General features: G+C 60.6%; 54 protein-coding genes and 1 pseudogene (2 of these 55 only partly in view). 32 read left to right on the plus strand and 23 right to left on the minus strand.

What is annotated here, in order from left to right; genetic code table 11:
* On the plus strand, positions 1–606 hold the 3' portion of the coding sequence (locus HU731_RS16300) for an aminopeptidase (protein WP_186607464.1). Its footprint begins 438 nt before the window's first position; only the last 606 of its 1,044 coding nucleotides appear in the window; the start codon falls outside the window, past its left edge; its stop codon occupies positions 604–606.
* Positions 607–701: 95 nt separating this feature from the next.
* On the opposite strand, the gene HU731_RS16305 is transcribed toward HU731_RS16300, so the two are convergent.
* Positions 702–1,361, minus strand: a complete 660-nt coding sequence (locus HU731_RS16305) for an HAD family hydrolase (RefSeq protein ID WP_186607463.1) — start codon at positions 1,359–1,361, stop codon at positions 702–704.
* Entirely contained in the window at positions 1,358–1,900 is a 543-nt protein-coding gene (locus tag HU731_RS16310; RefSeq protein WP_186607462.1) for a gamma carbonic anhydrase family protein, read from the minus strand. Before HU731_RS16310 ends, HU731_RS16305 begins: the two co-directional genes overlap by 4 nt.
* Before the next feature lie 101 nt (positions 1,901–2,001).
* Between HU731_RS16310 and prlC the strand changes: the two genes are divergently transcribed.
* The 8 genes from prlC to HU731_RS16350 all read left to right on the plus strand — a co-directional run bounded on the left by prlC (position 2,002) and on the right by HU731_RS16350 (position 12,205).
* On the plus strand, positions 2,002–4,053 hold the full coding sequence (gene prlC, locus HU731_RS16315; RefSeq protein WP_186607461.1) for an oligopeptidase A: 2,052 nt from the start codon (positions 2,002–2,004) through the stop codon (positions 4,051–4,053).
* Positions 4,050–4,325 carry a YheV family putative zinc ribbon protein gene (locus HU731_RS16320; RefSeq protein ID WP_105225283.1) on the plus strand — a complete coding sequence of 92 codons (276 nt, stop codon included), beginning with the start codon at positions 4,050–4,052 and terminating at the stop codon, positions 4,323–4,325. Before prlC ends, HU731_RS16320 begins: the two co-directional genes overlap by 4 nt.
* 302 nt (positions 4,326–4,627) lie before the next feature.
* Complete coding sequence (locus tag HU731_RS16325) at positions 4,628–5,380, plus strand: gluconate 2-dehydrogenase subunit 3 family protein (RefSeq protein ID WP_003187325.1); 753 nt, start codon at positions 4,628–4,630, stop codon at positions 5,378–5,380.
* A gap of 2 nt (positions 5,381–5,382) precedes the next feature.
* A complete protein-coding gene (locus tag HU731_RS16330) occupies positions 5,383–7,167 on the plus strand; it encodes a GMC family oxidoreductase (protein ID WP_186607460.1) in 1,785 nt (594 codons plus the stop codon).
* A gap of 12 nt (positions 7,168–7,179) precedes the next feature.
* Complete coding sequence (locus tag HU731_RS16335; protein WP_186607459.1) at positions 7,180–8,478, plus strand: cytochrome c; 1,299 nt, start codon at positions 7,180–7,182, stop codon at positions 8,476–8,478.
* An 82-nt stretch (positions 8,479–8,560) separates the two neighbouring features.
* Complete coding sequence (locus HU731_RS16340; protein WP_186607458.1) at positions 8,561–9,619, plus strand: PA0069 family radical SAM protein; 1,059 nt, start codon at positions 8,561–8,563, stop codon at positions 9,617–9,619.
* Positions 9,620–9,847: 228 nt separating this feature from the next.
* On the plus strand, positions 9,848–10,579 hold the full coding sequence (locus HU731_RS16345) for a carbonic anhydrase (protein ID WP_003187331.1): 732 nt from the start codon (positions 9,848–9,850) through the stop codon (positions 10,577–10,579).
* 84 nt (positions 10,580–10,663) lie between these two features.
* Positions 10,664–12,205: a SulP family inorganic anion transporter gene (locus HU731_RS16350; RefSeq protein ID WP_186607457.1), complete on the plus strand. Its 1,542-nt coding sequence runs from the start codon at positions 10,664–10,666 to the stop codon at positions 12,203–12,205.
* A 156-nt stretch (positions 12,206–12,361) separates the two neighbouring features.
* Here HU731_RS16350 and HU731_RS16355 read toward each other — a convergent pair whose 3' ends face one another.
* On the minus strand, positions 12,362–13,009 hold the full coding sequence (locus tag HU731_RS16355; protein WP_186607456.1) for a hypothetical protein: 648 nt from the start codon (positions 13,007–13,009) through the stop codon (positions 12,362–12,364).
* 369 nt (positions 13,010–13,378) lie between these two features.
* Between HU731_RS16355 and coxB the strand changes: the two genes are divergently transcribed.
* The 4 genes from coxB to HU731_RS16375 all read left to right on the plus strand — a co-directional run bounded on the left by coxB (position 13,379) and on the right by HU731_RS16375 (position 17,770).
* Positions 13,379–14,506 (plus strand): cytochrome c oxidase subunit II, encoded by a 1,128-nt coding sequence (coxB, locus tag HU731_RS16360; protein WP_186607455.1) that lies wholly within the window; start codon positions 13,379–13,381, stop codon positions 14,504–14,506.
* Positions 14,507–14,564: 58 nt separating this feature from the next.
* Positions 14,565–16,148, plus strand: a complete 1,584-nt coding sequence (ctaD, locus tag HU731_RS16365; protein WP_186607454.1) for a cytochrome c oxidase subunit I — start codon at positions 14,565–14,567, stop codon at positions 16,146–16,148.
* Positions 16,149–16,295: 147 nt separating this feature from the next.
* Entirely contained in the window at positions 16,296–16,847 is a 552-nt protein-coding gene (locus tag HU731_RS16370) for a cytochrome c oxidase assembly protein (protein ID WP_003187340.1), read from the plus strand.
* Positions 16,848–16,882: 35 nt separating this feature from the next.
* Positions 16,883–17,770: a cytochrome c oxidase subunit 3 gene (locus HU731_RS16375; protein WP_003187344.1), complete on the plus strand. Its 888-nt coding sequence runs from the start codon at positions 16,883–16,885 to the stop codon at positions 17,768–17,770.
* Between the two features lie 6 nt (positions 17,771–17,776).
* Here the strand turns inward: HU731_RS16375 and HU731_RS16380 are convergent, their stop codons facing one another.
* Positions 17,777–17,980 carry a twin transmembrane helix small protein gene (locus tag HU731_RS16380; protein WP_003187345.1) on the minus strand — a complete coding sequence of 68 codons (204 nt, stop codon included), beginning with the start codon at positions 17,978–17,980 and terminating at the stop codon, positions 17,777–17,779.
* A 32-nt stretch (positions 17,981–18,012) separates the two neighbouring features.
* Between HU731_RS16380 and HU731_RS16385 the strand changes: the two genes are divergently transcribed.
* Genes HU731_RS16385 through HU731_RS16405 form a run of 5 tightly spaced genes read left to right on the plus strand, consistent with a single transcriptional unit; the run spans position 18,013 to position 21,936 of the window.
* The gene (locus tag HU731_RS16385) at positions 18,013–18,777 is read left to right on the plus strand and encodes an SURF1 family protein (protein ID WP_186607453.1); all 765 of its coding nucleotides are present in this window, start codon (positions 18,013–18,015) and stop codon (positions 18,775–18,777) included.
* Entirely contained in the window at positions 18,743–19,327 is a 585-nt protein-coding gene (locus HU731_RS16390; RefSeq protein WP_044270269.1) for a PA_0111/PP_0108 family redox-active disulfide protein, read from the plus strand. Before HU731_RS16385 ends, HU731_RS16390 begins: the two co-directional genes overlap by 35 nt.
* A gap of 10 nt (positions 19,328–19,337) precedes the next feature.
* On the plus strand, positions 19,338–20,417 hold the full coding sequence (locus tag HU731_RS16395; RefSeq protein WP_138762508.1) for a COX15/CtaA family protein: 1,080 nt from the start codon (positions 19,338–19,340) through the stop codon (positions 20,415–20,417).
* Positions 20,405–21,304: a heme o synthase gene (gene cyoE, locus HU731_RS16400; RefSeq protein WP_032894322.1), complete on the plus strand. Its 900-nt coding sequence runs from the start codon at positions 20,405–20,407 to the stop codon at positions 21,302–21,304. Before HU731_RS16395 ends, cyoE begins: the two co-directional genes overlap by 13 nt.
* Positions 21,301–21,936: an SCO family protein gene (locus HU731_RS16405; protein ID WP_186607452.1), complete on the plus strand. Its 636-nt coding sequence runs from the start codon at positions 21,301–21,303 to the stop codon at positions 21,934–21,936. The genes cyoE and HU731_RS16405 overlap by 4 nt, the downstream gene beginning before the upstream one ends.
* Positions 21,937–22,068: 132 nt before the next feature.
* Here HU731_RS16405 and HU731_RS16410 read toward each other — a convergent pair whose 3' ends face one another.
* Genes HU731_RS16410 through HU731_RS16420 form a run of 3 tightly spaced genes read right to left on the minus strand, consistent with a single transcriptional unit; the run spans position 22,069 to position 24,572 of the window.
* Complete coding sequence (locus HU731_RS16410; RefSeq protein WP_003187353.1) at positions 22,069–22,839, minus strand: MetQ/NlpA family ABC transporter substrate-binding protein; 771 nt, start codon at positions 22,837–22,839, stop codon at positions 22,069–22,071.
* 51 nt (positions 22,840–22,890) lie between these two features.
* Positions 22,891–23,565 (minus strand): methionine ABC transporter permease, encoded by a 675-nt coding sequence (locus tag HU731_RS16415; RefSeq protein WP_003187354.1) that lies wholly within the window; start codon positions 23,563–23,565, stop codon positions 22,891–22,893.
* Positions 23,565–24,572, minus strand: a complete 1,008-nt coding sequence (locus HU731_RS16420) for a methionine ABC transporter ATP-binding protein (protein ID WP_034129230.1) — start codon at positions 24,570–24,572, stop codon at positions 23,565–23,567. The genes HU731_RS16415 and HU731_RS16420 overlap by 1 nt, the downstream gene beginning before the upstream one ends.
* A gap of 265 nt (positions 24,573–24,837) precedes the next feature.
* On the opposite strand from HU731_RS16420, the gene katE reads away from it, so the two are divergent.
* Positions 24,838–26,979 (plus strand): catalase HPII, encoded by a 2,142-nt coding sequence (katE, locus tag HU731_RS16425; protein WP_186607451.1) that lies wholly within the window; start codon positions 24,838–24,840, stop codon positions 26,977–26,979.
* A gap of 63 nt (positions 26,980–27,042) precedes the next feature.
* Here katE and HU731_RS16430 read toward each other — a convergent pair whose 3' ends face one another.
* From HU731_RS16430 to zur, 4 genes are read right to left on the minus strand one after another with little or no spacing between them, the layout of a single operon-like run.
* A complete protein-coding gene (locus HU731_RS16430) occupies positions 27,043–27,762 on the minus strand; it encodes a PA5502 family lipoprotein (RefSeq protein WP_014716334.1) in 720 nt (239 codons plus the stop codon).
* Between the two features lie 37 nt (positions 27,763–27,799).
* Complete coding sequence (znuB, locus tag HU731_RS16435; RefSeq protein WP_003187359.1) at positions 27,800–28,588, minus strand: zinc ABC transporter permease subunit ZnuB; 789 nt, start codon at positions 28,586–28,588, stop codon at positions 27,800–27,802.
* The gene (gene znuC, locus HU731_RS16440; protein WP_003187361.1) at positions 28,581–29,351 is read right to left on the minus strand and encodes a zinc ABC transporter ATP-binding protein ZnuC; all 771 of its coding nucleotides are present in this window, start codon (positions 29,349–29,351) and stop codon (positions 28,581–28,583) included. The genes znuB and znuC overlap by 8 nt, the downstream gene beginning before the upstream one ends.
* Positions 29,351–29,833 (minus strand): zinc uptake transcriptional repressor Zur, encoded by a 483-nt coding sequence (zur, locus tag HU731_RS16445; protein WP_003187362.1) that lies wholly within the window; start codon positions 29,831–29,833, stop codon positions 29,351–29,353. The genes znuC and zur overlap by 1 nt, the downstream gene beginning before the upstream one ends.
* A gap of 58 nt (positions 29,834–29,891) precedes the next feature.
* On the opposite strand from zur, the gene HU731_RS16450 reads away from it, so the two are divergent.
* Positions 29,892–30,821: a zinc ABC transporter substrate-binding protein gene (locus HU731_RS16450; RefSeq protein ID WP_186607513.1), complete on the plus strand. Its 930-nt coding sequence runs from the start codon at positions 29,892–29,894 to the stop codon at positions 30,819–30,821.
* Positions 30,822–30,945: 124 nt separating this feature from the next.
* Here the strand turns inward: HU731_RS16450 and HU731_RS16455 are convergent, their stop codons facing one another.
* Positions 30,946–31,899: a homoserine kinase gene (locus HU731_RS16455; RefSeq protein ID WP_186607450.1), complete on the minus strand. Its 954-nt coding sequence runs from the start codon at positions 31,897–31,899 to the stop codon at positions 30,946–30,948.
* A gap of 56 nt (positions 31,900–31,955) precedes the next feature.
* Complete coding sequence (locus HU731_RS16460) at positions 31,956–32,246, minus strand: DUF2782 domain-containing protein (protein WP_003187366.1); 291 nt, start codon at positions 32,244–32,246, stop codon at positions 31,956–31,958.
* Positions 32,247–32,320: 74 nt separating this feature from the next.
* Between HU731_RS16460 and polA the strand changes: the two genes are divergently transcribed.
* Entirely contained in the window at positions 32,321–35,116 is a 2,796-nt protein-coding gene (gene polA, locus HU731_RS16465) for a DNA polymerase I (RefSeq protein ID WP_186607449.1), read from the plus strand.
* Between the two features lie 271 nt (positions 35,117–35,387).
* Here the strand turns inward: polA and yihA are convergent, their stop codons facing one another.
* Positions 35,388–36,029: a ribosome biogenesis GTP-binding protein YihA/YsxC gene (gene yihA, locus HU731_RS16470; RefSeq protein ID WP_003187369.1), complete on the minus strand. Its 642-nt coding sequence runs from the start codon at positions 36,027–36,029 to the stop codon at positions 35,388–35,390.
* Positions 36,030–36,221: 192 nt separating this feature from the next.
* Between yihA and HU731_RS16475 the strand changes: the two are divergent.
* The 6 genes and pseudogenes from HU731_RS16475 (at position 36,222) to HU731_RS16500 (ending at position 41,686) form a co-directional block, all read left to right on the plus strand.
* Positions 36,222–36,429, plus strand: a pseudogene (locus HU731_RS16475) (cytochrome).
* Between the two features lie 33 nt (positions 36,430–36,462).
* The gene (locus HU731_RS16480) at positions 36,463–37,074 is read left to right on the plus strand and encodes a c-type cytochrome (RefSeq protein ID WP_032894308.1); all 612 of its coding nucleotides are present in this window, start codon (positions 36,463–36,465) and stop codon (positions 37,072–37,074) included.
* A gap of 167 nt (positions 37,075–37,241) precedes the next feature.
* A complete protein-coding gene (gene dsbA / locus HU731_RS16485; protein WP_186607448.1) occupies positions 37,242–37,877 on the plus strand; it encodes a thiol:disulfide interchange protein DsbA in 636 nt (211 codons plus the stop codon).
* 10 nt (positions 37,878–37,887) lie between these two features.
* A complete protein-coding gene (locus HU731_RS16490; protein WP_003187377.1) occupies positions 37,888–38,766 on the plus strand; it encodes an endonuclease/exonuclease/phosphatase family protein in 879 nt (292 codons plus the stop codon).
* A complete protein-coding gene (locus HU731_RS16495) occupies positions 38,763–40,820 on the plus strand; it encodes a GGDEF domain-containing protein (protein WP_186607447.1) in 2,058 nt (685 codons plus the stop codon). Before HU731_RS16490 ends, HU731_RS16495 begins: the two co-directional genes overlap by 4 nt.
* Before the next feature lie 89 nt (positions 40,821–40,909).
* Positions 40,910–41,686, plus strand: a complete 777-nt coding sequence (locus tag HU731_RS16500; protein ID WP_014716344.1) for an N-acetylmuramoyl-L-alanine amidase — start codon at positions 40,910–40,912, stop codon at positions 41,684–41,686.
* Between the two features lie 108 nt (positions 41,687–41,794).
* Here the strand turns inward: HU731_RS16500 and HU731_RS16505 are convergent, their stop codons facing one another.
* The gene (locus HU731_RS16505; RefSeq protein WP_186607446.1) at positions 41,795–43,582 is read right to left on the minus strand and encodes a KinB sensor domain-containing domain; all 1,788 of its coding nucleotides are present in this window, start codon (positions 43,580–43,582) and stop codon (positions 41,795–41,797) included.
* 10 nt (positions 43,583–43,592) lie between these two features.
* Positions 43,593–44,939, minus strand: coding sequence for a sigma-54-dependent response regulator transcription factor AlgB (algB, locus tag HU731_RS16510; protein WP_186607445.1), 1,347 nt, complete (start codon positions 44,937–44,939; stop codon positions 43,593–43,595).
* A gap of 389 nt (positions 44,940–45,328) precedes the next feature.
* Here algB and HU731_RS16515 point away from each other — a divergent pair, with 389 nt between their 5' ends.
* The 5 genes from HU731_RS16515 (at position 45,329) to HU731_RS16535 (ending at position 49,696) form a co-directional block, all read left to right on the plus strand.
* The gene (locus tag HU731_RS16515; protein ID WP_186607444.1) at positions 45,329–45,613 is read left to right on the plus strand and encodes a hypothetical protein; all 285 of its coding nucleotides are present in this window, start codon (positions 45,329–45,331) and stop codon (positions 45,611–45,613) included.
* 77 nt (positions 45,614–45,690) lie between these two features.
* A complete protein-coding gene (locus HU731_RS16520) occupies positions 45,691–45,855 on the plus strand; it encodes a DUF1328 domain-containing protein (RefSeq protein ID WP_003187386.1) in 165 nt (54 codons plus the stop codon).
* A gap of 2 nt (positions 45,856–45,857) precedes the next feature.
* Entirely contained in the window at positions 45,858–46,325 is a 468-nt protein-coding gene (locus tag HU731_RS16525; RefSeq protein ID WP_186607443.1) for an inhibitor of vertebrate lysozyme family protein, read from the plus strand.
* A 712-nt stretch (positions 46,326–47,037) separates the two neighbouring features.
* The gene (gene gltP, locus HU731_RS16530) at positions 47,038–48,369 is read left to right on the plus strand and encodes a glutamate/aspartate:proton symporter GltP (RefSeq protein ID WP_003187390.1); all 1,332 of its coding nucleotides are present in this window, start codon (positions 47,038–47,040) and stop codon (positions 48,367–48,369) included.
* Positions 48,370–48,466: 97 nt separating this feature from the next.
* A complete protein-coding gene (locus tag HU731_RS16535) occupies positions 48,467–49,696 on the plus strand; it encodes a spore maturation protein (RefSeq protein ID WP_014716349.1) in 1,230 nt (409 codons plus the stop codon).
* 127 nt (positions 49,697–49,823) lie between these two features.
* On the opposite strand, the gene HU731_RS16540 is transcribed toward HU731_RS16535, so the two are convergent.
* The 7 genes from HU731_RS16540 to HU731_RS16570 form a co-directional block, all read right to left on the minus strand.
* The gene (locus HU731_RS16540; RefSeq protein ID WP_186607442.1) at positions 49,824–50,435 is read right to left on the minus strand and encodes an ABC-type transport auxiliary lipoprotein family protein; all 612 of its coding nucleotides are present in this window, start codon (positions 50,433–50,435) and stop codon (positions 49,824–49,826) included.
* Positions 50,432–51,370: an MlaD family protein gene (locus tag HU731_RS16545; RefSeq protein WP_186607441.1), complete on the minus strand. Its 939-nt coding sequence runs from the start codon at positions 51,368–51,370 to the stop codon at positions 50,432–50,434. Before HU731_RS16545 ends, HU731_RS16540 begins: the two co-directional genes overlap by 4 nt.
* Before the next feature lies 1 nt (position 51,371).
* On the minus strand, positions 51,372–52,175 hold the full coding sequence (locus tag HU731_RS16550; protein WP_003187395.1) for an ABC transporter ATP-binding protein: 804 nt from the start codon (positions 52,173–52,175) through the stop codon (positions 51,372–51,374).
* A complete protein-coding gene (locus tag HU731_RS16555) occupies positions 52,172–53,320 on the minus strand; it encodes an ABC transporter permease (RefSeq protein ID WP_186607440.1) in 1,149 nt (382 codons plus the stop codon). The genes HU731_RS16550 and HU731_RS16555 overlap by 4 nt, the downstream gene beginning before the upstream one ends.
* Positions 53,321–53,374: 54 nt before the next feature.
* Complete coding sequence (locus HU731_RS16560) at positions 53,375–54,406, minus strand: DUF5924 family protein (protein ID WP_186607439.1); 1,032 nt, start codon at positions 54,404–54,406, stop codon at positions 53,375–53,377.
* 68 nt (positions 54,407–54,474) lie between these two features.
* Positions 54,475–55,857, minus strand: a complete 1,383-nt coding sequence (locus tag HU731_RS16565; RefSeq protein ID WP_186607438.1) for a M16 family metallopeptidase — start codon at positions 55,855–55,857, stop codon at positions 54,475–54,477.
* 58 nt (positions 55,858–55,915) lie between these two features.
* On the minus strand, positions 55,916–56,564 hold the end of the coding sequence (locus tag HU731_RS16570) for a Na/Pi cotransporter family protein (RefSeq protein ID WP_186607437.1). Its footprint extends 1,010 nt past the window's final position; the window shows 649 of its 1,659 coding nt (coding positions 1,011–1,659); the start codon falls outside the window, past its right edge — the gene reads right to left on this strand; the stop codon is at positions 55,916–55,918.

Consider the following 56,564-nt stretch of genomic DNA (forward strand, 5'->3'; position numbering starts at 1 on the left):
GCCTATTCCACGCTGGGCTGGTTCAACGACCCGATCATGAGTTCGATGATGAGCTGGGGCGATGAGCGCCTCGCCACGCTGATCTTCCATGAGCTGGCCCACCAGCGCTTCTACGTGAAGGACGACACCGAGTTCAACGAGTCCTATGCCAGTTTTGTCGAGCAGGAAGGCACCCGACAATGGCGTGCGGCGCGGGGCCTGGCGCCTGTCGGCGATGCGGCGTTGAAGCAGCGTGACCAATTTATCCGGCTGATTCTCGATACCCGTAAACGCCTGGAGGCGTTGTACGCGCAGCCGTTGGCCGCGGACGCGATGCGCCGGGCCAAAGCGGCGCAATTTGCGCAGTTGCGCAGCGAATACCGGCACCTGCGCGATAGCCAATGGGAGGGTGACAAGCGTTATGACGCCTGGATCAACCAGCCGATGAACAATGCCCGACTGTTGCCGTTTGGGTTGTATGACCAATGGGTGCCGGCGTTTGCGGCGTTGTTTGCGCAGGAAGGTGGGGATTGGGTGAGGTTTTATGCGGCGGTGGAGCGGTTGGGCGGGTTGCCTGTGGAGCAGCGTAAAGCGGCGTTGAGGCAGTTGGAGAAGGTTGGCCGTTAGGGCCTCATCGCAGGCAAGCCAGCTCCCACAGTGGACCGATTTTCAACGTGAGAATGCGGTCAACTGTGGGAGCTGGCTTGCCTGCGAAAGCGCTCTTAAGACCGCTGCAAAAACGCCTGGTGCATCTGCGCCAACGTCTCGAAATGCCAGGTCGGCGCCTCGGCATTCAGCTCTTCAAAACTCCCAAACCCATACCCCACGGCGGCCGAGTCCAGCCCATTGCTGCGTGCCCCGATCAGGTCATGCTTGCGATCACCGATCATCAAGGTGGTGGCCGGGTCTAGCCGTTCCTCCCGCATCAAATGCGCGATCAACTCGACCTTGTTGGTGCGTGTGCCGTCCAGCTCGCTGCCGTAGATCAGCTTGAAGTGCTTGGCAAAGTCGAAATACCGCGCAATCTCGCGGGCAAATTCCCACGGTTTGGAGGTGGCGACGTACAGCTGGCGCCCTTGGCTGTTCAGCTCTTCCAATAACGGCATGACGCCGTCGAATACGCGGTTTTCATACAGGCCGGTAACCTTGAAGCGCTCACGGTAGAAATTCACCGCCTCCCATGCCTTGGCCTCGTCGAAGGCGTAAAACTGCATGAACGCCTGCAACAAGGGCGGGCCGATGAAGTGTTCGAGCTTGGTCAGGTCGGGCTCATCAATGCCCAGTTTGGCCAGCGCGTACTGGATCGAACGGGTAATGCCCTCGCGTGGGTCGGTGAGGGTGCCGTCCAGGTCGAACAGGACGGTGGGGTGATGCAGGGTCATTGATCGAATCCTTCAGCCAGATGCAGGTCTTTGAGCTTCACGTAGTTCCCGGCGCTGTAGGTGAAAAAGGCGCGTTCTTTGTCAGTCAGTGCCCGAACCTGCTTAACCGGGCTACCCACATACAAAAAACCACTGTCGAGTTTCTTGCCTGGCGGCACCAGGCTGCCGGCGCCGATGATCACGTCGTCTTCGACCACGGCGCCATCCATCACGATACTGCCCATGCCGATCAGGACGCGGTTACCCACGGTGCAGCCATGCAGCATGACCTTATGGGCGATGGTCACATCGTCGCCGATCAGCAACGGGAAACCATCAGGATTGAACGGCCCGGCATGGGTAATGTGCAGCACGCAGCCGTCTTGCACGCTGGTGCGCGCACCGATGCGGATGCGGTGCATGTCGCCGCGAATCACTGTCAGCGGCCAAACCGAGCTGTCAGTGCCGATTTCGACATCGCCGATCACCACCGCCGAAATATCGACAAACGCCCCGGCGCCGAGGGTTGGCGTGTGGTTCTGATAGGTGCGAAGGGTCACGATAGCCTCTCTCTCTTCTGCTGATAGCTGCGGTGGGTGTTGATTGTAATTAAGATGGCCCCATCTTTGTTCTACATGTTTCTTCAGCCAAGGTGCCCACCGTGAGCGCGAACAACCCTCTTTTGCAGTCCTACGACCTGCCGCCGTTCTCGGCGATCCGTGCCGAGCACGTGCAGCCGGCCATCGAACAGACCCTCGCCGACAACCGCGTGGCAATCGCAGAGATCCTGCAAAGCCAGGGTAAAAATCCGACGTGGGCGGGCCTGGTCCTGGCCATGGACGAACTCAATGATCGCCTCGGTGCGGCCTGGAGCCCGGTCAGCCACCTCAATGCCGTGTGCAACAGCGCCGAACTGCGCGAAGCCTACGAGGCGTGCCTGCCGGCATTGAGCGCCTACTCCACCGAAATGGGCCAGAACCGTGAGCTGTTCCAGGCCTTCGAAGCCCTGGCCAACAGCCCGGAAGCCGCCGGTTTCGATGTGGCGCAAAAAACCATTCTGGAACACTCCCTGCGTGACTTCCGTCTGTCGGGCATCGACTTGCCGCCGGAGCAGCAAAAGCGCTACGCCGAGGTGCAGAGCAAGCTGTCTGAGTTGGGCAGCAAGTTCTCCAACCAGTTGCTGGACGCCACCCAGGCCTGGACCAAGCACGTCACTGATGAGGCGACACTTGCCGGCCTGACCGATTCGGCCAAGGCGCAAATGGCTGTCGCCGCCCAGGCCAAGGGCCTTGATGGCTGGCTGATCACGTTGGAATTCCCCAGCTACTATGCCGTCATGACCTACGCCCAGGACCGTGCCCTGCGTGAAGAGGTGTACGCCGCCTACTGCACCCGTGCGTCGGACCAAGGCCCGAATGCCGGTCAGAACGATAACGGCCCGGTGATGGAACAGATCCTCGACCTGCGTCAGGAACTGGCCCAGTTGTTGGGGTATGCGTCGTTCTCCGAGCTGAGCCTGGCCACCAAGATGGCCGAATCCAGCGACCAGGTGCTGAGCTTCCTGCGTGACCTGGCCAAGCGCAGCAAGCCGTTTGCCGCCCAGGACCTGCAACAGCTCAAGGCCTATGCCGCCGAGCAAGGCTGCCCTGATCTGCAAAGCTGGGACAGCGGTTTCTACGGCGAAAAACTGCGAGAGCAGCGTTACAGCGTTTCCCAGGAAGCCTTGCGCGCCTACTTCCCCATCGACAAAGTGCTGGGCGGCCTGTTTGCCATTGTGCAGCGCCTGTACGGCATCGAGATCGCTGAGCTCAAAGGCTTCGACACCTGGCACCCGGATGTTCGTTTGTTCGAAATCAAGGAAAACGGCGAGCACGTCGGGCGTTTCTTCTTCGACCTGTACGCCCGCGCCAACAAGCGTGGCGGTGCCTGGATGGATGGCGCCCGTGACCGCCGCCGTACCGTTGATGGCGTGCTGCAAAGCCCCGTTGCGAACCTGGTGTGCAACTTCACCCCGGCCGACAGCGGCAAGCCTGCCCTGCTGACCCACGATGAAGTCACCACCCTGTTCCACGAATTCGGCCATGGCCTGCATCACCTGCTCACCCGCGTGGAACATGCCGGCGTATCCGGTATCAACGGTGTGGCGTGGGACGCGGTGGAACTGCCGAGCCAATTCATGGAGAACTGGTGCTGGGAGCCTGAAGGCCTGGCGCTGATCTCCGGCCACTACGAAACCGGCGAGCCACTGCCCCAGGACCTGCTGGAGAAAATGCTCGCGGCGAAAAACTTCCAGTCCGGCCTGATGATGGTGCGTCAGCTGGAGTTCTCGCTGTTCGACTTTGAACTGCACGCCACCCATGGCGATGGTCGCAGCGTGGCCCAGGTGCTGGAAGGCGTGCGTAATGAAGTCTCGGTGATGCGCCCACCGGCCTACAACCGCTTCCCCAACAGCTTCGCGCACATCTTCGCCGGCGGTTATGCGGCGGGTTACTACAGCTACAAGTGGGCCGAAGTGCTGTCGGCGGACGCGTTCTCCAAGTTCGAGGAAGACGGCGTGCTCAATGCCCAGACCGGGCGTGCGTTCCGTGAAGCCATCCTGGCGCGTGGCGGTTCCCAGGCGCCGATGGTGCTGTTCGTCGACTTCCGCGGACGCGCGCCGTCGATTGACGCACTCTTGCGCCACAGCGGCCTGAGTGAGGACGCAGCAGCATGAGTGAAGGGCCTGTGATCACCAAAAAGCAATTTATCGCCGGGGCTGTCTGCCCGGCGTGCAGCGAGCCGGACAAGTTGAAGATGTGGACCGAAGACAGCGTGCCGCACCGCGAATGCGTGGCCTGTGGGTATACCGATACGCTGAATGATCAAGGCCTGTCGGTGCCCAAGGAATTGGGCACAAGGGTCAATACCTCCGCGTTGAAAGCGCCGGCGGACCCTAAAGTGCAGGCAGTGCAGTTCTTCCCGAACCCGAAGCTCAAGAAAGTCTAACGCTCGTACGCAGTCTGAAAATGTGGGAGCGGGCTTGCTCGCGAAGGCGGTATGTCAGTTATGGAGGATTGACTGACCCACCGCCTTCGCGAGCGAGCCCGCTCCCACTTTTTTTGACCGCGTTTTGCCTCATATCCCAGCAGAATTGTTTCTGGGAATGATTAGCCTGCTATCATTTGTAACTGCTGATTACCGTTGCGGGCTATCCTTTGCATCGGTTGGATCCAATTCGCTTCCCAAAAAAGACAAGCCACTCTCCAGAAGCGGCTGCCAAACCCGTGACCACATGATGAGGTGTACCTATGTCTGATCAAGATCAAGACAACCCCCGGCGTGACTTTTTACGCAAATCCTTGACCTTGATCCCGGTGGTCACGGTTGCCAGCACCGGCCTTGGCGGTTCGATGCTGATGGCCACGCCGGAACCGGCCCAGGCCGAGCCGGCCAAGCCTGCGGTCAGCGATAAAGCCTACGAGCCAAGCTATTTCACGGCCGAGGAATGGGCGTTTATCAACGCCGCCGTCGAGCGCTTGATTCCCGCTGACGCCCAGGGCCCGGGTGCCTTGGAAGCCGGCGCGCCGGAATACATCGACCGCCAGATGAACACCCCTTACGCCAGTGGCGCCCTGTGGTTCATGCAAGGCCCGTTCAACGCCGATGCGGCGCCGGAGATGGGCTGGCAGAGCAAATTAGTGCCCAAGGAGATCTATCGCCTGGGTATTGCTGCGACGGATGCGTGGTCGAAAGCGTTCAACGGTAAAGCTTTTGCTGCGCAAGACAGCGCTACCCGAGACGATATGCTTAGGCGTCTGGAGGCTGGCGGCAGCGAAGTGGCGGCGCATTTCGATGCCGTGCCGCCCAAGATGTTCTTCAACCTTTTGCTGCAAAACACCAAGGAAGGCTTCTTCTGCGACCCTATCCACGGCGGTAATAAAGGCATGGTCGGCTGGACCATGATCGGCTTTCCCGGCGCCCGCGCCGACTTCATGGATTGGGTGGAACGCAACGAGCAATACCCCTTCCCGGCTGTTTCCATTCGCGGCGAGAGGGCATAAACGTGGCGACCATCATGAAGAAAGTGGATGCAGTGATTGTGGGCTTCGGCTGGACCGGCGCGATCATGGCCAAGGAGCTGACGGAAGCGGGCCTCAACGTGGTAGCGCTGGAGCGCGGCCCGATGCAGGACACTTACCCAGACGGCAACTATCCCCAGGTCATCGACGAATTGACCTACAGCGTGCGTAAGAAGCTGTTCCAGGACATCTCCAAAGAAACGGTGACCATTCGCCACAGCGTAAATGACGTCGCCCTGCCCAATCGTCAGTTGGGCGCATTCCTACCGGGAAATGGCGTTGGTGGTGCGGGGCTGCACTGGTCGGGTGTGCATTTTCGCGTCGACCCGATCGAGCTGCGCATGCGCAGCCATTATGAAGAGCGCTACGGCAAAACCTTCATTCCCAAGGACATGACCATCCAGGACTTCGGCGTCAGCTATGAAGAGCTGGAGCCGTTTTTCGACTATGCAGAAAAAGTCTTTGGCACCTCCGGCCAAGCCTGGACGGTCAAGGGCCAACTGGTTGGCGAAGGCCGTGGCGGCAACCCCTACGCGCCGGATCGTTCCAACCCGTTTCCGCTTGAGGCGCAGAAAAATACCGTCTCCGCCCAGCTGTTTCAGAAAGCGGCGACCGACGTAGGTTACAAACCTTACAACCTGCCGTCGGCCAACACGTCGGGGCCGTACACCAACCCCTACGGTGCGCAGATGGGCCCGTGCAACTTCTGCGGCTTTTGCAGTGGCTACGTGTGCTACATGTACTCCAAGGCCTCGCCGAACGTGAACATCCTGCCGGCCCTGCGCCAGGTGCCGAACTTCGAGCTGCGGCCCAATTCCCACGTGCTTAAGGTCAACCTCGACAGCACCAAGCAGAAAGCCACCGGCGTGACCTACATCGACGCCCAGGGCCGTGAATGCGAACAGCCGGCGGACCTGGTGATTCTTGGCGCCTTCCAGTTCCATAACGTGCGCCTGATGCTGCTGTCCGGCATCGGCAAACCCTACGACCCGATTACCAACGAGGGTGTGGTAGGCAGGAACTTCGCCTACCAGAACATGGGCACCATCAAGGCGTTCTTCGACAAGGACACCCACACCAACAACTTTATCGGCGCGGGCGGCAATGGCGTGGCCATCGACGACTTCAACGCCGACAACTTTGACCACGGCCCTCACGGCTTCGTGGGTGGCTCGCCGATGTGGGTCAACCAGGCCGGCAGCCGGCCGATTGCCGGTACGTCCAACCCACCGGGCACCCCGGCCTGGGGCAGCGCCTGGAAGCGCGCCACCGCCGATTACTACACCCATCAGGTCTCCATGGACTCCCACGGTGCCCATCAGTCCTACCGCAGCAACTACCTGGACCTGGACCCGGTTTACCGCGATGCCTACGGCCTGCCGCTGCTGCGCATGACCTTCGACTGGCAAGAAAACGACATCAAGATGAACCGCTTCATGATGGAAAAAATGGGCAAAGTGGCCCAGGCCATGAACCCCAAGGCCATCGCCGTGCTGGGTAAAAAGGTCGGTGAGCATTTCAATACCGCCTCCTACCAGACCACCCACCTCAACGGTGGCGCGATCATGGGTACCGACCCGAAGACGAGCGCGTTGAACCGTTACTTGCAGAGCTGGGATGTGCACAACGTATTTGTCCCCGGTGCTTCCGCGTTCCCACAAGGTTTGGGCTATAACCCGACCGGCCTGGTGGCAGCGTTGACCTATTGGTCGGCTCGAGCGATTCGCGAGCAGTACCTCAAAAACCCCGGCCCACTGGTTCAGGCATAAGGAGCGATGACCATGAAAGCACTCGTTATCGCCTCTCTGGCGCTGTTCAGCAGTTGCTCGATCAGCGCCGCCGAAACCGACTTGATCAAGCAGGGCGAGTACCTGGCGCGTGCCGGTGACTGTGTCGCCTGCCATACCGCCAAGGGTGGCAAGCCCTTCGCTGGTGGCCTGCCGATGGAAACCCCGATTGGCGTGATCTATTCCACCAACATCACCCCGGACAAGACCGGCCTGGGCGACTACAGCTTCGAGGACTTCGACAAGGCCGTGCGCCATGGCGTCGCCAAGAACGGTAGTACGCTTTACCCGGCGATGCCCTACCCTTCTTACGCGCGCGTCAGCGACAGCGATATGCAAGCGTTGTATGCGTACTTCATGAAGGGGGTCGAACCGGTCGCCCAAGAAAACAAGGACAGCGATATTCCCTGGCCCCTGAGCATGCGTTGGCCGTTGGCGGCCTGGCGCTGGATGTTTGCCCCGGCAGTCGAGGCGCATCAGCCGCAAGCCGCTGCCGACCCGGTGATTGATCGCGGCGCCTACCTGGTGGAGGGTCTCGGACATTGCGGCGCCTGCCATACGCCGCGTGCCCTGACCATGCAGGAAAAAGCCCTGAGTGCCACGGACGGCAGCGCCTTCCTGTCTGGCAGTGCGCCGTTGGAAGGCTGGATTGCCAAAAGCCTGCGCGGCGACCACAAGGATGGCCTCGGCAGCTGGAGCGAAGAGCAGTTGGTGCAGTTCCTCAAGACCGGTCGCAGCGACCGCAGTGCGGTGTTCGGCGGCATGAGTGATGTGGTCGTGCACAGCATGCAGTACATGTCCCAAGAGGACCTGACCGCTATCGCCCATTACCTCAAAAGCCTGCCGGCGGTGGATCCCAAGGACCAGCCGCACCAGTACGACAAGCAGGTAGCGCAAGCGCTGTGGAAGGGCGATGACAGCAAGCCGGGTGCGTCGGTGTATATCGACAACTGCGCGGCCTGCCACCGTACCGACGGCCATGGCTATATGCGGGTATTCCCGGCGCTGGCGGGCAACCCGGTGTTGCAGACGGCAGACGCCACGTCGTTGATCAACATTGTGTTGAACGGCGGCACCTTGCCGGCCACCCATGCGGCGCCGTCCACCTTCACCATGCCAGCGTTCGCCTGGCGTCTGTCGGATCAGGAAGTGGCGGATGTGGTGAGTTTTATCCGTGGCAGCTGGGGCAACCAGGGCGCGCCGGTCAAGGCGAGCGATGTAGCGGATCTGCGCAAAAACGATCTGCACACCACCTCGGGCGATGATTTGGGCCAGGTGACGCAAAAGCACTGATAAGTTCGCTGGCCGCCCAACGGCACTGGTCAGAAACCTCGCGCCTCGATACTGTATATAAAAACAGTATCGAGGCGTTTTCATGTCTACTGCGCTGCCGCCCCGTGGCCGGGGTACGGCCACCAACCTGCATAACCGGTTTGCACCCACCGTCAGCGTGGCCGAGGACGACGGTTGGTATCAGGAAGTGCCGCCGACCCAAGGCACTGAAGTGCGTATCGAAACGGCCAAGACCATCATCACCCGCAACAATTCGCCGGACTTGCCCTTTGATCGGTCAATCAATCCGTATCGCGGTTGTGAACATGGGTGCATCTACTGCTATGCGCGGCCCAGCCATGCCTATTGGGACATGTCGCCCGGGCTGGATTTTGAAACCAAATTAATTGCCAAGAGCAACGCGGCCGATGTGCTGGAACAGCAGCTGTCGAAGCCGGGCTACGTGTGCGCGCCGATCAACCTTGGCTCCAATACCGATCCGTACCAGCCGATCGAGCGTGAATACCGGATCACCCGGCAAACCCTTGAAGTACTGCTGCGCTACCGCCACCCGGTGACCATCATCACCAAGGGCTCGCTGATCCTGCGCGACCTCGACCTGTTGACCGAGTTGGCCCGCCAGCGCCTGGTGGCGGTGATGATCAGCCTCACCAGCCTGGACGATGAGCTCAAGCGCATCCTGGAACCGCGCACGGCAGCGCCCAAGGCGCGGCTGCGGGCGGTTCGGGTGATGCGCGACGCGGGCATTCCGGTGGGCGTGCTGTGCTCGCCGATGATCCCGATGATCAACGACAGTGAACTGGAGAGCCTGCTTACCGAAGCTCACGCGGCCGGCGCACAAAGCGCGGCGTATATGATGCTGCGCCTGCCGTTGGAGGTGGCGCCGTTGTTCGAGGAGTGGCTGGCGGCCCATTACCCGCAGCGTGCAGCCCATGTGATGAGCCTGGTGCGCCAGGTGCGCGGGGGTGAGGTGTATGACAGCCGGTTTGGCGTGCGCATGCGCGGTGAGGGGCCGTTTGCCGATTTGCTGGCGCAGCGTTTCAGCAAGGCTATCAAGCGCCTGGGGCTGAATCGGCGGGAAGGGTTCAACCTCGATTGCACAGCGTTTTGCCCACCGGGCAGGCAGATGGCTTTGTTGTAGACTGATGGGGAGACGTGCACCTTTGCTGTAGGAATAGTCGCGTTTTGACATCACTGAAACCCGCGTTCTAGAGCGGTTCATTCAGTTTGAGTTAAGTTTCGGCGGTTACCTTGTTCAGCGAGTGACTGATGAGTCGGCGGCCTGGCCGGTGTGTGTTTTACAACTATTTCACCGCCATGGCGTCGAACTGACCTGAACCCTCCCCTGCATTGATCAAGAGGATGAATCATGAGTGACAAGGATAAACAGCCGTTGGCTGCGTCGGCTTCAGCCCCTCAGGTGGCGGAATCCGCCGATGCAGCGCTGCAGCATATCGTTGACGGCTTTTTGCATTTCCATCACGACGTCTTCCCCCAGCAGGAAGAACTCTTCAAGAAACTCGCCACTGCCCAGAGCCCACGGGCAATGTTCATCACCTGCGCCGACTCGCGCATCGTGCCCGAGCTGATCACCCAGAGCTCCCCAGGCGACCTGTTCGTGACCCGTAACGTCGGTAACGTGGTGCCGCCCTACGGCCAGATGAACGGCGGTGTTTCCACGGCTATCGAATACGCCGTGCTCGCCCTTGGCGTACAGCACATCATTGTGTGCGGGCATTCGGACTGCGGCGCCATGCGTGCCGTGCTCAACCCCGACAGCCTGGAAAAGATGCCGACGGTCAAAGCCTGGCTGCGTCACGCCGAGGTCGCCAAGACCATGGTCCATGACAACTGTGACTGCGCCAACGAAGGCGAGAGCATGGCGGTGCTGACCGAAGAAAACGTCATCGCCCAACTGCAACACTTGCGCACCCACCCTTCCGTGGCTTCGCGCATGGCCAATGGTCATTTGTTTATCCATGGTTGGATCTACAACATCGAGACCAGCGAAATTCGGGCCTACGATGCGGACAAAGCGGCGTTCCGACCGCTGAACGGCACCGAGCCGATCCCTTCAGCGACGCCTAAAGCGCGCTTCTAAACACTTCCCTGCCGGGTAATGCGGTGGCTGCCATGGATGCAGCCAGGCTTTACCGCGCCCGGCGAATGCCTCGGGAGAGTCATCATGCGTGCTGCTCAATTGAAAGCTGTATTGCCACGGGAGCTGCTCGCCTCGGTGGTTGTTTTTCTGGTCGCCTTGCCACTGTGCATGGGCATTGCAATTGCGTCCGGCATGCCGCCGGCCAAGGGCCTGATCACAGGCATCATCGGCGGCCTGGTGGTGGGCTGGCTGGCCGGCTCGCCGCTGCAGGTCAGCGGCCCGGCGGCGGGTCTGGCGGTGTTGGTGTTCGAGCTGGTGCGCCAGCACGGCATGTTGATGCTGGGGCCGATCCTGTTGCTGGCTGGCTTCCTGCAACTGGTAGCGGGGCGTTTGCGCCTGGGCTGCTGGTTTCGCGTCACCGCGCCGGCGGTGGTCTACGGCATGTTGGCCGGGATTGGCGTGTTGATCGTGTTGTCGCAGATCCATGTGATGCTCGACGGCGCGCCCAAGCCGTCAGGGCTGGATAACCTGGCAGGCTTCCCGGCAGCGCTGGCTGAAGCGATTCCTACCTTCGGCGGCGGGCTCGGTTGGCAGGCTGGCGTACTCGGCTTGTCGACGATGTTGGTGATGTACCTGTGGGACAAATTCCGCCCGCAACCACTACGGTTTGTGCCGGGTGCGTTGCTTGGCGTGGGCCTGGCGACTGTCGCCAGCCTGGTGCTGGCGTTGCAGGTCAAGCGCGTGGAGGTCCCGGAAAACCTTGCGGACGCTATCGACTGGCTGCGCCCCAGCGACCTGCTGAACCTGGCTGATCCACAGTTGCTGATCGCGGCATTCGCCGTGGCGTTTATTGCCAGTGCCGAAACCCTGCTGTCTGCCGCCGCAGTGGACCGCATGCACAGTGGTCAACGTTCCGATTTCGATAAGGAATTGTCGGCCCAGGGGGTGGGTAACATGCTCTGCGGCCTGGTGGGTGCATTGCCAATGACCGGTGTGATCGTGCGCAGTTCGGCTAACGTCCAGGCGGGTGCTACCACGCGTCTGTCGGCGATGTTCCATGGCCTGTGGCTGCTGGGCTTTGTGCTCTTGCTGTCGAGCGTGCTGCAAAGCATTCCGGTCGCGAGCCTGGCGGGGGTGTTGGTGTACACCGGCATCAAGCTGGTGGACGTCAAGGCGTTCAAGGCGCTGGGGCGCTACGGGCGGATGCCGATGTTCACCTACGCGGCCACGGCACTGGCAATCATTTTTACCGACTTGCTGACCGGCGTGCTGGTGGGCTTTGGGCTCACATTGGTGAAGCTGGCGTTCAAGGCATCGCGCCTGAAAGTCAGCCTGATCGACCTGCCTCAGGAAGGAGAGATGGAGCTGCGTTTGACGGGGGCGGCGACCTTTCTGAAGGTGCCAGCGTTGACTCAGGTGTTGTCGGCAGTACCTGCTGGGACCACCTTGCATGTGCCGCTGAGTAACTTGAGTTACATCGACCACTCTTGCCTGGAGTTGCTGGAAGAATGGGGCCGGGCCAATGCGGCCAAGGGCTCGACGTTGGTGATCGAGGCGCGTGGGTTGAAGCGTCGGCTGGAAGGTCGGGTGCGGACGACAGTGGGGATCGGCTCAGCGCCTGCCTGAACAGCACAACACCCGGTTCTTTGTAGGAGCGAGCTTGCTCGCGAAAAACGCTAACGATAACGCGTGCTTGCTGAATAAACGCGGCGTCTGTGAGTTTTTCGCGAGCAAGCTCGCTCCTACAAAAAGCTTGTCCAGCTCCCCTGTTGGAGCTGTGACTTATGCAGGCTGATCCAGCGACAGCTCAACCCCAAGCTGGCGCGACAGGCACGGCCAGCGCTTCCAGGACGCTTCGGTCTGCGGGCTCTTGAGCTGTTCGCGATAGGCCTCGACCGACTCCAGCGCAAAGCTGTCCTCGTTAAGCATCTCATCCACCGCCAGGTGCACAGCCTCATCCAATTGGTTGGCGAAGTCTTCACCGATCAGTCGATGGGCGATCACGTTGGCCACGGTGGTATCCGCTGGGATCAACGGCTGGCCGAAATGCTTGATGTACAGATCGTTCACTTCTTCGACCAGGCGATGCGCCAGGTAGGCCTCATCCAGCAGGCCATCAAGGCCGTCGTGGCCGGCCAGGATCGCGGGCGGTTGCAGGAAGAAATGTTCAGCGATTTTCAGTACAGGCTTGATCTGGCTTTCAATCCCGGCCTCACGGGCCACGTCATTGGCGGCGTCGAGCAAATCAGGAACCAGGTCGATGTAAGCGGTCACAAAACGCGTCATGACGATGTTGCGATCGCCTTCAGCCAGTGAAATCGACGAGTGCAGGTGCGGCAATTGTTGTTCCAGCTGAATGGCAAGCTGGCCGGTGCTGGCTTCGTGTTGATGGGCACGGGAAATCTGCTCGCGCAATGCGGCGGTGTTCATGAGGGCTCCAGTGAAGCAGGCGTAGGAAAAGGGAGAAGATAAGGTAGTTCGTTTATACGAGCGCCTAAGACGCATTTGTCATAATTATTTCATGGTTATAGGCAGGGGTTATATCGAAATGCCATCGTTCGTCGGATAAACGATTCCGCCGCCCATTTTACGGGCTCCGTCTGTCTGTTTCTATTCATTTGCCCCCACACATTGCGGGGTTGCTAGGGCTGTCTATACTCGATTTTGTACGCAATTAGCTGATGACGCCCAACTGCATGGCGCAGGCAAGGCTTGGCGGTTGTAAGCAGTATGGAAGCCGCTCCCTTCGCCGCAGGTGCAAACCGGCGGGATAACAAGAAACATAAAGGGGAACCCGCAATGACGCGACATCCACACGTTTGGATGGGCCTCCTGTTGTGGTCGGTATTCGGCCGGGCGCACGCCGCCTGGACTACGAATATGGCGCCAGGGGCTACTGAAGTCAGCCACGCTGTGTTTGACCTGCACATGACCATTTTCTGGATCTGTGTGGTGATCGGCATCGTCGTGTTTGGCGCGATGTTCTGGTCGATGATCCTGCACCGTCGGTCCACGGGCCAGGTAGCGGCCAAGTTCCACGAAAGCACCACCGTGGAAATCCTCTGGACCGTGGTGCCCTTGCTGATTCTGGTGGCCATGGCCATTCCGGCCACCAAGACCCTGATCAACATCTACGACAGCAGTGAATCGGATATCGATATCCAGGTCACCGGCTATCAGTGGAAGTGGCATTACAAATACCTGGGTCAGGACGTGGAGTTCTTCAGCAACCTGGCCACGCCCGCCGAGCAGATCCATAACCAGGCTACCAAGGGCGAACACTACCTGTTGGAAGTCGACCAGCCGCTGGTATTGCCGGTGGGCGCCAAGGTGCGCTTTCTGGTGACCGCCGCCGATGTGATCCACTCCTGGTGGGTGCCGGCCTTTGCGGTAAAGCGCGACGCTATCCCTGGCTTCGTCAACGAGGCCTGGACTCGCGTCGAGAAGCCCGGCATCTACCGTGGTCAGTGCGCCGAACTGTGTGGCAAGGACCATGGCTTCATGCCCATCGTGGTTGAGGTCAAGTCCAAGGCTGACTACGACACCTGGCTGGGTGAGCGCAAGGAGGAGGCCGCGAAGCTCAAGGAGTTGACCTCCAAGGAGTGGACGCTGGACGAACTGGTGGCCCGAGGTGACAAGGTCTATCACACCACCTGCGTGGCCTGTCACCAGGCCGAGGGCCAAGGCTTGCCGCCGATGTTCCCGGCGCTCAAGGGCTCGAAAATCGCCACGGGGCCGGCCAAAGACCATCTGAGCATTGTGTATCACGGCAAGCCCGGCACCGCGATGGCCGCCTTCGGCAAGCAGCTCTCTGAAGTGGATATCGCCGCCGTGGTGACCTATGAGCGTAACGCCTGGGGCAATAACAAAGGCGACATGGTCACGCCCAAAGACGTGCTGGCTCTGAAACAGGCCCAAAGCAAATGACGACTTTCATTGCCAATGCCCTGAATCGCCCCGCTCACTCGCTTGCAGGAGAACGGCCATGAGCACTGTGATCGACCATGGTCATGCCGACCATGCCCACGGCCCCGCCAAAGGCTTGATGCGCTGGGTGCTGACCACCAACCACAAAGACATCGGCACGATGTACCTGTGGTTTGCCTTCACCATGTTCCTGCTCGGTGGCTCGTTTGCCATGGTGATCCGCGCCGAGCTGTTTCAGCCAGGCCTGCAGATCGTGCAACCGGAGTTCTTCAACCAGATGACCACCATGCACGGCCTGATCATGGTGTTCGGCGCGGTGATGCCGGCGTTCGTCGGCCTGGCCAACTGGATGATCCCGCTGATGATCGGCGCGCCGGACATGGCCCTGCCGCGCATGAACAACTTCAGTTTCTGGCTGCTGCCGGCGGCGTTCCTGCTGCTGGTGTCCACCTTGTTCAGCCCCGGCGGCGGGCCGAATTTCGGCTGGACCTTCTACGCCCCGCTCTCCACCACCTATGCGCCGGAAAGTGTGACGTTCTTTATCTTTGCCATTCACCTGATGGGCATCAGTTCGATCATGGGCGCGATCAACGTGGTCGCCACCATCCTCAACCTGCGCGCGCCGGGCATGACCCTGATGAAAATGCCGCTGTTCGTGTGGACCTGGCTGATCACCGCGTTCCTGCTGATCGCGGTGATGCCGGTGCTGGCGGGCTGCGTGACCATGATGCTGATGGATATCCACTTTGGCACCAGCTTCTTCAGCGCGGCCGGTGGTGGCGATCCAGTGCTGTTCCAGCATGTGTTCTGGTTCTTCGGCCATCCCGAGGTGTACATCATGATCCTGCCGGCCTTTGGCGCCGTCAGCTCGATCATCCCGACCTTCTCGCGCAAGCCGCTGTTCGGTTACACCTCGATGGTCTACGCCACCGCGAGCATCGCGTTCCTGTCGTTCATCGTGTGGGCGCACCACATGTTCGTGGTGGGCATTCCGTTGGTGGGTGAGCTGTTCTTCATGTACGCCACCCTGCTGATCGCCGTGCCCACCGGGGTGAAGGTGTTCAATTGGGTGAGCACCATGTGGCAAGGCTCACTGACGTTCGAGACGCCGATGTTGTTTGCGGTGGCCTTTGTGATCCTGTTCACCATCGGCGGCTTTTCTGGGCTGATGCTGGCAATTGCCCCGGCGGACTTTCAGTACCACGACACCTACTTCGTGGTGGCGCATTTCCATTACGTACTGGTGCCCGGCGCGATCTTCGGGATCTTCGCCTCGGCCTACTACTGGCTGCCGAAATGGACCGGCCACATGTACGACGAAACCCTGGGAAAACTGCATTTCTGGTTGTCTTTCGTGGGCATGAACATGGCGTTCTTCCCCATGCACTTCGTAGGGCTGGCCGGTATGCCGCGGCGGGTACCGGACTACAACCTGCAGTTCGCTGACTTCAACATGGTCTCGTCCATCGGTGCCTTCATGTTCGGCGCCACGCAGATTTTCTTCCTGTTCATTGTCATCAAATGCATCCGTGGCGGCCCGCCTGCGCCGGCCAAGCCGTGGGATGGCGCCGAAGGCCTGGAATGGAGCGTGCCCTCGCCGGCGCCGTATCACACGTTTACAACGCCGCCGGAGGTCAAATGAACAGACTGTTGCGTTGCGAACCGGGTCAGTGTGGGAGCGGGCTCGCTCGCGAAGACGGTGTGTCTGTCAACGTTTTCGTTGGCTATGAAACCGCTTTCGCGAGCAAGCCCGCTCCCACATTGACCGAGTTCGGCTTGGGTGGGCGTCATGGCTGACTCCGTACCGCTCAAGCGCCTGGTCACCCGCCTGCTGATTTTGGTGTTGGCGATGTTCGCCTTCGGCTTTGCCCTGGTGCCGATCTATGACGTGATGTGCAAGGCATTCGGCATCAACGGCAAGACCGCCGGGCAGTACGAAGGTGAGCAAATGGTCGACCCCTCGCGCCAGGTGCGGGTGCAGTTCCTGTCCACCAACGCCATCGACATGGTCTGGGAATTTCATTCCAAGGCCGATGAGATTGTGGTCAACCCCGGTGCGGTCAACGAGATGCTGTTCGTGGCCTACAACCCCACCGATAAGCCGATGACCGCCCAGGCGATACCCAGCATTTCCCCGGCCGAAGCCGCGATGTACTTCCACAAGACCGAATGCTTTTGCTTCACCCAGCAAGTGTTGCAGCCCGGTGAGCGCATTGAGATGCCCGTACGTTTCATCGTCGACCGCGCGATGCCCAAGGATGTGAAGCATTTGACCCTGGCGTACACGCTGTTCGATATCACTGCGCGCCAGCCGCCCGTGGCCGTCAGGACCGGGGGCTAGCTACTGTTTGCCCCCTCAATCAGGAGAGCGAATACATGTCGACTCATGATACGTACTACGTACCAGCGCAAAGCAAATGGCCGATAATTGCCACGATTGGCCTGCTAGTCACCGTGTATGGCCTGGCCGTGTGGTTCAACGACTTGAAGGCCGCGCGCCCCGAATCCCACGGGCCGTGGATCTTTTTTGTGGGCGGTTTGTTACTGGCCTACATGCTGTTTGGCTGGTTTGGCGCGGTGATCAAGGAAAGTCGCGCCGGGCTGTACAGCGCGCAGATGGACCGCTCGTTCCGCTGGGGCATGACGTGGTTCATCTTTTCGGAAGTGATGTTCTTCATCGCCTTTTTTGGTGCGCTGTTCTACGTGCGTGTCTGGGCTGGGCCTTGGTTGGCGGGCGAAGGGCCCAAGGGCATTGCCCATATGCTGTGGCCGAACTTTGAGTTTGCCTGGCCCCTGCTGAACAACCCCGACCCCAAGCTCTACCCAGCGCCCAAAGGCACCATCAGCCCCTGGGGCCTGCCATTGGTCAACACCATCCTGCTGGTGAGTTCCAGCGTGACCATCACCATTGCCCACCATGCCCTGCGCAAAGGCCATCGTGGTGCGCTGAAACTCTGGCTGGCGATCACCGTGCTGCTGGGCCTGGCGTTTCTCGGGTTCCAGGCTGAGGAATACATCCACGCCTATAAAGAGTTGGGCCTCACCCTGGGCTCAGGTGTGTACGGCGCGACGTTCTTTATGCTCACCGGCTTTCACGGCGCCCACGTGACCATTGGCACCATTATTTTGTTTGTGATGCTGATGCGCATCCTGCGCGGGCATTTCAATGCCGAGCACCAGTTCGGTTTCGAGGCGGCCAGTTGGTATTGGCACTTTGTGGACGTGGTGTGGATCGGGCTGTTTTTCTTCGTGTATGTGCTGTGACGCCGCTTACCACGGCGCATGAGAGACCAGTTGGCCGCTGAAAAAGCCCCAGGCGATCAAGCCCACGGTGATCACGGCCAGCGTGACACGTACGGTCAAGGCAGTGACGAGGCGGTTGGAGTTGCCCTCGTCCTTGACCAGGAAGAACAAGCCACTGAACAGGCTCACGACGGTCGCGATCAGCATCAGGGCAATGGCGGCTTTGAGCATGGTCTGGCTCCGGGCTTATTGAAGGAGGGGCGATGAGATCGAGTATAGCCAGTGCCCTGCAACGCTTTCGTCCGGGCATCGCGCCGACGCTGGTGGTGCTGGTGTTGCTGCCATTGATGGTGGGCCTGGGGTTCTGGCAACTGGCCCGTGGGCACGAAAAGCAACTGCTGGTAGACCGTTATGCCGAGCGCCGCGCGGCTGAGCCGGTCAGCAGTGCGCAGCTCAATGACATGGCTGATCCGGCCTTCCGTCGCGTTCATCTTCGCGGGCAACTGGATGGCGAACACAGCGTATTGCTGGATAACCGCATGCGTGACGGCAAGGCCGGCGTCGAGTTGCTGCAACCCTTCCATGACCAGGCCAGCGGCCAGTGGCTGTTGCTCAATCGCGGCTGGCTGCCCTGGCCGGACCGGCGTATCGCGCCCGCCTTTACTACCCCTGAACAGACGCTGAACCTCGACGCCTGGGTGTACGTGGCCCCTGGCGAGACCTTCCAATTGCATGCCGACCCCGCCAGCACGCAGTGGCCGCGCCTGCTGACCGCACTGCACCCCGCCGCGCTGTGGGACGAACTGGGGCGCAGTGGTTTTGCTTATGAGCTGCGTGCCGAAGCGGGCCCCGGTACCTACGAAACCCACTGGCCCATCGTCGCCATGGGCCCGGAAAAACACCTGGCCTACGCCGTGCAATGGTTCGCCATGGCCGTGGCGTTGCTGGCGCTTTACCTCTACCTCGGATGGCATAACAAAAAGGAGAAGCCCCATGGGAGCGGCCATGAATCCACCCAGCACATCTGACACCCCTGATCGGCGCAAGGGTCGCTGGCAGCTGATTTTGATCCTGATGATGGTGATCGGCCCGATGGCGCTGGCCACCTTTATGTACAAATTGCAGTTCTGGGTGCCAGACAGCCGCAGCTACCACGGCGAACTGATCGGCAACGGCCAGACCCGCGCCGACATCGGCGTGCAGGCCGATGAACAGCGCTGGCAACTGCTGGTCACCGCCCCCACCGCCTGCGCTGCCGATTGCCAGCAACTGGTGTACCTGGCGCGCCAGCTGCAGATCAGCCTTGGCCGTGATGCATCCCGTGCCAGCCATGCCCTGGCCGGCGCGCAGCCGTTGAGCCGCGAATACGAGGCCAAGCTCAAGGCTGAATATCCACAGCTGCAGCGCTACCCGCTGGATGTGTCGACCTTTGCCAGGAACGCTGCCGCACCCGGCGATGCGCAACTGTGGATCGTCGACCCTCACGGCAATCTGGTGCTGCGCTACGACGCCAAGGTCAAGGGCAAGGACTTGCTCAACGACCTGCGCCTGCTGTTGAAACTGTCGAACATCGGATAAGGGCACCGTCATGGCCAAGCCTGGATTTCGCCTCGCGCTGTTTGCCACCTTGCTGGCGTTGTTTGTCGTACTGCTCGGCGCCTATACCCGCCTGACCCACGCCGGCCTCGGCTGCCCGGACTGGCCGGGTTGCTATGGCTTTATCAGCGTGCCCCAAAGCGAAGCCCAACTGGCCCATGCCGAGTTGCACTTTCCTGATACGCCGGTGGAGGCCGACAAAGGCTGGGCCGAGATGACCCATCGCTACTTCGCGGGCAGCCTGGGCCTGATGATCGCGCTGCTGGCGGCGCGTTCGTGGCGTCACCGGCGTGATCCGGGCCAGCCAGTGAAGCTGCCGCTGTTCCTGCTGGCGGTGGTATTCGCCCAAGCAGCGTTTGGCATGTGGACCGTGACCTTGAAGCTCTGGCCGCAAGTGGTCACAGGGCATCTGTTGGGCGGCTTTGCGACCTTGAGCCTGCTGTTTCTGCTGACCCTGCGGCTGTCTGGTGTACTGCCGGCGTTGGTCGTGCCCAAGCGCCTGCAATATTGGGCAACGGCGGGCCTGGTGCTGGTGATCGGGCAGATCGCCCTGGGCGGCTGGGTCAGTTCCAACTACGCAGCGGTGGCCTGTGTCGATTTGCCTACCTGCCATGGTCAGTGGTGGCCGACGGCGGACTTTGCCAATGGCTTTCACCTGACCCAGCACATCGGCCCCAATTACCTGGGCGGGCAGCTCGACAGCGAGGCGCGCACTGCTATCCACCTGACGCATCGCATCGGCGCCGTGCTGGTCACGCTGGTGTTGCTCGGCTTGGCCTGGCAACTGCGGGCAGTGGGGATGACGCGCCTGGCCGGCCTGCTGTTGATCGCCCTGGCTGCGCAAATCTGCCTGGGGCTGAGCAATGTGGCGTTCGGCCTGCCGTTGCCGGTGGCAGTCGCGCATAACGCCGGCGGGGCAGCGTTGTTGATGACGCTGGTGCTGGTCAATTACCACGCGCGCACCAGCCTGGTTCGGGTGCGTCACCCGCGTCTGTTCGGCTGGCGTTTTATCCTGCGCAAACAGGGGGCGGGCCTGATGACTCTTAAAGGAGAACTGCCATGGCGACCGTGATCGGCGCACGTCGCGACCGGGCGATCTGGCGTGACTATCTGGAGCTGACCAAGCCCAAAGTGGTGGTGCTGATGCTGATCACCTCGCTGGTGGGCATGTTCCTCGCCACCCGCGCCGGGGTGCCCTGGACCGTACTGGTGTTCGGCAACCTCGGCATCGCCCTGTGTGCCGGCGGCGCGGCGGCGGTGAACCATGTGGTCGATCGACGGATTGATGCCGTGATGGCGCGCACTCACAAGCGGCCCATGGCTGAGGGGCGTGTCTCGCCGATGGCGGCGTTAGCGTTTGCGTTGTTCCTGGCGATTGCGGGACTGGCTCTGCTATTGGCGTTCACCAATCCGCTGGCGGCCTGGCTGACCTTGGCTTCGCTGCTGGGTTATGCGGTGATCTACACCGGCTTTCTCAAGCGAGCCACGCCGCAGAATATCGTCATCGGCGGTCTGGCCGGTGCGGCGCCGCCGCTGCTGGGCTGGGTGGCTGTCACCGGGCATGTGAGTGCCGAACCCTTGCTGCTGGTGCTGATCATCTTCGCCTGGACCCCTCCACACTTCTGGGCCCTGGCTATTCACCGCAAAGAGGAATACGCCAAGGCCGACATCCCGATGCTGCCGGTCACCCATGGCGAGCACTACACCAAGGTGCATATCCTGCTGTACACCTTCGCCCTGCTGGCGGTGAGCCTGATGCCCTACGTTATCCACATGAGCGGGCTGCTCTACCTGGCCTGTGCGCTGGTATTGGGTGCGCGCTTTCTGCAATGGGCCTGGGTGTTGTACCGTGGCAGCCAGCCGCACGCGGCGATCAACACGTTCAAGTACTCTATCTGGTACTTGCTGCTGCTGTTTATCGCCCTGCTCGTAGACCACTACTTATTGTTGAACCTATGACTCGAACTCAAAAAACCGTCTTCATCCTCGTGGCCCTGGTGGCGTTGATCATGGGCCTGACCGTCAACAAAGTGCTCTCGGGCAAAGGCCAGGGCGATCCCACTGCGCTGATCGACGCGGGCATCATTCTGCTGCCACAAAGCCGCCAGTTGCCAACGGTGACCATGACCGACCAGGAAGGCCAGCCGGTGCTGGTCAATGAGTTGAAGGGCAAATGGAGCCTGCTGTTTTTTGGCTACACCTTCTGCCCGGATATCTGCCCGACCACCCTCGCCCAGCTTCGCCAGATCAAGAGCGAACTGCCCAAAGAGGCTGTGGATAAGTTGCAGGTGATCCTGGTCAGCGTCGATCCGCACCGCGATACCCCGGCGCAGCTCAAGCAGTACCTGGGTTACTTCGACCCACAGTTCCAAGGCCTGACGGGCGCGAACGTAGAGGATGTGCAGAAGGTTTCGAATGCGGTGAGCATTCCTTTCATTCCGGCAGATACCAGCAAGCCGAACTACACCGTCGACCACAGCGGTAACCTGGCCCTGATCGGCCCGGACGGTACCCAGCGTGGGTTTATTCGTGCGCCGTTGAACAACCAGAAACTGGTGGCGCAGTTGCCGGGGCTGCTACAGCGCAAATAGCAGCCACATAAAGCCGATTTTGTAGGAGCGAGCTTGCTCGCGAAGAGCTCACAGGCGCCGCGTTTATTCAAGCAGCGCGCGTTATCGTTGACGTTTTTCGCGAGCAAGCTCGCTCCTACAGATCGGGCTGGGTCAGAACGCTGGCTTGATCGCGCCTTTGTACTTCTCTTCGATGAATTTCTTCACTTCAGGCGTGTGCAGGGCTGCAACCAGCTTCTTCACCGCGTCTGCATCTTTGTTGTCTTCGCGGGTTACCAGGATGTTCACGTAAGGCGAGTCGCTGCCTTCGATCACCAAGGCATCCTTGGACGGGTCCAGCTTGGCTTCCAGGGCGTAGTTGGTGTTGATCAGCGCCAGGTCGACCTGGGTCAGCACGCGGGGCAGGGTGGCGGCTTCCAGTTCGCGGAATTTCAGGTTTTTATCGTTGCCGGTGATGTCCTTGATGGTCGACAGGATGTTGGTCGGGTCCTTCAGGGTGATCAGGCCGTTCTTGGCCAGCAGCAGCAAGGCACGGCCGCCGTTGGTGGCGTCGTTCGGGATCACCACATTGGCGCCGTCAGGCAGGTCGGCCAGTTTTTTGTACTTGCTGGAGTAAGCGCCCAGAGGCTCCAGGTGCACAGCGCCGACGCTCACCAGGTGAGTGCCTTTGGCCTTGTTGAATTCATCCAGGTACGGCTGGTGCTGGAAGAAGTTGGCGTCCAGGCGCTTTTCAGCCACCTGTACGTTCGGCTGCACGTAGTCGGTGAAGACTTTGACCTTGAGATCCACGCCTTCTTTGGCCAGGGCAGGCTTCACGAATTCGAGGATTTCGGCGTGAGGCACCGGCGAAGCAGCGACCGTAATGGTCTCGGCGTGGGCGGAAAACGCAGCCACGGCGGCGAAAGCAACCAGTAGTTTTTTCATCCAGCAAGCTCCTTGTTCGGGCATCTGCCGGCTGTGTGCCGGCAATGGCCGTTATTTACGAGAAAAGTGCACCACCAGCCGGTCGCCGACGGTTTGCAGAATTTGCACCAGAATCAACAGCATCACCACCGTGACCACCATCACATCGGTCTGGAAGCGCTGGTAGCCAAAACGGATGGCCAGGTCGCCCAGGCCGCCAGCACCGACCACACCAGCCATCGCGGTGTAGGAAACCAGTGTAATCGCCGTCACCGTAATCGCCGCGAAGATGCCAGGGCGGGCTTCGGGCAACAGCGCATTGGTGATGATCTGGCGGGTGGTAGCGCCCATGGCCTGGGTGGCTTCGATGATGCCACGGTCCACTTCACGCAGAGCGGTTTCCACCAGGCGCGCAAAGAATGGCGTAGCGCCGACGACCAGCGGTGGGATCGCGCCGGCCACGCCCAGCGACGTGCCGGTGATCAGTACCGTGAACGGAATCATCACGATCAGCAGGATGATGAATGGCAGCGAGCGCAGGATGTTTACAATCAGCGACAGCAGCGCGTACAGGCCTTTTTGTTCGAACAGCTGGCGCGGGCTGGTCAGGAACAACAGCACGCCCAGGGGCAGGCCCAGCAGCACGGTGAAGAACAGTGAGCCGAACAGCATGGTCATGGTGTCGCCGGTGGCGAGCCAGATTTCAGACCAGTCGATATTGGCGAAGAAACTCAGGAAAACGTCCATCAGCGCAGGACCTCCATGTGAACGTCGGCGGCGGTGAAGCGTGCAAACGCGGCTTCCATGTCACCGCCGGTGACGGCGAGGGTCAGTTGCCCGTAAGGGATGTCTTTGATGCGGTCGATACGACCGGCAAGGATGCTGTAGTCCACCCCGGTTTCCCGGGCGACGGTACCCAGCAATGGCGCGTAGGTCGCGTCCCCTTGGAACGTCAGGCGTACGATACGGCCTGGCACATGGGCAAAGTCGTCGCGCTGCTCGCCTTCGTCCACCTGTTCGGCTTCTTGTACGAAGCGTTTGGTGGTCGGGTGCTTGGGGTGCAGGAACACGTCGGCCACCGAGCCTTGCTCGACGATCACCCCGGCGTCCATCACCGCGACCTGGTCGCATACGCGGCGGATCACGTCCATTTCATGGGTGATCAACACGATGGTCAGGTTCAGCTCGCGGTTGATCTCGGCCAGCAATTGCAGGACCGACGCCGTGGTTTGCGGGTCGAGGGCGCTGGTGGCTTCGTCGCACAGCAGGATTTTTGGCTTGGTCGCCAGGGCTCGGGCGATGCCGACGCGCTGTTTCTGGCCGCCGGACAACTGCGCCGGGTACTTTTTGGCATGGTCCGACAGGCCGACGCGGGCGAGCAGTTCAGCCACACGTTGGTCGATTTCCTTGCGCGACAGTTCGCCGGCCAGGGTCAGCGGCAGCGCGACGTTGTCGGCGACGGTCTTGGACGCCAGCAAGTTGAAGTGCTGGAAGATCATGCCGACCTGCTGGCGAAAGCGCCGCAGGCCGTTGGCGTCCAGGGCGGTGACTTCTTCGCCATCCACCTTGATCTGGCCGCCACTGGGCTCTTCCAGGCGGTTGATCAGGCGCAGCAGGGTGCTTTTACCGGCACCCGAGTGGCCAATCAGGCCAAACACCTGGCCGTTCTCGACGCGCAGGCTGGTGGGGTGCAGGGCGGGAATATCCTTACCGGCGACGCGGTAGGTTTTGTGGACGTTTTGAAACTCGATCACGTAGCGAACCTTGTGGGGCGCATTGAAAAGGGATCAGCGGTTAGCCGGGCGCGCATTTTAGCCTGTCCGTATAGCGTTTCTTAGCATTTATTTCGTATTCATCCAGTCATTTGGCAATAACGCGATCAAAGGTCATAAAAAAGGAACGGTGCAAAACCGAGTCAGTCACTACTTAAGCAACTCGATTTCCCAGGTGCCGTGCCTGGGGTTTTGCTCAAACGAGCCGGGGACCGCTCTGGCCACTTTGAATAAGGAGTTTTGACTGATGAGTACCAAGAAGCCAGCCACCCCGCCCAAGAGTGAACTTGCGGGTACCGATACCCTGGACCGTGGCAACACCAACGCCAAACTGCAGGCGTTGGAAGAATTCCGTTCCGATGCGACCGGCCAGGCCCTGCGCACTAATCAGGGCGTGAAGATTTCCGATAACCAGAACAGCCTCAAAGTCGGCGCGCGCGGCCCGTCGCTGCTGGAAGACTTCATCATGCGTGAAAAGATCACGCACTTCGACCATGAGCGCATTCCGGAGCGCATCGTGCATGCACGGGGTACGGGCGCCCATGGCTATTTCCAGAGTTACGGCGACCATTCGGCGCTGACCAAGGCAGGTTTCCTGCGCACGGCTGAGCATAAAACCCCAGTATTCGCGCGTTTTTCCACGGTGCAGGGCCCGCGTGGTTCCGGCGACACCGTGCGTGACGTGCGCGGTTTTGCCGTGAAGTTCTTCACCGACGAAGGCAACTTCGACCTGGTGGGCAACAACATGCCGGTGTTTTTCATCCAGGATGCGATCAAATTTCCAGACTTCGTCCACGCGGTGAAACCCGAGCCTCATAACGAGATCCCTACCGGCGGTTCGGCCCACGATACCTTCTGGGACTTTGTCTCGCTGCAACCGGAATCCGCGCACATGGTCATCTGGGCCATGTCCGACCGCGCCATTCCAAAAAGCCTGCGCGCCATGCAGGGCTTTGGGGTGCATACCTTCCGGTTGATCAATACCGAAGGTAAGTCCAGCTTCGTGAAATTCCACTGGCGTCCGAAAGTCGGCACTTGCTCGTTGGTATGGGATGAGGCGCAAAAGCTGGCCGGTAAAGATACTGACTACCACCGTCGTGACCTGTGGGAAGCGATTGAAAGCGGCGATTACCCCGAGTGGGAGTTGGGCGTGCAGATCGTGGCCGAAGAAGACGAGCATAAGTTCGATTTCGACTTGCTCGACCCGACCAAGATCATTCCCGAAGAGCTGGTACCGATCACGCCGCTGGGCAAAATGGTGCTCAACCGTAACCCGGACAACTTTTTCGCTGAAGTCGAGCAGGTTGCGTTCTGCCCGGGTCACATCGTGCCGGGCATCGACTTCACCAACGACCCGTTGCTGCAGGGCCGTCTGTTTTCCTACACCGATACCCAGATCAGCCGACTGGGCGGGCCGAACTTTCATGAGATTCCAATCAACCGGCCTGTCGTGCCGTTCCATAACGGCCAGCGCGACGCTCAGCATCGTACGGTGATCGATAAAGGCCGTGCGTCCTACGAACCAAACTCCATTGATGGTGGCTGGCCGAAGGAAACCCCTGCTGGTCCTACCGATGGTGGCTTTGAGTCCTACTACGAGCGCGTCGATGCCAACAAAGTACGTGAGCGCAGCGAATCCTTCGGTGACCATTTCTCCCAGGCCACGCTGTTCTACAACAGCATGAGCCACCACGAGAAAGAGCACATTATCGCGGCCTACAGCTTTGAGCTGGGTAAGGTGGAGCGCGAGTTCATCCGTGCGCGCCAGGTCAACGAGATCCTGGCCAATATCGACTTGGAGCTGGCCAAGCGCGTTGCGCAGAACCTGGGCTTGCCAGCGCCAACCAAGGGCACGGTGCCTGCCCGTGAAACGTCGTTGAAAGAGTCGCCAGCCTTGAGCCAGGTGAACTTGCTATCGGGCGATATTAAAACGCGCAAAGTGGCGATTCTGGCAGCCAACGGCGTTGATGGTGCGGCCATTGACGCGCTAAAAGCCGCGCTGGAAGCTGAAGGCGCCCATGCCAAGTTGCTGGGGCCTACTTCGGCGCCGGTAACCACCGCGCAAGGCAACACGCTGCCGGTCGACGCCTCGATGGAAGGCATGCCGTCCATTGCCTTCGACGCAGTGTTTATCCCAGGCGGCAAGGAGTCGGTGAAGGCGCTGAGCGGTGATGGTGTGGCGTTGCATTACGTACTGGAAGCCTACAAACACCTGAAGGCGATTGCGGTAGCCAGTGATGTGAAACCCTTGCTGGATCTGCTGAAACTGGAGGCGGATGCAGGGTTGATCGTGGGCGCGGATGCCAAGGCGTTCAAGGCCTTCTTTGCGGCGATTGCCCAGCATCGAGTGTGGGAGCGTGAGCCGAAATCCAAGGCGATTCCGGCTTAACTTATCGGTTGTTTGTTAGGTCTTCATCGCAGGCAAGCCAGCGCTGGCTTGCCTGCGATGCTTTTAGTCCGCCTTGCGCGGAATCAGCACAACCTGCGCCGGAATATGTTTCAGGATTTGCCGGTGAATCTTCAGGTCATACCCCGAATCAATCCGCTTGACCCGCTTGGTCAGTAACGTGGCCAGCCACGGGTAATCCTGGGTACGTGGCACCTGGATGCTGACGTCGCACTGGTAATTCACCACGTCGGTGGCGATCGCGTCCAACTGATGGCGCATATCTTCGACATCCGCCAGGTTCAGCGCCACGGTGGTGCTCGGCGCTGCCGGGTCGATGACCTTGGCGGCGGGCTTGGCTTCAGCGGCTTTCAACGCGGCTTCTGCCTGGTCCAATTCGGCTTTGCGCGCATGGCTGATGGCGCTGTTGACGCCCCCCGTCAGCGCAGGGGCCTTGGGCATCAAGGCGCGGGCACGGCTCAGGGCCGTGGCGGCCGCGTTGACATCGCCCTTTTGCAACACGATCTGGCTGCGCTGCAAGTAGGCTTCGGCCAATTGACGCTGGTAGGCCTCAAGTGCCGGGTCGTTGGGCGATTGGGCCTGCAGTGCGGCCAACTGGTCTTCGGCGGTGGCCAATTCGCTGCTGGCCAGGTTTTGTTCCAGCTGCGCGATGGCCGCAGCCCGCGGATCCGGAGCCTGGGGGGCAGCGGGCGGCGTACTTTGGCAGGCGCCCAGCAGCAGTGAAAATGCGGCAAGGAGCAGATAACGGGAGGTGAACGGCTTCATTCCTGCGACTCTCTATTTGCGCAAAAAGCGAGCAAGTCTACACCCCTCGACGGGGCAGGACAAAACTCAGCAGAAACAGGGCGGCCGCCGTAACCACAATCGACGGCCCGGCCGGTGTGTCCTTGAACCAGGACAGCGCCAGGCCACCACACACTGCAAGCATCCCCAGGAGGCTGGCGCCAATCGCCATCTGCTCCGGAGAGCGAGCGTGGCGCTGGGCGGCGGCGGCTGGAATGATCAGCAGCGACGTGATCAACAATACGCCGACAATCTTCATCGCGACAGCAATCACCACGGCGATGAGCAACATCAGGGCCATACGCAGGCCTGCGACGGGCAAGCCCTCTACCTTGGCCAGTTCTTCATGCACGGTGATCGCCAGCAACGGGCGCCACAGGGTCACCAGCAACACCAGCACGGCAGCGCTGCCGCCGAGGATCCAGGCCAAGTCAGTGGGGCTGATCGCCAGCAGGTCGCCGAACAGGTAGGCCATCAGGTCGATGCGCACTTCATGCATGAAGCTCAGCACCACCAGGCCCAGGGACAAGGTACTGGGCGCGAGGATGCCCAGCAGTGTGTCGGAAGCCAGTGGCTGGCGTTGCTGCAGGGTCACCAGCAGCACCGCCAGCAGCAAGCAGCCGACGGTCACTGCGATGGCCGGGCTTACATCCAGCAGAAAACCCATGGCCACGCCCAGCAAGGCGGCATGGGACAAGGTGTCGCCGAAATAGGCCATGCGCCGCCAGACCACAAACGAGCCCAACGGGCCCGCCACCAGCGCCAAAGCCAAGCCTGCCAGCAGGGCGTAGAGCAGAAAATCAGCCATGCTTGCAGCTATCTCCATGAACGTGGGGGGTATCGACGACGGCGCCATGCAGGTCATGGGCGTGGTCGTGGTGGTGATGATAGATCGCCAGGCTCTGGGCGTTCTTGCCGAACAGCTCCACGAACGCCGGGTCGCCACTGACTTGTTCCGGGTGGCCGGAGCAGCACACATGGCGGTTGAGGCAGACCACTTGGTCGGTGGTGCTCATCACCAGGTGCAAGTCGTGGGAGACCATCAGCACGCCGCAACCATGGCGGTCGCGCAGGCGGGTGATCAGGCTGTACAGCTCGGCCTGGCCGGCGACATCGACGCCTTGCACGGGCTCATCGAGTACCAGCAATTCGGGCTCGCGCAGCAAGGCGCGGGCCAGCAGCACGCGCTGCATTTCGCCGCCGGAGATGCTTTGCACCGGGTTGTCGATGACGTGTTCGGCGCCCACTTCCTTAAGCGCGGCCTGGGCGCGGGCACGGTCTACGCCGGGCACCAGGCGCAGGAAGCGCAATACGGAGAGCGGCAACGTCGGGTCCACATGCAGCTTTTGCGGCATATAGCCCACGCGCAGCTTGGGCTTGCGCCAAACCGTGCCGCTGTGGGGCTTGAGCAGCCCGAGTACGGCGCGCACCAGGGTGGTCTTGCCGGCGCCGTTGGGGCCTATCAGGGTGACGATTTGCCCCGGTTCCACGCTCAGTGCGATGTTTTCCAGCACGTTTTGCCCGGCGAACGTGACCCCGACCTGCTCCAGGCGGATTAACGCATTGCTCATCAAACCCCCTGGCAGCCTGCGCACAGGCCGACCACTTCGACCGTTTGCCCCTCGACCTTGAAGCCGACGTCGGCAGCGCTTTTGACAATGGCGTCGCTGATGCTTTTTTGTTCAAGCTCAATGGCGGCGTGGCACTCGCGGCAGATCAGGAACTGACCTTGGTGCGCGTGCTCCGGGTGGTTGCAACCGACAAAGGCGTTGAGCGAGGCGATACGGTGCACCAGGCCGTTTTCCAGCAGGAAATCCAGCGCACGGTAAACGGTAGGCGGCGCGGCGCGGCGGCCGTCCTGCTCGCTGAGGACACCAAGAATGTCGTACGCACCCAAAGGCTTGTGGCTCTGCCACACCAGCTCCAGCACCCGGCGACGCAAGGCGGTCAGGCGCAAGCCTTTCTTCGCGCACAGGGTGTCGGCCTCTGACAATGCGGTGTGCACGCAGTGAGAGTGGTCGTGGGGACGGCTGGCAAGCGGTGTTTTAGGCATGAGCGGCGACAGATATTTGATAGAGACGTTATTATGTTACCCGTTCCTACGCCATCGAGTGGTCATCGTGTCCCGACTTTTTCCCGTTTTTGTCGTATTTGTCACCAGTTTGTTCGTTGCGAGTGCCGCTCAGGCCGAGGTCAAGGTACTGACGAGCATCAAGCCGTTGCAGCTGATTGCGGCTGCCGTGCAGGACGGCGTGGCTGTTCCAGAGGTATTGCTGCCGCCCGGGGCGTCGCCACATAACTTCGCTTTGCGCCCATCCGACGTACGGCGCGTGCAGTCGGTCGACCTGCTGTACTGGATCGGGCCAGACATGGAAACGTTTTTGCCGCGTGTGCTCAAAGGCCGTACGGCGACAACGGTGGCCGCGCAGGACCTGCCAGGCATGAAACTGCGCATTTTCGGCGCAGATAGCCATTCTCATGCCGATGAAGCCGACGAACATGACCACGATCACCGCCCAGGCAGCGTGGATGCGCACCTGTGGCTGTCGACCGTCAATGCGCGCGTGATCGCCGCACGGATGGCGGCCGACCTCAGCGCCGCCGACCCGGCCAATGCCGAGCGTTATCAGAGCAATGCCAAAGCCTTCGAAGAACGCCTGAACGCGCTGGATGCGCGCCTGAAGCAGCGTTTGGCGGGCGTGGATGGCAAACCTTACTTCGTGTTCCACGAAGCCTTTGATTACTTCGAAGAGGCGTACGGCTTGAAGCATGCGGGCGTGTTCAGCGTAGCCGCCGAAGTACAGCCGGGCGCCCAACACGTAGCGGCGATGCGCGCGCGTTTGCAGGAAGTGGGCAAGACGTGCGTGTTCAGCGAGCCGCCATTGCGACCTCGCTTGGCCGAAACCCTGGTAGCCGGGTTGCCGGTGAAGTTGGCGGAGTTGGATGCGTTGGGTGGCTATACGCCGGCCACCGCGCAGGGTTATGAGCAGGTGCTGGAAAAACTCGGCAATGACCTGGCCGGTTGCCTGGAGTCGCTCTAGCGCCGTACTGCCTCGCTGTAGGAGCGAGCTTGCTCGCGAAGAACGTCAACGGTGACGCGCTCTTGCTGGATAAACGCGTCGCTCTCAGGTTTTTCGCGAGCGAGCTCGCTCCTACAGGGGCGGGTTACAGTGCGAACGGCAGGTGGACCGTGACCTGCTGACGCTGCGCCAAGCGGTGCTCGAACTCAGCCGGGTCATGAATCAACACATCCTGCCCGGCAAATGACTCGGCCGCGATCAGCCGGGACAGCCAGAACCGTACGCACGCCACGCGCAGCATGGTCGGCCATAGCTCGGCCTCCTTCGCGGTAAAGGCCCGTAGCCCCGCGTAGGCGCCCAGCAACGCCCGGGCACGGTGACCGTCAATCACGCCCTCGGCATCCGAGCACCAGTCATTCAAGGCGATGGCCACGTCGTAGAGCATCGGCCCCGAACAGGCGTTGTAGAAGTCGATCAGGCCCGTCAGGTGCGTGCCTTCAAACATCGCGTTATCGCGAAACAGATCGGCGTGCACATTCGCCCGTGGCAGGCCGAGGATATCGGCCTTGTGGGCGTCGATCTCGGCCAGCGCATCACGCAGCAGGCGTTGTTGGGTCTCGTTGAGATGCGAAATAAGCTGCGCGCCCTCGCTGAGCATCCACTCCAGGCCACGGTCGGTCTTGCGTTCAAGTACCTTTTCGCCTTGGGTGGCCAGGTGCAGGTGGCCGAGCAGTTCGCCAACCTGGGCACAATGCTGCGCATTGGCCTCCTTGATGTGCTTGCCCGCCAGACGTGGTTGCAGCAAGGCCGGTTTGCCCTTGAGTTGGCGCAAAGCGATGCCGTCGGTCGTGCGCAGAGCGTACGGCACCGGCAGGTCGGCGTCGTGGAGCACGTCGAGCAGTTCGATGAAGAACGGCATTTCTGCCACCGGGCCACGCTCAACCAGGGTCAGGACGAACTCGCCCTTCTCCAGGCTGATAAAGAAATTGGTGTTTTCGCTGCCGGCGGCAATCCCCTGGAAATCAAGCAGGCGGCCGAGCCCGTAAGGGGCGAGAAAGGTTTCCAGCTCGGGCCGAGCCAGGGGGGTGAACACAGACATGGTTAAAACTGCCGTTACGGGCGCTGCGGTGGGCAGCGCCGGTTAAAATTAAGAAATCATTTCCATTCGAAGATCTTCCATGACGGGATCAGCATATCCGGCTGGTCAGAGCGGATGAAGTTCGCGTCGGTGCCGTCCGCACGTACCAGAAAGTACGGCGGTGCGCCCTTCGGGGTGACCTTGATTGCGTACAGGAAGCCGTTTTGGCGGTATTCCTGGATGGTTTTGTCGCCTTCCGTGCGAATGGTAACTTCCGGGTCTGCCGAAGGGGCATCGTCTGCCGCCATGGCAGCCATCGGAGCGAGTGCAATCAAACCGGTCAACAGCAGGCGATTGAATGTACGCATGATAACCTTGTCCCTTTGTTTTCATTGGTCCGGCTATTCTAGCGCCTGACCCGCCGAAAAGGTTGATCCTGCTCATGAGCCAAGCGCCCCTCGTCCTGGTGGACGGTTCTTCTTATCTGTACCGCGCCTTCCACGCGCTGCCACCGCTGACCACCTCCAAAGGCCTGCCCACCGGTGCGGTCAAGGGCGTGTTGAACATGCTCAAAAGCCTGCGCAAGCAGTACCCGGACAGCCCGTTCGCGGTGGTTTTCGACGCCAAGGGCGGGACGTTTCGCGATGAGATGTACGCCGAATACAAAGCCAACCGCCCGAGCATGCCCGATGACATGCGCCTGCAGATCGAGCCGCTGCATCAAAGCGTGATCGCTCTTGGCTTCCCGTTGCTGTGCGTCGAGGGCGTCGAGGCCGATGACGTGATCGGCACCCTGGCCCGCAGCAGCGCGGCCGCCAGCCGCCCGGTGGTGATCTCCACCGGTGACAAAGACATGGCGCAGTTGGTGGACGGCCACATTACCTTGGTCAACACCATGACCGGTAGCTCCATGGACATCGAGGGCGTTAAGGAGAAATTCGGCGTCGCTCCGGAGCAGATCATCGACTATCTGGCGTTGATGGGGGATTCGTCCGACAACATTCCCGGCGTTCCGGGCATTGGCCCCAAGACCGCCTCCGGCTTGCTGGTGGGGGTCAATGGCGGCCTCAAAGAGCTTTATGAGCAGTTGGATATTGTGCCGACCCTGCCTATCCGTGGGGCCAAGACCCTGCCGGCCAAGCTGGAAGAGCACAAGGAGATGGCATTCCTGTCCTATCAGTTGGCGACGATCAAGATTGATGTGCCGCTGGATATCGGGCTGGATGATTTGCACCTGATCGAACCGGACCGCGAAAAGCTGCTTGAGCTGTACACATTGCTGGAGTTCAAGAGCTGGTACGACGAGATCCAGCGCGACACCAAGCGTGTCGAGCTGAAGGCGGCCAATGAAGTCGCGCCTGTCGCGCAGGTACCCGTGGAGGCGGTGGTATCGGTGCCCGTAGAGACGGTTTACACCACCATCCTCGACCAGGCCACGTTCGATCTGTGGCTGCAGAAGCTCAACGACGCCAAGCTGTTTGCCTTCGATACCGAAACCACCGGGATCGATGCCCAGCAGGCGCAATTGGTCGGGCTTTCGTTCGCCGTGCAGCCCCATGAGGCTGCCTACATTCCGCTGACGCACGCCTACATCGGTGCGCCGGAGCAGTTGGACCGCGACACCGTGCTGCTGGCCCTGAAGCCATTGTTGGAAGACCCGACCAAACTCAAGGTGGGCCAGCACGCCAAGTTCGACATGAACATCCTGGCCAACTGCGCCATTGGCGGCGACCCTGCCCAGGGCATTACCGTGCGCGGCATCGCCTTCGACACCATGCTCGAATCCTATGTGCTCAACTCCACCGCGACGCGGCACGATATGGACAGCCTGGCGAAGAAATACCTGGACCACGACACGGTCAGCTTCCAGGACATCGCCGGCAAAGGCGCCAAGCAACTCACGTTCGACCAGATCGCCCTTGAGCAAGCCGGCCCTTACGCGGCCGAAGATGCCGACGTGACCTTGCGCCTGCATCAGCACTTGTACGCGCAACTGGCAGCGATCCCGAGCCTGGCCAGTGTGCTGACGGACATCGAGATCCCGCTGGTGCCGGTACTGGCACGCATCGAGCGCCAGGGCGCACTGGTGGACAAGGACCTGCTCGGCATTCAGAGCATCGAGCTGGGTAACAAGATGGTCGAACTGGAGCGCCAGGCGTACGAGATCGCCGGTGAAGAATTCAACCTGGGGTCGCCCAAGCAACTCGGGGCGATCCTGTACGAGAAACTCGGCATGCCGGTGTTGAAAAAAACCGGCAAGGGCCAGGCCTCCACGGCTGAAGAAGTGCTGGCCAAACTGGCCGAAGATGATTTCCCGCTGCCCAAGGTACTGATGCAGTACCGCAGCATGAGCAAGCTCAAAAGTACCTATACCGACCGCCTGCCGGAACAGATCAACCCGCGTACCGGGCGTATTCATACGTCCTACCATCAGGCCGTCGCGGCGACCGGGCGCTTGTCCTCCAGCGACCCGAACCTGCAGAACATCCCGGTGCGCACCGCCGAGGGGCGGCGCATTCGCCAGGCATTTGTCGCGCCCAAGGGCTACAAGCTGCTGGCGGCGGACTATTCGCAGATCGAGCTGCGGATCATGGCGCATTTGTCCAAGGACGAAGGGTTGATGAATGCCTTTCGCAATGATCTGGACGTGCACACGGCCACGGCGGCCGAAGTGTTCAAGGTCGAGTTGAACGAGGTCACGTCCAACCAGCGCCGCAGCGCCAAGGCGATCAACTTCGGCCTGATCTACGGCATGGGTGCCCAGAAGCTGGGCAAGGACATCGGTGTCGATACCAAGACCGCCAAGGCTTACATCGATGTGTACTTCGCCCGCTATCCAGGGGTTCGCGAATACATGGAGCGCACCCGCGCCCAGGCGGCGGATCAGGGCTATGTCGAAACCTTCTTCGGGCGACGCCTGTACTTGCCGGATATCAACTCCAACAAGCCCCAGGAGCGCGCGGCGGCCGAGCGCACAGCGATCAACGCGCCGATGCAGGGCACGGCGGCGGACATCATCAAGAAAGCCATGGTGCAGGTGGATAACTGGCTGACCGAGTCGGGCCTGGACGCCAAGGTCATCCTTCAGGTGCACGACGAATTGGTGCTGGAGGTGCGCGAAGACCTGGTCGCGCAGGTCAGCGAGAAGATTCGCGAGCATATGAGCGCGGCGGCACAGTTGGACGTGCCTTTGGTGGTGGACGTAGGCGTAGGCGACAACTGGGACGAGGCGCACTGATTCTGCGGCTTCGCCATCACATTGCGCGGTGGCGAGGCGGTTTAGAGCGCAAACCGCGGTCAGTTATTTCCAATAGTTTTTTGAGCCTGTCGGAACTTAACCTGTGAACTGCCACTCAGAGTTACTGAATGGGTGGTGAAGCCCTTCAATGCTCCTATGTTGTGTTAAGTGTTGGCAGATAATTCCGGACCCCGCCCTAGCGGTCCGGAACTTGAACCCCGAACTTCCCCTCCCCAAAAGAAGTCCGGGGTTTTTTTTGCCCGCAGAAAAGTTATTCGGCGATTTCTGCGCCCTTGTCAGCGAGTTCCATCCAGCCGGCCAGTACGGTGTAAGCCTCTTCCAAACCCATGCGCTTGGGGGCGGAGAACAGCTGAATGGTGATGGTGTCGCCCCAACCCTTACGGATTTCGGACTGCACTTTGAGCAGGGTGTTCTTGGCTGCACCGTAGGTGAGCTTGTCGGCCTTGGTCAGCAAAATGTGCATCGGCATGCCGCTGGCGACCGCCCAATCGAGCATCAGCAAGTCGAAGTCGGTCATTGGATGACGGATATCCATCATCAGAATCAAACCCTTCAAACTCTCGCGACCGCCCAGGTAAGCCTCGAGGTGACGCTGCCAGTGCAGCTTCAGCGGGATAGGTACTTTTGCATAACCGTAGCCCGGCAGGTCGACCAGACGCCGATCATCGTCTAGCTTGAAGAAATTGAGTAGTTGCGTGCGGCCCGGGGTTTTCGAGGTGCGCGCCAGGCTGGCGTGGGTCAGGGTGTTCAGTGCGCTGGATTTACCGGCGTTGGAGCGGCCGGCAAAGGCGACTTCAAAGCCCTCGTCATCGGGGCATTGGTCCACTTTGGCGGCGCTGAGCATGAAGGTGGACTGTTGGCACAGGCCGAGGATGGGGTTCTTGAGTTGCATGAGATTTCCGATGTGGGCGGTGCCGAGAAAGGGTGCGGCAAGCGGTGTCGTTTCCGTTTCAGTAGCGCCAGTATATAATGCCGCAGATTTTGTGTGTGCTTTGTCCCAGCGAAGGATGAAGTTCACGGGAGCGAAAGACCTTTATTGCGCATTAGAACGCAAAACGCTCTCAAACCCTGAAAAGGTCGATGTATGGACCGACGGTTGCTCGCTTCTGCTGCCCTGATTCCGCTTTACGGCGCTCAGGCTACACAGGATCAACCGAGTTTGCATGGTCAGGCTGACGCAGCACGTGACCCAGGGTTTCAAGGCAATGCCGCCGCGTGGTTTGTGCATGGACTGCAGTACTGAGGATTACCAGGCCGTCACTGATGTGATGGTGAGTAAACCCGGTAGATAACTCTTAAACCCTTAGCCGTAGTTGGATTAGCTGATGAACAAACTGATCGTGAGTCTGCTGTTGACCTTGGGCATCACCAGTGTTGCCCATGCTGCAGGCGACGCTACAGCGGGCCAGGCGAAAGCCGCCGTGTGTGGTGCTTGCCACGGACCGGATGGTAACAGCCCGGCGCCGAATTTCCCCAAGCTGGCCGGCCAGGGTGAGCGTTACCTGACCAAGCAGATGCAGGATATCAAGAGCGGCAAGCGCACGGTGCTGGAAATGACCGGCCTGCTGACCAATCTCAGCGATCAGGACCTGGCGGACCTCGCGGCCTATTTTGCCAGCCAGAAGGGCAGTGTGGGAGCTGCCGATCCTAAATTGGTCGCCCGTGGAGAGCAGTTGTTCCGTGGCGGGAACCTGGAAAAAGGCCTGCCTGCCTGCACCGGTTGCCACTCGCCCAATGGCGCAGGCAACGCTGCTGCCAGCTTCCCGCGCCTGAGCGGCCAGCACGCCACCTACATCGCCAAGCAGTTGACCGACTTTCGCAAAGAAGAAGCCGGCCGGGCCAACGATGGCGACGCGATGACCATGCGCACCATCGCTCGCAAGCTGAGCGACGAAGACATCGCAGCCCTCTCCAGTTATATCCAGGGCCTGCACTGACCGGGCTGGGCGTTAACGCTCGATTAATCCCGCGATGCAAGCATAAAAAGGGTGGCTCAGGCCGCCCTTTTTTGTGGCCGCTGCCGTTACACTAACGAACTCATGTCCGCGTAGACCTGTCACAACAAAGGTCGCGTGAGGCGACTTTATTTGTCCAGGAGTAAAGCATGCGTAATCTGATCCTCAGCGCCGCTCTCGTCACTGCCAGCCTCTTCGGCATGACCGCACAAGCTGCCGATGTGCCGCTTGAAGCCGGTAAAACCTATGTTGAGCTGTCTAACCCGGTTCCCGTTGCAGTACCGGGCAAGATCGAAGTGGTGGAGCTGTTCTGGTACGGCTGCCCGCATTGCTATTCTTTCGAGCCGACTATCAACCCATGGGCTGAAAAGCTGCCCAAGGACGTTAACTTCCGTCGCATTCCCGCCATGTTCGGTGGCCCATGGGACGCCCACGGCCAACTGTTCCTGACCCTGGAAGCCATGGGTGTCGAGCACAAGGTCCACAACGCCGTCTTCGAAGCGATCCAGAAACAAGGCAAGCGCCTGACCAAGCCGGACGAAATGGCTGACTTCGTTGCCACTCAGGGTGTCGACAAGGACAAGTTCCTGGCGACCTTCAACTCCTTCGCTATCCAGGGCCAGATCAAACAGGCCAAGGAACTCGCGCAGAAGTACGGCGTGCAAGGCGTTCCAACCCTGATCGTCAACGGCAAATACCGTTTCGACCTGGGCAGCACCGGTGGTCCTGAAGCGACCCTGAACGTTGCTGACCAACTGATTGCCAAAGAACGCGCTGCCAAGTAAGGGGCTCGCCATGCGCCGCTGGGGTACCGAGCGTGTCGTTGGCCTGCATGAGCCGCAGGTCAACGAGCATCACCTGGAGTCCACGGGCCTGCCGGCAGACAGCCGCTTGCGCCTGCTCAGCTTCAACATCCAGGTGGGCAACAGTACCGAGAAGTATCGGCACTACCTCACGCGTGGCTGGCAGCACCTGCTGCCCCACAAGGGGCGTACCGGTAACTTGCAGAAAATCGGCGACCTGCTCAGCGACTTCGACTTGGTCGCCTTGCAGGAAGCCGACGGCGGCAGCCTGCGCTCCGGCTATATCAACCAGGTGGAACACCTGGCTCAGTTGGGTGCTTTTCCGTACTGGTATCAGCAACTCAACCGTAATCTAGGGCGCCTGGCACAGCACAGCAACGGCGTGCTCAGCCGTCTCAAACCCACTGCCATTGAAGATCACCCCTTGCCAGGCCCCAAAGGGCGCGGGGCAATCCTTGTGCGTTTTGGCGAAGGCCCGGAAGCCTTGGTGGTGGTGATGATGCACCTGGCCCTCGGGGGGCGTACGCGCAACCTGCAACTGGCCTACGTGCGTGAATTGATTGGCAACTACAAGCACCAGGTGCTCATGGGTGACATGAACACCCATGCCAACGACCTGCTGCAGAATTCTCCGCTGCGCGACCTGGGGTTACTGGCCCCGCAAGTCGAAGCCACGTTTCCCAGCTGGCGCCCGCAGCGCTGTCTTGACCATATCCTGCTCAGCCCAAGCCTCACACTGGAAAGTGTGCAGGTGCTGGCGCAGCCCATTTCTGATCACCTGCCGGTCGCGGTAGAGATTCGTCTGCCGGGTTCGCTCACGGCTGATGCATTACCCGCGTTGAGCCCAGGCCCTCGCGGACCCCTTGCATGAGCGACGACGCCCAGCGCTGGAAAGAGAAATACCTTCAAAGCATCGAGCAACAAGACAAACTCGAACGCCGCTGGGCTGCCCGCCTCGATTTGCTGCGCCGCGGGCTGGTGCGCAGCACGCTGGCCGCCGAAGGCACCGACCGCGCCGTCGATCAATGCATGAAGGAAATGCGCGATGTCGTGCGCACGGACGACATGGATGCTGCGCTCGCCGCTTTACTGCCGCGCCTGGAAAAGGCCGTGTTGGATTCGGAGCAGCGCCGCGAAACCCGCGTCGACCAGATCAGCACCGCGCTCACCGCATTGGTCACCCAGTTGCAAAAGCTGCCGCTGCCTCGCGAAGTGGCTCGCCCGCTGAAAACCTTCGCCAAGCAGCTCGATGGTCGCGTGGCGCAAGCGCGGGAGATACCGCTGCTGCTCAGTGAGCTGAGCAGCCTGCAGGGGCAGGCGCTGAATAATCTGGAGCCGGATGGCGAAACCACACGCCCAGGGCCGGGCCTGTTGCAACGCCTGTTTGGCAGTAAAGAGGCCGCCAGTGAAGCGCTTCCGGTTGATGCCGAGCTACTGCCAGCAGCGCAATCGGCGCCGCCAAAGCCCGCAGCGCCCAAACCCGCGCCCGAACCGGAAGAATCTGGGCAATCGGAAGAATTGACCCAAGCCTTGCGTGCCTTTGCGCCGTTGCCATCCGCACCCGTGGCCTCGAAGCCTGCGCCTGTTGCAGTCACCGAAGCGCAAGAGGTCGCCAGCGAAACGCCGGTATTCGACGCTCCAGAGCCGCCATCGATTGTGCCTGCGCAATTATCTGAACCCGACGTGCAGGCGTCACCGGTAGCGGAGCCTGCTCACGAGAGCGCACTCGCCGCCTTTATCGAACCGCCGCCGGTTCCAGTGGAAACGCCGGATGAGACCCGCATCGGCAGCCTGTCGCTGCCCCCCGTGCTAGAAAGCCCCGAGCCCGACGAACTGCAACCGGACGGCACCTACGCCCTGCCCGATTCGCCTGAACCGTCCTACAGCTCGGTGGCCAAGCACATTGAAGGCACTTTACTCGGCCTGCTGGAAGATCTTTCCCTGCCCGAACGTCACCAACCCCAGGCCGAGGCAATGCGTGAGCGTCTCGCCCATGGCTTGAACTGGTACGAACTGCTGCCGATCCTGGATGACCTGGCGGTGCTGATGCTGGCGATCACCGACAGTGGCCAGCATGAGTTCGAGGCTTATCTCAAGCAGCTCAACGAACGTCTCGAGGCATTCCAGGGCCATCTGCAGGTCGCCAGCGAGGGCCACGCCGACAGCAGCCTGGCCGCGCGGGAGCTGGACACGCAGATTCGTGAGCAGGTCGACGGCCTGCAAACCAGCGTGCAGGACGCCGCCGACCTGGGCAGCCTCAAGCAGGTGCTCGAAAGCCACCTTGAAGGCTTGCTCGGCACCATGGACGAACACCAGCAACAGCGCGACCTGCGCGAACAGGAAGTGGCCGCACGCCTCAAAGGCCTGGCTGAACGCGTGGCCCATATGGAGCAGGAAGCCCAGGGCTACCGCGAGCACCTGGAGGTGCAGCGCCAGAAGGCCTTGATCGATCCGCTCACCGGCCTGCCCAACCGCGCAGCGTGGAGCGAACGCCTCGATTACGAGGTCAACGCCTGGCATCAGCGGGGTAACAGCCTGTCGCTGGCCATGCTCGACCTGGACCACTTCAAGCGCATCAACGACGGTTACGGTCACCTGGCTGGGGACAAAGTCTTGAAGATCATCGCCAATGTGCTGAGCAAACGCCTGCGGCCGACGGACTTCATCGCGCGTTTTGGGGGTGAGGAGTTTGTACTGCTAATGCCCGACTCGACCTTGGCGGATGCCCTGGCCGTAGGTGAAGTATTGCGTGAGGCTATCGCAGCGTGCCCGTTCCACTTCAAGGGTGAGCGGGTAACGATCACGGTGTCCATGGGCGTGGCGCAGTTTCAGCCTGGCGAGCGCAGTGACCTGGCGCTCAAGCGTGCCGATGAAGCGCTCTACAGGGCAAAGGCCGCGGGACGTAATCAGGTGCAGGCGGCGTAAAAGATGTTCCATTTTGTAATTTGACCGCCTTGCTGTGAGCCTTACGTTACACTGTTGCATTATCGTCTTTCAGTGTACTGCCTCTCGCCATGAAATCCTTGTATATCGCTTTAGCGTTTCTTCTGCTCGCCGGCTGCGCCAGTGGCCCGCGCCTGAACACCAGCCATCCTTCGGTTAACCACGACAACCGCGTGCAGTTCGTCGTGGTGCATTACACCTCGACCAACCTTGAACGTTCCCTGGCGCTGTTGACCCATGGCCAGGTCAGCAGCCATTACCTGATCGGCGACGACGCCTCCGGCACCATCTACAAGCTGGTGGATGAAAGCCAGCGCGCCTGGCACGCGGGGGAAAGCGAGTGGATGGGGCGCACCTGGCTCAATTCCAGTTCCATCGGTATCGAGATCGTGAACCCAGGATTCAGCGATACGCCGACGGGGCGTGTGTGGTACCCCTATTCAGAAGCGCAGGTGCAGTCGCTGATCGTGCTGCTCAAGGACATCAGCAAGCGCAACGGCATCGACCCGAAAAACATCATCGGTCACAGCGACATCGCCCCACTGCGCAAGCTGGACCCAGGCCCGTTGTTCCCTTGGAAGCGTTTAGCGGCAGAAGGTCTGGCCGTGTGGCCGGATGCCCAGGCGGTCGCTCGGTTCCAGGTGCAGTACGCCGCGCAGTTGCCGAGTATTACCTGGTTCCAGGAAGAGCTGGCGCGCCTGGGCTACCAGACGCCGCAGACCGGTGAGCTGGACGTGGCCACGCGGCATGTCATCGCCGCATTCCAGATGCGTTTCCGCCCGTCATTGTTTGACGGCACCCCGGATGCTGAAAGCGCCGCGATCCTGCGGGCCTTGAATCACCGCTGATGATGTAAAAATAATGTAGGAGCGAGCTTGCTCGCGAAGAACGTCAACGATAACGCTGTGCTGAGCCAGCCCGTGTCGTCTATGCGTTTTTCGCGAGCAAGCTCGCTCCTACAGGGGCAACGCCATATAGAACTGCGTGCCCTGCCCCGGCCGTGAGTACACGCCCATGCGGCCGCCGTGCAATTGCACGATCTCCTTGCACAGTGCCAACCCCAGGCCCGCACCGCCTTTCTTGCGGCCCACCTGCACAAAGGGTTCGAAGATTCGCCCTTGCTGGCCGTAGGCGATACCTTCGCCGTTATCCTCGACGCTGATAATCACCCGCTCGCCATGGCGCCGTGCCTGCAGGCGGATCTGCCCACCGTCGGCGGTGTGGCGCAGGGCATTGCCCAGCAGGTTGTCTAGCACCCGCTCCAGTTGCACTTGGTCGGCATATAGCCGTGGCAACTCAGGTTGGGCCTCCACCAGCAATTCAATGTGCTGGGCGTTCGCAGGCTCAGCAAATCGGGCCCGTGCGTGCTCCAGCAAGTCGGTGACATCGCACGTCCCCAGGGTGAGTTTTTGCAGGCCGTTCTGGTAGCGCGAGAAGTTGAGCAGGTCGTTGATCAACTGCATCAGGCGCTGCATTTCTTCATTGACCGTATCCAGCAGGTCCGCCTCGCGGGACTCCGGTGGGAACTTGGCCCGTTCACGGAACAAGCCGAAGGCCATGTGCATGCCGGTAACCGGCGTGCGCAGCTCATGGGAGGCGCGCAACACGAACTCGCTGCGCACCCGCTCGAAGGCGCGCTGTTCAGTCACATCATGCAGCACCATTACGGCCCCGAGAATGTGCCCCTGTGTATGGCTGACCGGGGTCAGGCTGTAGGTCAGCAGGCGCAGCTCCCCTTCGACTTCCACCTCCAGGTCATCCGGGGCCCGCTCCAGGTTGCCGCCGCGTAGCACCAGTTGCAGCTGTTCATCCATTTCCGCGCGACCCATGGCTTCGCCAAGCCCTTGACCCAACCGCTCCTCATCCCAGCCCAATTGACGCTGCGCCACAGGGTTGAGGTGCTCCAGGCAGCCTTGGCGATCAATCATCAACAGGCCGTCATCAATACTGTCGAGCACCGCTTGCAGGCGCTGTTGGCCGGCCAGCAGCTCATCGATGTTAGTGGCCTGATGTTGGCGCAACGCTTCGGCCATGATGCCGAAGCGGCGGGTCAGCAGGTTCATTTCCGCTGCGGAGGAGATCGGCAGCGTGACTTCAAAATCGCCCTGCCCGATCTTGTCGGCGGCCTTGGCCAGCGCCTCGATGGGGCCGCCGAAACGCCGGGCGATGCCATGGGCCGTGACGAAACCGATGATCAGTACCGCGAGCCCTACCAGGCCGAGCAGGCCGGCAATCAACAGTGCTCGTTCGCGGGATTTATGTTCGCTGGTACTGATATTTTCCAGCGCCCGCTTGTGATCGGCGATCAGGCCGTTACGCAATATGTTGAAAGTTTCAGTCAGCTTTTCTTTGCTGCCTGCGGGCGGTGATGCCTGTTGGGATTGGTCAAACGCTTCCAGCAGCTTCTGGTAATCGGAGCGTGCCTGGCTGAAGCCATGGTTTTTGCCGTCTATCTGCTCATGGGCGATGCCTTGGTCCAACAGGTCGAAATAATGTTGCTTGGAGGCTTGCAGGGCGTCCGGGTCGGGACGTTTCTCCAGCATCATGATCAACTGGTCGCCCAGGCTCTGACGCAACTTGAGCCCCAGGTCCAGGGTGATGAAGTTACTGCGGATCAGCGATTCCTGGGTCTTGGCCATTTGCATGACGCTGACCAAGCCCAGGATCAACCCCAGCAAAGCCACGGTGATCAGCGCTGAGATGCTCAGGAATAACCGGGTGCGCAGTTTCATCGCGAGCTTCATAAGGTCCTGTTCAAAGGTTGTACTGCTTGCGTTTGCGGTACAGCGTCGACGCATCGATGCCGAGTGTGCGGGCCGCTTGGTCCAGCGTGTCACTGGTCGCAAGTACGGCGCCGATATGGGCTTTCTCCAGCTCATCCAGGCTCAATGCCGCGCCGATACGCGGTGCATTGTTGGTGGGTTGCTCAGCCATCCCCAGGTGGCTGATCTCCACCTTCTCCTGAGGGCAAATAATGCTGGCGCGTTCCACCACGTTACGCAGTTCGCGGATGTTGCCAGGCCAGCGATAGTTGAGTAGCGCTTCGCGGGCATTATCACTGAAGCCGCGCGCCGGGCGTGCGTATTCCTTGACGAAGCGGGCAAGGAAGCGATCGGCCAGGGTCAGGATGTCTTCACTGCGTTCGCGCAGCGGCGGCAAGTGCAAGGTGATGACATTCAGGCGGTAGAGCAAGTCTTCACGGAAGCGGCCATCGCGCACCATGTCTTCCAGGTTCAGGTTGGTGGCTGCGAGGATGCGCACATCGGCGCGGCGGGTGACCGGGTCGCCCACACGCTCATACTCTTTGTCTTGGATAAACCGCAGCAACTTGGGTTGCAACGTGAGGGGGAAATCGCCGATCTCGTCGAGAAACAGCGTACCGCCGTCCGCCTGGTTCACTCGGCCCAAGGTGCTTTCGCTGGCGCCGGTGAATGCGCCGCGGCTGTGGCCGAACAGTTCGCTTTCCATCAGCTCGGCGGTCAGTGACGGGCAGTTGATGGTCACGCAGGACTTCTTCGAGCGTTTGCTCCAGCCATGAATCGCCCGGGCCAACTCACCTTTACCGGTGCCGGACTCGCCGAGGATCAAGATGTTGGCGTCTGTCCCGGCCACCTGCCGCGCGGTTTCCAACACCACCATCATTGCCGGGCTATGGGAGTCCAGGCCGTCTTTAGGCTGGCGCACTGCGCCTTCCAGCGCTTCCAGCCGCGCCGAGAGCTGACGCACCTCCAGTTGCTTGGCGGTCGCCAGGCGCAGCTGGTCTGGGCTGCAAGGTTTAACCAGGTAGTCGGCGGCGCCGGCCTGGATGGCGTCCACGGCGGTATCCACGGCCGAATGGGCGGTCACAATCACCACGCGCATCCACGGTGCCTGCACGCGCATCTGGGCCAGCACGTCCAGGCCATTGTCCTCGCCCAGGCGCAGGTCGAGGAAGCACAGATCGAACACCTGACGCTGCATCAGGGCATCGGCCTGGGCGGCACTGTTCGCGGTGGCGACGGTATAGCCTTCATCTTCCAGGCAATAGCGGAAGGTGCGCAGGATCGCAGATTCGTCATCCACTAAAAGAATGCGGCCTTGAAGTTCCTTGGCTGATTCCATCTGTCCCGCACTCCTTAACTATAAATGTGATGGTGTTTAGTCCCGGAATAATCGGGCAAGTTGCATGGTCTATTCTGATTCATAAAAGGCTTCTTCGCGCAGCTATCTGCGCGCCTTCCTACAGACGTCGTCTGAGCGCATTTTCCTTTCTGTGCGCCCTTCAATCCTTCGATGTGCGTGCTGGGTGGCTGGTTCCGACCACTGGCCATCGTGCATTTCGCACGGCCTTCAAGAAGGCATCGTGCAGGATGCTAGGCGAGGAATCTATTGAGCAAGTGTAACGACTTGATTTTATTAAGTTTTATTTTGCAATAAAGCTGGCATGCACTCTGCAATATCTCTCCCAAGAGCGTCATGAACGAATAATCAGAATGCGGGAGCAATGCAGTATGACTCGCCAAAGCCTCAGCCAATTGCGTGTATCGCCGCTGCACTTGCAGCAAGGCCTGTTTGCCAGCCTGGCCTTGATGGTCACGTTGATCGCCGGCCAGCAGTTGCAGCATTGGCAAGAGAGCGCGCAGCCAGCCCCGCAATTTGAACGTCCTGTCATGACCCAGACCCATTTTCGTTCCATTGGCAGCGCCAGCGCCGATGTGACTGCCCCGCAATTGAGCCTGGTAGATCAGGGTTCCACCCTCGACGAATTACCGGCCCATGACCGTTGGGTGTTCTAGGCAAAAAACGTCGCTTGTGTTGAGCGGCTGCACGGCATCACCGCTGTTACCCCTATAGAAGCATAAGGAGAATCACCATGTTGAGTTGGGCAATCACATTTCTGATCATCGCCATTGTGGCTGCAGTCCTGGGCTTCGGTGGTATCGCTGGCACCGCCACCGGCATCGCCAAGATCCTGTTTGTGGTCTTCCTGGTGATGTTCATCGCTTCGTTCTTCTTTGGTCGCAAAGGCCGAGGTTGAATATGGCCAACCTGCCTTTTAAAGCCCTTGCTGCCGCCCTGCTGTTGGGCGGTAGCGGCCTGGCCTTGGCCGCCAATGACGGCCAATCCCGGGCTAACGAATTGCTCAGCGCGGATCCGCAGTACCGTGAAACCTGGCAAGACGTGGTGAAGAAAGAAGAGCGCCTGCCCGAGTGGGTGATGAACCTGTCGGGCACGGCCGAGCAAATGAATGCCGTTGAGGAAGATGGCGACAAGTACTTGGTCGGGCCGCTCTGCGAAACCGCAGACACCTGCCTGAACAAGCGCCTGATCGTTGCCTTCAGCCTCGACAAGGAAGATGCCTACGCCATGTTGGTGGAAGTCCCGGCCGGTTTGCCAGCGGACAAGTCCCCGACGCGGCACGCCGATTACCGTTTTCTCGGTAAGCCGGACGAGGGGATGCAAAAGCTGCTGATGGAGCAGCTCAAGAAAGATCCGAATTGGTACTAGGTTCCGTCTGACGGAGCCAGCGTCCATAGAAAGGAGCCCTTGTGCTTCTTTCTGTTTGCATCGCTCCTTGAGCGATGCATGACCAGGGGGCCGGGTTGCTCTGATCGATCAGGATCGGCGTGACCTACGGGTACAGGGAGTACCTGCGCAAGGGCCGGGTCAGGCGAACAGCTGCGGCGCAAGTTCACAAGACCTCAAGCTTGCTGAACTTGCGGCGGGCTTATGACTCTCATGCCCGCACTTCATGCCGCCCATAGCCGCAGTTTTGCTTTTTGCCTTTGGCTAACCATTACCGGGTATGTCGGCGTGACCATCTATCGAGAATTTTTCATCTGCGCTATAGGATCTTTCTGGCGCTAGGTGGTGGATTTCTCAGACATTTCTGCCAATCAATTCAAGTCGTCCAGTATCTCTGCGCGAGCCTGATTTGGCTGCTTGACGGCATATTCACCCGCCTGAATGGCGGATACGAACTGACCGTTTGGACAAATATTTTCAAAAAAAGCCATGCCGATTCGGCATAGGGTAGGCGTTTACGGCATTAGACGTCGCTCCCTTGCATGGGAATAGTTGCGCCTTTTTTCGCCTGCCAGTAAGCCATTTCGGCCACGCTGCGGTGACCTTCCATGGAGGCAGATGCACACACTTTTTCGCTTTCGAGCGTTGCAGCTGGCGCATTTGCCGTAAGTCCACTTGAAGCAAGGGTAATGACATGAAGAAGGCAAAGCTAAGCCTCGCCTGGCAGATCCTCATCGGTTTGGTACTGGGCATTGCAATCGGTGCAGTGCTCAACCATTTCAGTGCTGAAAAGGCCTGGTGGATCAGCAATGTGTTGCAGCCGGCGGGCGATATCTTTATCCGCCTGATCAAGATGATCGTGATCCCGATTGTGATTTCTTCGCTGATCGTCGGTATTGCCGGTGTCGGCGACGCGAAAAAGCTCGGTCGTATCGGCGTCAAAACCATTCTTTACTTCGAAATCGTCACCACCATCGCCATCGTGGTGGGCCTGTTGCTCGCCAACCTGTTCCACCCAGGCGCTGGCATCGACATGAGTACCCTGGGTACCGTCGATATCTCCAAGTACCAGGCGACTGCCGCCGAAGTGCAGCATGAACACGCGTTCATCGAGACCATCCTCAACCTGATCCCCTCGAACATCTTCGCCGCTGTTGCCCGTGGCGAGATGCTGCCGATCATCTTCTTCTCGGTGTTGTTCGGCCTGGGCCTGTCGAGCCTCAAGCCTGAGCTGCGCGAGCCGCTGGTGACCATGTTCCAGGGCGTGTCCGAGAGCATGTTCAAAGTCACCCACATGATCATGAAGTACGCGCCTATCGGTGTATTCGCGCTGATCGCGGTGACGGTCGCCAACTTCGGCTTCGCCTCGCTGCTGCCGCTGGCCAAGCTGGTGATCCTGGTTTACGTCGCGATCCTGTTCTTCGCCTTCGCGGTCCTGGGGTTGATCGCACGCCTGTTCGGCTTCTCGATCCTCAAGCTGATCCGCATCTTCAAGGATGAGTTGGTATTGGCTTACTCCACCGCCAGCTCCGAAACCGTGCTGCCGCGTGTGATCGAAAAGATGGAAGCCTACGGCGCGCCGAAAGCGATCTGCAGCTTCGTGGTGCCGACCGGTTATTCGTTCAACCTCGACGGTTCGACCCTGTACCAGAGCATCGCAGCAATCTTCATTGCCCAGCTGTATGGCATCGACCTGTCGATCGGCCAGCAACTGATGCTGGTACTGACCCTGATGGTGACCTCCAAAGGTATCGCCGGCGTGCCGGGCGTGTCGTTCGTGGTGTTGTTGGCGACGCTGGGCAGCGTGGGCATCCCGTTGGAAGGCTTGGCGTTTATCGCCGGTGTCGACCGTGTGATGGACATGGCGCGTACCGCCCTGAACGTGATCGGCAACGCCTTGGCTGTACTGGTTATCTCCCGTTGGGAAGGCATGTACGACGATGCCAAGGGCGAGCGCTACTGGAATTCCCTGCCGCACTGGCGCAGCAAGGAAGCCCTGCCTACGGCACAAGCCACCCGTAGCTGATTACCAATTGATCGAAAACAAACCCCGGAGAATTCCGGGGTTTGTCGTTTCTGCCAGCCCCGTTATCATTCGCCCCATCTTTCGGGGGACTTATCTGATGCTCAATGGCCTGTGGCTTGGCTTCTTTGTCGTGGCAATGGTGTCAGCACTGGCGCAATGGCTGGTGGGCGGTAACGCGGGGATCTTCGCGGCGATGGTCGAAAGTATTTTCGCCATGGCCAAATTGTCGGTGGAAGTCATGGTGCTGCTGTTCGGTACCCTGACGTTATGGCTGGGTTTTCTGCGGATCGCCGAAAAAGCCGGGATCGTCGATTGGTTGGCCAAGGCCCTCGGCCCGCTGTTTCGCCGCCTGATGCCGGAAGTGCCCGCCGGGCACCCCGCGATCGGTTTGATCACCCTCAACTTTGCCGCCAACGGCCTGGGCCTGGACAACGCCGCCACGCCCATCGGCCTGAAAGCCATGAAGGCGCTGCAAGAGCTCAACCCCATCCCCAATACGGCAACCAACGCTCAGATCCTGTTTCTGGTGCTCAACGCCTCCTCGCTGACGCTGTTGCCGGTGACCATTTTCATGTACCGCGCCCAGCAAGGCGCTGCGGACCCGACGCTGGTGTTCCTGCCGATCCTGCTGGCCACCAGTGCGTCGACGCTGGTGGGCCTGCTGTCGGTGGCCGTCATGCAGCGCCTGCGGCTGTGGGACCCGGTGGTGCTGGCCTACCTGATCCCTGGCGCGCTGGTACTGGGCGGCTTCATGGCGTTGCTGGCGACCCTGTCCGCCACGGCGCTGGCGGGTTTGTCGTCGATCCTGGGCAACCTCACGCTGTTTGGGCTGATCATGCTGTTCCTGGTGATCGGCGCCTTGCGCAAGGTCAAGGTGTACGAGGCCTTTGTCGAAGGCGCCAAGGAAGGCTTCGACGTGGCCAAGAACCTGTTGCCCTATCTGGTGGCGATGCTGTGCGCGGTTGGCGTGTTGCGTGCCTCGGGCGCCTTGGAGTTCGGCCTTGAAGGGATTCGCCATGTGGTGGCCTGGACGGGCCTGGATACGCGCTTTGTCGACGCGCTGCCGACCGCGATGGTCAAGCCGTTCTCCGGCAGCGCGGCGCGGGCGATGCTGATCGAGACCATGCAGACCCAGGGTGTGGACAGCTTCCCGGCGTTGGTGGCGGCGACGATTCAGGGCAGTACGGAAACCACGTTTTATGTGCTGGCCGTGTACTTTGGCTCGGTAGGCATCCAGCGGGCGCGGCACGCGGTGGGGTGTGCGTTGTTCGCGGAGTTTGCTGGTGTGGTCGCGGCTATTTCGGTGTGCTACTGGTTCTTCGGTTAAGCATGAGCCGCACCCCTGTAGGAGCGAGCTTGCTCGCGAAAAACGTTAACGATGACGCGGGGCATCAGATTCCCCGAGGCGGTCTCAGGTTTTTCGCGAGCAAGCTCGCTCCTACAGGGTGGTGGAATCATTTTTTCGGCGCAGTATTACCCTGTTGTACTACCCAATCCACCACCTGCTTATTCAACTGATCCCCGGCCTGGCCAAAAGCAGCCACCACCGCTGGCACCTTGGCGTCACTCACCGGCTGCCTCACTTCAAACCGACGGCTGGCGATGATTCTTTGATCACGCCCACGCACCAATCGCGCGTCGAGGCGAATCACCACCTCCACCGCCTTGCCCCGATACTCGCTCTGAAACGCCTGCAACTGCCCGCCCAGCTCATAGTCGGCTTGCAGGTTGGTCTCGTCAGTGCTCAACAATGTCACGCGCCCGTCGCGCTGGAAGCCATCCAGCAGGCGATTACGCAGCAGCACCGGCGCCGGGTCGCTCCAGCGCGAGTTGGCGTAGTTGCTGATCAGGTTACCGTCAGGCACTACGGCGATGCGTGGGCTGTCGAGAAACTCGCTGGTCTGCGGCTTGGTCACGCGCAGCGACCAACTCAGCGGCGTGCCTTGGCTGGCCGGCTGGGTGGACGCCAGCCGGTACACGTCCGAAGGGTCTGGCTTGGGCAGGATCGAGCACGCGCTGACCAGTGCCAGGGCCATAGGGACGATCATGTGATACGCACGCTTCATGGCGTGAACTCCTTGTTCTTGTCGCTGCCCAGCAGGTAACCGCTGGGGTTGGCTTCCAGACGGCGAGAGATGGCGCGCAGCGAGCCGAGGGTTTCACGCAACTCGCGCACGGCTGGCGCGAGCTCGTTGAGGCCCTGCATGCCGCTGTTCACCGAGTCTTGGTTATTGGTCAGCAAGGCATTGATGGTGGCGGTGCTTTGCTCCAGGGATTTCATCGCCTGCTCGGCGCTGCCGAAGGCTTGCTTGCCTTGCTCGTTGAGCAAGCCATTGGCGCTACGCATCAGCACGGTGGTTTGCTCCAGCGCCGCGCCGGCCTGTTTGCTCACCTGCATCAATTGCTGCATCACCACCTTGATGTCGCCGCGTTGTTCGGCAATGGCGCCGGTGGTTTGTTGCAGGTTGTCCAAGGTGTTGCTCAGGCGTTCGACGTTTTCCCGCGAGAACAGGTGGTTGGCGTTGTGCAGCAGCAGGTTGACGCTGGTCATCAGGTCGTTGCTGTTATTGAGCAGGCGTGCGATAGGCGATGGCGATGCGATGATTTCCGGCAGGTTGCCGTCCTTGCCGTTGAGCTGCGGGCTCTGCGGGGTGCCGCCACTGAGCTGGATGATCGAGGTGCCGGTGATACCGGTCAGGGCCAGTTTGGCCTGGGTGTCTTCCTTGATCGGCGTTTGCCCGGCCAGGCGGATGCGAGCCAGGACGCGGCGCGGGTCTTTGGGGTCCAGGCGCAGGCTGATCACGTCGCCCACCTTGATGCCGCTGTACTGCACCGCACTGCCCTGGGACAGGCCGCTGACCGCCTCGTTGAAGATCACTTCGTAATCCTGGAAGGCGGTATCGACGCTGGACTTGGCCAGCCACAGGCCGAACAGCATCGCGCCGACCACCACAATTACGCTGAACAGTCCGATCATCACATGATGGGCTCGGGTTTCCATGTCATACCTCGTTGAGCGATTGAGCGGCATCCAATGCCGCGCGGCCCCGGGGGCCGTGGAAATATTCGTGAATCCAGGCGTCGTTCGTTTCCGACACGACATCGATGGCGTCGGCCACCAGCACTTTCTTCTGCGCCAGCACCGCCACACGGTCGGTGATGGTGTACAGCGTGTCGAGGTCGTGGGTGACCAGGAACACACTCAAGCCCAACGCATCGCGCAGGGTGAGGATCAGTTGGTCGAATTGCGCCGCGCCAATCGGGTCGAGACCGGCGGTAGGTTCGTCCAGGAACAGGATGTCCGGGTCCAAGGCCAGTGCGCGGGCCAGGGCTGCACGCTTGATCATGCCGCCGGATAACGAGGCCGGGTATTTGTCGGCCGCCGACAGCGGCAACCCCGCCAGGGCCAGCTTCACCGCCGCCAAGTGCTCGGCATCGGCGCGGCTGAGGCCGGCGTGCTCGATCAAGGGCAGGGCCACGTTTTCGGTCACCGTCAGCGAGGAAAACAGCGCGCCCTTCTGGAACAGCACGCCAAAGCGGCGCTCTACCAGTGAGCGTTCATGTTCAGGCAGGCTCGGCAGGTTTTTGCCAAACACCCGTACTTCGCCTTCACTGGGGCGACGCAGGCCAACGATGCTGCGCAACAACACGGATTTACCGCTGCCAGAGCCACCTACCACCGCCAGGATCTCGCCTTTGTACAAATCCAGGTCGAGGTTTTCGTGCACGCTTTGGCTGCCAAAACGGTTGCACAGGCCACGCACTTCAATCACCGCCTCAGTGGGCGCACGGTGTAGACGACTCACCAGCCCATCTCCATGAAAAACATCGCCGCGACCGCATCCAGCACGATCACCACGAAGATCGATTGCACCACGCTCGACGTGGTATGCGCGCCGACCGACTCGGCACTGCCGCTGACTTTAAACCCTTCCAGGCAGCCAATGGCCGCGATCAAAAAGGCAAAGATCGGCGCCTTCACCATGCCCACCAGAAAGTGTTGCACGCCAATGTCCGATTGCAGCAGCGAAAGAAACATCGCCGGTGAAATATCCAGGGCCACCGCACACACCACGCCACCGCCGACGATCCCCGAGAGCATCGCCAGGAAGGTCAGCATCGGCAGCGCCACCAGCAGCGCCAGCACGCGCGGCAATACCAACAGCTCCATGGGGTCCAGGCCCAGGGTGCGGATGGCGTCGATTTCTTCGTTGGCTTTCATGGAGCCGATTTGCGCGGTGAACGCACTGGCGGTACGCCCGGCGATGAGGATTGCGGTAAGCAACACGCCGAATTCACGTAGGAAGGAGAACGCCACCAGGTCCACGGTAAAGATCGTCGCACCGAAGCTCTTGAGCACGGTGGCGCCGAGGAAGGCCACGACGGCGCCCACCAGAAAGGTCAGCAGCGCGACAATAGGCGCCGCATCCAGGCCCGTCTGTTCGATGTGGGCGACCATGGGCGTCAGGCGCCAGCGCTTGGGCCGCCAGATGCCGCGGGCGAAGGTTTCGAGGATCAGGCCGATAAAGCCCAACAGCTTCATTGCGTCTTGCCAGACGGTGTCTACTGCGCGACCGATACGGGCCAGCACTTGAATGCCGGCGGCCTCTTCCGGCTCTTTGATCGGTACGCAAAAGTCATTCAGGGAGCGGTAGACGGTCTTGAGCAGTGCCCGGTCGGCGGCTGCCAGGGTGCAATCGGTCTGTTCGGCAGAGTGCTCGATGCGCGCAGGGCCCAGCAACTCCACCAGCAACGAGGCGCCGGCGGTATCCAGCGCACCGAGGCCGTTGAGGTCAATGCGGGCGCCGGCGTCGTATTGGCCCTCGAGCGTGGCCGACAGCTTCTTCAGGTGGGCGTAGTGGGCCAGCGTCCAGTCGCCGGTAATCCGTAGCGAAGGCGGGGTGCTGGACGTATCAAGATGGGCCGCGCCGGCCGTCGTGCGAGTGGTCATAAGCTCCGAGCTTGTTTGGCTATCCACAATTGCTACGTAATAGCACGATCCGGCTTACTGTGGGTTGTCCGCTTGTGCTGTGTCTATCACCTTGAAGCGCAGAACGCCGATGACCTGGCCGTCTTCGGTGAGTACCTGCACCTGCCAGCGTCCCACGGCGTCACCCGGGAAATTCTGCTTGTGGGTCCAGGCGCGATAGCCCTCCTTGCGCCCACCGTGGATGTCCAAAGCAATGCGGTCGACTTCCTGGCCGTTGAATTTCCATACATGGTAGATGCGCTCATCCAGCCCGCGTGGGGCGTTGATCGCGGTGTAGGCGTACAGCCCACCGCTGCGCAGTTGGGCGGCGGTGACTTGCTTGAGGTCGTCGCCCGGCGTGCGGTCTTGCAGTTGGGTGCTAATGGCGACTTCGGTCATCCACAGGGTGGCGGGCGGTACCCAACTGCGCAGGAACCAGCCGGCGCAGCCGATGGCGGCCGTTACCCCCAGCAGCATCGCCCAGCCCTTGAGGCTGCGCAGCGGCAGGCTGACGGCCAGGCTCGGGATCGACAACACCATGGCTACACCCAACGCCAGTTTGTAGCTCTGGGCGGTGGTCAGGTGCATGATGATCGGCAGCGCGGTCAGCAACGCGGCGAACAGGGTCAGGGTGTGCAGGGCCAGGAACAGCCAGCGTTTGGGCGCCAGCCATTTGTAATACAGCGGGTCGATGATCGACACCAGCGCCGCCGCGCCGAGCAGGCCGGTGAACAGCGATTGGCCGCTGTTCCAGGCGGTGGTGACGAAAAAGAAGGGCAGCACGAAAAACAGACTTTCCTGGTGGATCATCTGGGTGGCATAGCGCAGCAGCGGTTCAGGGATCTCGCGATTGAAGACCTTGGTGAACAATTGCGTAAAGCTGTTTTCCAGCATTAGCCACAACCAGCTCACCAGCATGATCACCGCGATCCAACTGGCCATGCCCTGCTGGCGGTCTACCAGAATGAAGCTGCCCACCCCCGAGATGAAACCGCCGAGTGCAATCACCCCTGGGTAGCGCTTGATCAGTTCTATAACGCGCTGGATAAGGGGCGGCAAGTTCGGCATGGGCGGTTCACTGGTTGTGGGAAAAATCTCAGACAGAATAACGCCTTAGCCCGATATTCTGTGCGTCATTACTCAACAGGTTTGCGATAAAGCCTCAGGCCGATCAAACCGATGATGATCAGGCCCAGCACGCCCGTGCCGATCCAGGTCAAGGCGTCATAACTCAACAGCGGTTTTTCGATGCGCCAGTAGCCCGGCTGCTGGAACGCTTCGCGCATGGCCTGGTTGGTTTGCGCCAGGCTTACAGCCTTGATGCGTTTGACCGGATCGCTGAAACGCCCGTTGCTGTAGTCGCCGGCCGCACTCCAATAATAGTCGGCCAGCGCGCTGTTGCCCTGCACCGCCCAAGCCTGCCGGGCAATGGCGGCTTGCTGCAGGCGTGTGAATACTGTGGGGTCGAGACCATCCTTGAGCAGCTGGGCCTTGAGGTCTTGCAAGACCTGCTCGGCTTCAGGGAGGTTTTCGCGCTCAAGGTCGGCATTCAGGCTGAGGAATCCAACGCCGCCGAGCACTTCGCGTTCTACCCAGGGGCCGTAGGACAAACCGTGCTTGAGGCGCAGCTGCCGGTACAGCGCCCAGTCGAGGTAGTCCTTGAGCAGGTTGTAGGTTTCATCATGCTGGTCGTCCAATACGGGTTCGGGGAACAGCCAGTGCAGCTTGGCGCCATCGCCCACCCAGCCGCGGATCAGGTCGCGGTGGCTGGCGGCGGTGTGCTGGATTTCGGGGAGCGGGCGATGTTCGCTCGGCTCCACGGGGTCGAGTTGCCCATAGGTGCGTTCCAGGTAGGCGGGCAGCAGTTTGTCGAGATCGCCGACGACGATCAGGGTCATGTTGTTCGGCGCGTACCATGCTTTGCGCAGCTTCTCCAACTGATCGCGGGTGAGGTGGCTGACCTCGGCGCGTTCGGCGCACTTGAGGCCCAACTCCACGGCCAATTGGTTGCTGGCGCTGTGACCGAGGTCCTGGCGATCCAGCAGGCGTTGCAAGTGTGAATAATGGCCGCCGTCTTCGCGCTCCACCACTTGCTTGGCGGCATTGATATGGGCCTCGGTCAGTTGCGTGCGCGTGAGGATTGCCAGCAGCAGGTCCAGCACCTTGCGTTGGTTCTGCGCGGGCGCCTCGATCACGAAGGTGGTGTCGGCGTTGCTGGTGTAGGCGTTCCACTCGCCGCCCAGGGCTTGCATGCGGTCTTCGAGGTCGCCTTCGCCGCCGCCGTCGATACCGCTGAACAGCAAGTGCTCGAACAAGTGCGGCAGCTCTTTTTCTTCGCAACCGAAGTCGTCCAGGCCCACCCCAACCACCAGGCGAATAGCCACGTGCCCGCGTTCGGTGCCCGGTTTGAGCAGCAGTTGCAGGCCATTGGGCAAGGTGTAGCCCTCGACTTGCAGGCGGTCAAAGGCAAAGGTGTGGGCCGAGCCCAAGAGCAGGCAGGCGAGTAACAGGCGACGCATAACAAGCTTCCTGGCGAATGAGGTCCATTGTTAACTGACTTCGCTCGCGGGCGTACGTTCAGGGCGAATGGGTAATGTCGGCAATACTTTCAGCGGAGAGCGCGCCGGTATCGGACGTTTCCAACACTACATAAGCACTGCTGCAAAACAACGAGTTCAAGCGTTTCATGTCGGCAATCAGTTCCAGGTGCAGGGAACTGGTTTCCAGGCTCTGCACGATCTTGCGCTGCAAGCGGCTGACATGGGCGTGGGCCAGGCGGCGTTCCTGGGCGCGGAAGCGGCGCTTTTCGCGCAGTAATTGGCGGGCGCTTTCCGGGTCGCCGCTGAGAAACACCGACAGGCCCAGGCGCAGGTTGGCGATCAACTGGCTGTGCAGGCCGCTGAGTTCTTCCAGGCCCACTTCGGAAAATTGCCGGCGCTGCGAGGTCTTCTGTTGCTGGACCTTGCGCAGCATGCGTTCGATCAGGTCGCCCGCCAATTTCAAGTTGATCGACAGCTCGATGATCTCGGCCCAGCGGCGGTTGTCTTGTTCACTCAGGTCTTCCCGAGGCATTTGCGCCAGGTAGAGTTTGATCGCGCTGTTGAGCGCTTCGACGTCATCGCTGAGGCTGCGCATTTGCTGGGTGATTGCGGTTTGGTTGCCGCGCAGCACTTCCTGCATCGAAGTGAGCATATTGTCGATCAAGTCACCCAGGCGCAGGGTTTCG

The organism is Pseudomonas salmasensis (assembly GCF_014268375.2).
Taxonomy (GTDB): Bacteria; Pseudomonadota; Gammaproteobacteria; order Pseudomonadales; family Pseudomonadaceae; genus Aquipseudomonas; species Aquipseudomonas salmasensis.

Bases quoted from the DNA above. Each gene is read 5' to 3' on its own strand.
- HU731_RS16305 (WP_186607463.1), bottom strand. From the start codon at position 1,361: ATGACCCTGCATCACCCCACCGTCCTGTTCGACCTGGACGGCACCCTC.
- HU731_RS16320 (WP_105225283.1), top strand. From the start codon at position 4,050: ATGAGTGAAGGGCCTGTGATCACCAAAAAGCAATTTATCGCCGGGGCT.
- HU731_RS16325 (WP_003187325.1), top strand. From the start codon at position 4,628: ATGTCTGATCAAGATCAAGACAACCCCCGGCGTGACTTTTTACGCAAA.
- HU731_RS16335 (WP_186607459.1), top strand. From the start codon at position 7,180: ATGAAAGCACTCGTTATCGCCTCTCTGGCGCTGTTCAGCAGTTGCTCG.
- HU731_RS16340 (WP_186607458.1), top strand. From the start codon at position 8,561: ATGTCTACTGCGCTGCCGCCCCGTGGCCGGGGTACGGCCACCAACCTG.
- HU731_RS16345 (WP_003187331.1), top strand. From the start codon at position 9,848: ATGAGTGACAAGGATAAACAGCCGTTGGCTGCGTCGGCTTCAGCCCCT.
- HU731_RS16350 (WP_186607457.1), top strand. From the start codon at position 10,664: ATGCGTGCTGCTCAATTGAAAGCTGTATTGCCACGGGAGCTGCTCGCC.
- HU731_RS16355 (WP_186607456.1), bottom strand. From the start codon at position 13,009: ATGAACACCGCCGCATTGCGCGAGCAGATTTCCCGTGCCCATCAACAC.
- coxB (WP_186607455.1), top strand. From the start codon at position 13,379: ATGACGCGACATCCACACGTTTGGATGGGCCTCCTGTTGTGGTCGGTA.
- ctaD (WP_186607454.1), top strand. From the start codon at position 14,565: ATGAGCACTGTGATCGACCATGGTCATGCCGACCATGCCCACGGCCCC.
- HU731_RS16370 (WP_003187340.1), top strand. From the start codon at position 16,296: ATGGCTGACTCCGTACCGCTCAAGCGCCTGGTCACCCGCCTGCTGATT.
- HU731_RS16375 (WP_003187344.1), top strand. From the start codon at position 16,883: ATGTCGACTCATGATACGTACTACGTACCAGCGCAAAGCAAATGGCCG.
- HU731_RS16380 (WP_003187345.1), bottom strand. From the start codon at position 17,980: ATGCTCAAAGCCGCCATTGCCCTGATGCTGATCGCGACCGTCGTGAGC.
- HU731_RS16385 (WP_186607453.1), top strand. From the start codon at position 18,013: ATGAGATCGAGTATAGCCAGTGCCCTGCAACGCTTTCGTCCGGGCATC.
- HU731_RS16390 (WP_044270269.1), top strand. From the start codon at position 18,743: ATGGGAGCGGCCATGAATCCACCCAGCACATCTGACACCCCTGATCGG.
- HU731_RS16395 (WP_138762508.1), top strand. From the start codon at position 19,338: ATGGCCAAGCCTGGATTTCGCCTCGCGCTGTTTGCCACCTTGCTGGCG.
- cyoE (WP_032894322.1), top strand. From the start codon at position 20,405: ATGGCGACCGTGATCGGCGCACGTCGCGACCGGGCGATCTGGCGTGAC.
- HU731_RS16405 (WP_186607452.1), top strand. From the start codon at position 21,301: ATGACTCGAACTCAAAAAACCGTCTTCATCCTCGTGGCCCTGGTGGCG.
- HU731_RS16410 (WP_003187353.1), bottom strand. From the start codon at position 22,839: ATGAAAAAACTACTGGTTGCTTTCGCCGCCGTGGCTGCGTTTTCCGCC.
- HU731_RS16415 (WP_003187354.1), bottom strand. From the start codon at position 23,565: ATGGACGTTTTCCTGAGTTTCTTCGCCAATATCGACTGGTCTGAAATC.
- katE (WP_186607451.1), top strand. From the start codon at position 24,838: ATGAGTACCAAGAAGCCAGCCACCCCGCCCAAGAGTGAACTTGCGGGT.
- HU731_RS16430 (WP_014716334.1), bottom strand. From the start codon at position 27,762: ATGAAGCCGTTCACCTCCCGTTATCTGCTCCTTGCCGCATTTTCACTG.
- znuB (WP_003187359.1), bottom strand. From the start codon at position 28,588: ATGGCTGATTTTCTGCTCTACGCCCTGCTGGCAGGCTTGGCTTTGGCG.
- znuC (WP_003187361.1), bottom strand. From the start codon at position 29,351: ATGAGCAATGCGTTAATCCGCCTGGAGCAGGTCGGGGTCACGTTCGCC.
- zur (WP_003187362.1), bottom strand. From the start codon at position 29,833: ATGCCTAAAACACCGCTTGCCAGCCGTCCCCACGACCACTCTCACTGC.
- HU731_RS16455 (WP_186607450.1), bottom strand. From the start codon at position 31,899: ATGTCTGTGTTCACCCCCCTGGCTCGGCCCGAGCTGGAAACCTTTCTC.
- HU731_RS16460 (WP_003187366.1), bottom strand. From the start codon at position 32,246: ATGCGTACATTCAATCGCCTGCTGTTGACCGGTTTGATTGCACTCGCT.
- polA (WP_186607449.1), top strand. From the start codon at position 32,321: ATGAGCCAAGCGCCCCTCGTCCTGGTGGACGGTTCTTCTTATCTGTAC.
- yihA (WP_003187369.1), bottom strand. From the start codon at position 36,029: ATGCAACTCAAGAACCCCATCCTCGGCCTGTGCCAACAGTCCACCTTC.
- HU731_RS16480 (WP_032894308.1), top strand. From the start codon at position 36,463: ATGAACAAACTGATCGTGAGTCTGCTGTTGACCTTGGGCATCACCAGT.
- dsbA (WP_186607448.1), top strand. From the start codon at position 37,242: ATGCGTAATCTGATCCTCAGCGCCGCTCTCGTCACTGCCAGCCTCTTC.
- HU731_RS16490 (WP_003187377.1), top strand. From the start codon at position 37,888: ATGCGCCGCTGGGGTACCGAGCGTGTCGTTGGCCTGCATGAGCCGCAG.
- HU731_RS16495 (WP_186607447.1), top strand. From the start codon at position 38,763: ATGAGCGACGACGCCCAGCGCTGGAAAGAGAAATACCTTCAAAGCATC.
- HU731_RS16500 (WP_014716344.1), top strand. From the start codon at position 40,910: ATGAAATCCTTGTATATCGCTTTAGCGTTTCTTCTGCTCGCCGGCTGC.
- HU731_RS16505 (WP_186607446.1), bottom strand. From the start codon at position 43,582: ATGAAGCTCGCGATGAAACTGCGCACCCGGTTATTCCTGAGCATCTCA.
- algB (WP_186607445.1), bottom strand. From the start codon at position 44,939: ATGGAATCAGCCAAGGAACTTCAAGGCCGCATTCTTTTAGTGGATGAC.
- HU731_RS16515 (WP_186607444.1), top strand. From the start codon at position 45,329: ATGACTCGCCAAAGCCTCAGCCAATTGCGTGTATCGCCGCTGCACTTG.
- HU731_RS16520 (WP_003187386.1), top strand. From the start codon at position 45,691: ATGTTGAGTTGGGCAATCACATTTCTGATCATCGCCATTGTGGCTGCA.
- HU731_RS16525 (WP_186607443.1), top strand. From the start codon at position 45,858: ATGGCCAACCTGCCTTTTAAAGCCCTTGCTGCCGCCCTGCTGTTGGGC.
- gltP (WP_003187390.1), top strand. From the start codon at position 47,038: ATGAAGAAGGCAAAGCTAAGCCTCGCCTGGCAGATCCTCATCGGTTTG.
- HU731_RS16535 (WP_014716349.1), top strand. From the start codon at position 48,467: ATGCTCAATGGCCTGTGGCTTGGCTTCTTTGTCGTGGCAATGGTGTCA.
- HU731_RS16540 (WP_186607442.1), bottom strand. From the start codon at position 50,435: ATGAAGCGTGCGTATCACATGATCGTCCCTATGGCCCTGGCACTGGTC.
- HU731_RS16545 (WP_186607441.1), bottom strand. From the start codon at position 51,370: ATGGAAACCCGAGCCCATCATGTGATGATCGGACTGTTCAGCGTAATT.
- HU731_RS16555 (WP_186607440.1), bottom strand. From the start codon at position 53,320: ATGACCACTCGCACGACGGCCGGCGCGGCCCATCTTGATACGTCCAGC.
- HU731_RS16560 (WP_186607439.1), bottom strand. From the start codon at position 54,406: ATGCCGAACTTGCCGCCCCTTATCCAGCGCGTTATAGAACTGATCAAG.
- HU731_RS16565 (WP_186607438.1), bottom strand. From the start codon at position 55,857: ATGCGTCGCCTGTTACTCGCCTGCCTGCTCTTGGGCTCGGCCCACACC.